Raw genomic sequence first — 56,600 nt, 5'->3', positions numbered from 1 at the left:
GAGAAGCCCGCCGGCTAAGGGACGAGGCGGAAGAATTCGAAGGACGAGAGAGGCTGAAAGAGCAGAACCTTTGAAGAATAGGTGCCAGGCACCGCAATTACACAAGTGTGTAATCGTGGTGCCTGGCACCTATTTATTTTGCGATAAAACTTTGAATGTAGGGTATATCACTAGTAAATGTATATCTTGCTAGGGAGGAATTTTATGAAGTGGAAAGGCAGAAGGCAGAGTACGAATGTTGAGGACCGGAGAGGAATGGGAGGTAAAACACTGGTTGGGGGAGGTATCGGCGGTATTGTGATCGTTCTGATCGTAATGCTGCTTGGCGGCAATCCTGGTGATCTGTTGAACGGTATGACGGACAACGGGTCAAATCAATCTGTTCCTTATAAAGAATCAGATCAGGAAAAGGAGCTTTCTTCTTTTGTGTCTGTTGTCCTTGCTGACACAGAGGATGTTTGGACGAAGGAGTTTAAGGAGGAGGGTAAGGTTTACAAAAAGCCAAAGCTTGTCCTATATAACGGCAGTGTCCAGTCTGCGTGCGGGACTGCGGGATCGTCAGCGGGACCGTTCTATTGTCCAGGTGACCAGAAGCTGTACATTGATTTAAGCTTTTATCAAGAACTGAAGAATGAATTTCACGCTCCTGGCGATTTTGCGATGGCATATGTTATAGCTCATGAGGTAGGCCATCATGTGCAGAATCTGTTGGGAACAATTGATCAGAACTCACGCCAACACTTGAGCAAGAAACAAGCGAATGCCCAGTCGGTTCGGGTTGAACTGCAGGCTGATTATTTGGCGGGTGTCTGGGCACATCATGCACAGGGAATGGATCTGCTCGAAAAAGGTGATTTGAAGGAGGCAATTACTGCAGCAAGTGCAGTCGGTGATGACACCCTGCAAAAAAAGGCGCAAGGGTATGCTGTGCCTGAGAGCTTTACTCACGGAAGCTCCGAGCAAAGGATGCGCTGGTTTAATAAAGGGTTCATGAACGGAACAATTGAAGGTGGAGACACATTTCACGCGAAGGATCTTTAAATAACTAAAAGGTGCCAGGCACCGCAATTACACAAGTGTGTAATCGTGGTGCCTGGCACCCTTAGATTATGCGCCTTTGCGGACAGAGGCTGTTTCTTTAGCCAGCTCGTTAAACAAGTAGTCTTTGACTGGGTTGCTTGCATTCTTCGATTTCTTCATAAACAGGGGATTCAGAACGAAAACGGTCAGGAAGTTTGCAGACAGTCCCCAGAATCCTTCATAGATACCAAACGAGGTGCCGGTTGAATAAACGGTGAAAGTAACCGCTAATCCAACGATCAACCCTATGATAGTAGCTTCTCTCGTCTGGTTCCGCCAGAACAGACTGATGACGATGGCCGGGAAAATCTGCACCATGCCGGAAACGCCAAGAAGCTGCAAGGAAACGAGAGCAGTAGGGAAGACGAGGCCGAATAACAGAGCCAGTCCAATAACGACGAACACCATTCCGCGTGTGATCATTGTTAGCCGGGGCCCTTTCACCTCAGGATTAATCAAGTCACGGTAAATGTTATTGGCAAATAAATTGGATGCACCAATCGCCATTATGGAGCACGGAATGAGTGAAGCCAGTGCGATCGTTGAATACGCCAGTCCTTGAGCAACACCGCCATAAGAGGTTTGGATCAGGCTTAATAAAGCAAAGCGGGGATCGGTCCCTTTTGGCAGTACTAGAAAAGCAATAAATCCAAGGAAAACAACGAGAATCAGTACGATATTGTATAAAGGCAGAAACATCGCATTTTTCCGAAGCGCATCACCGCTTTTAGCCGTAAATACACCGGTTGCCGCATGAGCCCACATGAAGAGCGCAAGCGATGAAACTAGGGAAGCGGTAATGAACCAAGGAATTCCTTTCGGACCGGAGTTAGGAATGGTTAAGAGCTGCGGTGCTTCTTTAACAATGTGATCCACCATAGGGTTCCAGCCCCCAAAGTGAATGATCGGCAGGGATACGACCATAAATAGCATGATCGCCCAAACAAGAACATCTTTAATAATTGCCGTGTAGGTTGGACCTTTAATCCCGCTGAAAAAGGTATAAAGGGCAACCAGCAAAAACGATGTGATGACAACGACTTTTACATTAATAAAACCAGTTCCGGCTACCTGAAGCGTATCCTGAATTCCGCTTAGCTGCAGGCAGATGTATGGAATGAGCATAAGCACCCCCACAATAGCAATGAGAGCGGAAAGAAGCTTGCTGTCAAAGCGTTCTCTCGCATAATCAGCAAGAGTCGTTAATTTATGGTGATTTGCTACTTTCCAAAGTTTTGGAAGGAAAAAGTAAGAGATAAAGAATGCGAGTACGGAATATGGGATAGCAAAGAAGGCAAGGCTTCCAGCGGTATAAGCTGTGCTTGTCAGTCCAAGGAAAGTATAGGCCGTGTATAGATCAGCCCCTACAAGGAACCAGACGAGCAAGCCTCCAAAACGCCTTCCACCGACAGACCATTCTTCAACCGAACTTCGGACGGCCTTATCCCTTCCGGCCAGGAAACCGATTAAAACGACAGTGAGAATAACAAAGATGGTAATGGACAGTGCTGTAAGATTTCCCTGCATTTTAATTTAAGCCTCCCTTTGATTTCTGAAGATGATAGATTCCCAATGTACATATAGGGGTTAGGACGATCCATAGGAACAGCCAGAAGTGGAGAAACGGCAATCCCAGAATGATGGGGCCGATCCGATTGACAAATGGCAAAATAGCAAGTTGTGCGAGGAAAGGAAGAACAATGAATAAGATCAGTAAAAATTTTTTCATGATGCCGACTCCTTCATAGGTGATTAGTCACGAGTTTTTTTAATGGAATGTTGACTATCATATCAGCAATGCAGCCGGTAAACAAGAGCAATAAAAAGAATTGTTAAAATATTTAGTATAAAAAGAAAATGATAGGGCTTACATTTAATTTATTTAATTTTTATCCATCAAAGGTATAAAAAAACTCCTGGATTCTGTATGTGAGCAACACAGATCCAGAAGTAATCATTAAGCCTATTTCTCAAAAACATACACCTTCCCATGTTCAACGCGGCGGCCGAGCTTTGGTCCGGTAAAGCCGTGCTTAAGCAATTCTTTTCGCATGAACATCATCACACCGCCATGGCAGACGATCAAAATGTCTTCGCCCTCGTTTTCAATGATTCGGTTCAGCGTTTCATTCATCAGCCGGATGATTTCTTCCTTGCCGGGGGACTGAGAAGGGTGCTTCATCAGCCAGGCGAGCCGGATGAAAAGGAGGTGAATGGCTAGCGGCAGTTTGACTTTGGAACGAAAGAAAGGCGAGAGGGGGATCTCGCGCAATTCTTTCATGAGGATAATCTCTCCATCAAACGCACGGCTGGCTGTCTTTTCTGCCCTTGAAAGATTACTGGAATAACAGGTTTTCCAATCTACACCGCCAAGGTCTATCTCGCTCTCCTCAATTTCTGAAGCATCATATTCTTTAACCCATTCCATCAATTCTTCTGATGAAAAGAAACCATTTGGATACCCTCTTGTTACTTTAAAATGGCGCATCAACCCGACTTTAATAACACGCAGCCCCCATCAGCCAACCCGGCCTTATGATTTTGTGAACATCCTCATCAGCATCTCAACCCTCGGCATTTCATAGCCGTCTAATCCAGGGATGTTTAAGGTCATCAATCCTGAAATAACAGTGAAATAACAAGAAATTAATTCGCCAATGTCACCTTCTGCCAGTTCCCCGATTTTCTGGCCTTCTTCAAACAGCGGCTTGAGCATCTCAACATACATTTCCATCGAGGCGCCTTGAAGGAGCTGTTTAGCCTCCTCGGGTACTTCATCAGAGGTTCGTGCCTGATGCATCAGCATAAAATAAAGCTGGCCTTCTTCATCAAGGATCATTTCCGTCAGCCTCTTTAATTTCTCAAGAGGGGAGCCTTGCATATGATGAACCTGCTCGGTGCCAGACACCGATCCTTGGATAGCCTGCTCAACGAGTGTCGTGAAGAGTTCATCCTTTGATTTGAAGTAACGGTACATGAGACCTTGGCTGATGCCGGCCTCTGCGCTGATCATGCTCATTTTTGTACCGATGATTCCCCGGCGCGCAAACACCTTTAGTGCAGCTGCAAGTATCTGTTCTCTTCGCTCATCACGGATTTGGCGGAGCTGTTCTTCGTTTAATGGTGGCAAAATAGATTCACTCCTACGTTCTCTTGTTACCAAAAGTATACCAATTTCAATCTCTAAGCTCTATTCAATTCAGCTGATCGGCTGAAAAACTTCTCCCGAGAAGGACGGAAGGATATCATCCAGGAGTTCCTCCAATGGCTTTTTGTATTCTGTAAGAAGTTCATCCAGCCACAACCGGCCTTCTGAGGAAGACGTTAGAACGGTCGAGACCATTTGAGGATTTAAAATAGCCTTTGGAGGAACTGACAAGGTGTTGACGGCCCAATACATCCCATAAAGCTTCCAATTCTGCTCTTCGGTAGCATGTTTGAGATAGAGATCCATGTATTTTTGTCCAAACTCGATACCTTTTAAAGGCTGTGAACCTTCATACTCAACATCTTCCCATTGCAGATCTGCTGTGCAATTCAGCCACCAGGCAGGGGCAATTACATCCTGGATTTTTTGAAGGACGTTCTGCTCAAAAAGAGGTTTCGGATCTGTTTGCTGTTCTCGTAGCAGCGAATGCAGGACCTCAGCTTCCATTGCAGAGACGGTCATGCCTTGGCCGAAAATCGGATCAAAATTACAGAAGGCATCACCTATAACAAGCAATCCCTCTGGCCAATGCGCCATCTGTTCGAAATGCTGGCGGAATAGTCCTGGTACACGGTAGCTCCTTGGGTTGGTCATCGGTTCAAGTTTACTGATGATTTCCGTGATGAGGGAACTTGGCAGCCTTGCGATCTCTTTTGCGTATGCCTCAGGCTCAGTTGGGGGATAGATTCCGTCGGGACGGTAAAGCAATGTTTCTGCCACATTGTTTTCGATAAATGAAAACACGCAATGGAATGTTCCTGTAGATGGATGGCCGGCAATGACTATTGCATCCCATTTTTCTGCCAGATGAAGTAAATGCGAAGGAAGCTTATATCTGCGGGTGCTGTATCCGATGACCGCTGTCATCCGATCAGGAGCAGGTACCTCGTATCCAAGCTCCTTCAGCCATTTGGGAAGCTTGGAGGAACGCCCGCTCGTATCTATCACAAGATCGGCATGGATTTCCTTTTCTTCATTCGTTACGCGGTTTCTTCCAAGAATGCCAGTTATGGTCTGATGGTCTGCCGAGGATAACAAGTGAACAACGTCGTGCTTCTGCAGGAACTGTACATTAGTTATGTTCCTCACCCGCTGACGGATCACAAATTCAAGGACCGGCCTGCTGAACTTAATGTCATTCCGCGGGTATTGGGCCACCATTGTGCCATATTGATTATGCTGATGAACAGTTTTGTTTAGGGAGGAAGGCGCTCCATGAGCCTCTAAATCCTTTTCATAATCCGGAAAAAACCGGTTGATCACAGCCTTTCCGCGCCCTGTGATCCGGTGGGGATGGAAGGCCTGCGGAGTGCCTGGGCGAAGTTCGGGCTGATCGGAAAAAGCATCTTTTTCAACAATCACCACCTTGCTGTAAAACTCGGAAAGTATACGTGCAGCTAATAAGCCAGCAATTCCTCCGCCGATCACAATGGCAGAGTCCCATCTCATCGCCATCATTCAGTTTCCCCCTTCCAATACTGTTTTTAAGTTGTTCAGATCCTGTTGGCCGGTAGTGATGACCTGGGAGAATTTTTCGTGTGACATCCCGGGCATCTGAAAACCGGTTAAAAATACTTCACAGCCATCGCCGTTCGGGATGACCCGCATCGCATCACAAATTTCAACACCAGGTGCAGGGATGGAACGATGATCCAGCACGCCAAAGGAATTCTTTTGGGCAACCCTAACTTCAGAAATACAGTAAGGGGTTTCCATCATCCAGGCATCTCCTTCATCAGCCTTTTGAATCGATTGGCAAAAGGATACCCATTGAGGGAAATTCTCCATGTTGTAAGCATACTCATAAACCTCTTGGGCTGGACGGTTAATAAAAACCCTGATCGTTTGGGAAGAAAGGTAAACAGTCATTTTTAAAAGCTCCTCTCAGTTTTGATGAATGAATGATTCATTCACTTTTAAGGTATGCGGTATATCGGCTCAAGTCAACCAAAATTTAGAAAAAACTAGTATTTTTTATTTTGCATATGTTCAGGACCGGTGAAATTTTGGTAAGATATTAGGGAAGGATTATGAGAAACGGCGGTGGACCCTTTGGAACAAGAAAAGTTAAAGAAGGTCATTGAAGCAGCAAAGCTCTATTATTTGCTGGATTACAATCAGAACCAAATAGCGGCAGAATTGGGCATTTCGAGACCGACCGTTTCAAGACTGCTTCAGCAGGCTAAAACCGAAGGGATCGTGCAGATCAAAATCATGGATCCCACAAATGGGATTGAACAGCTGGCCCGTGAGCTTGAAGAAAAATTTAACCTTAAAAAAGCAATTGTCGCTTCCATTCCGCAATATGAGAGTACAAGCATAAAGAAGGGTCTCGGTGAGAAAGCGGCTGAGTACCTTTATGAAATCGTAAAAGACGGAGATAGGATTGGGGTTACATGGGGAACCACTTTATATAACGTGGCCTGCCAGCTGAAGCAAAAGTTCGTCAAGGATGTTAAAGTCGTTCAGTTAAAAGGCGGCATCAGCCACTCCGAAACCAATACGTACCACTCGGAAATCCTCGATCTGTTCGGCAAAGCGTTCAACACCGTGCCGACTCATCTACCGCTTCCAGCGATAGTTGACCACGTTGTCGTCAAGCAGGCGATGGAAGCCGACCGGCATATTAAACGAATTTTGGACATGGGGAAAGACGCGAATATCGCGCTGTTCACGATAGGACCTGTGAAGTCGGAATCCCTGTTATTCCAGCTTGGCTATTTTTCTGAAGAAGATCTGAAGCATATCCATTCAAAGGCCGCAGGTGACATTTGTTCCCGCTTTATTGATGAAGAGGGAGAAATTCTAAACGCCAGCCTCAATGAACGGACGCTTGGGATTGATTTAAAAGATTTGAAGCAGAAGGAACATTCCATCCTGGTGGCCGGCGGACAGCAAAAGATTGATGGCATTTATGGTGCGTTAAAAGGCGGATACTCGAATGTGCTCGTGACCGATCAGTTTACGGCCAGGTTTTTGCTGGATAAAGAAGAGTAAAGTTCATAAAAGTCCCTTCAACAAGGGCTTTTTTTGTTGGAAAAAAATACTTTTACATTTGTTCATTTAATTGTTTACAATTGTTCAGTTGCTTGGTATAGTGTTCATGCAAGCAAAAATGCAACAATATGACTGAAAGCGTTTTATTATATTTTCAAAATAGAAAGGAACAACCTGTATGTCAAACACAAAATTGGTTCAAATGATCGATCATACATTATTAAAAGCTGATGCAACTCAAGAACAAATTCAAGTACTTGCTGAGGAAGCAAAAGAGCACAAATTTGCTTCGGTATGTGTGAATCCGACTTGGGTTAAAACAGCTGCAGAAATTCTGAAAGACACTCCTGAAGTAAAGGTATGTACGGTTATCGGTTTCCCGCTTGGAGCATCTACTCCAGAAGTGAAAGCATTTGAAACAACAAATGCGATTGAAAACGGAGCAGACGAAGTAGATATGGTAATTAACATCGGCGCTCTAAAAAGCAAACAGTTTGACGTTGTAGAAAACGACATCAAAGCAGTTGTTGAAGCAGCTAAAGGAAAAGCACTAACAAAAGTAATCATCGAAACTTCTTTGCTTACTGACGAAGAAAAAGTAATCGCATGTGAGCTTTCCGTTAAAGCTGGTGCGGATTATGTTAAAACGTCCACAGGATTCTCTACAGGTGGAGCAACTCCGGAAGATGTAGCACTTATGAGAAAAACAGTTGGACCAGATGTAGGAGTTAAAGCATCCGGTGGCGTACGCAGCCTTGAAGATGCAGAGAACGTAGTAAAAGCAGGTGCGACTCGTATCGGCGCTAGCTCAGGTGTTGCTATCGCAAAAGGTCAGACGTCTAATAGCTCTTACTAAAAAATTAAAACCACTTGAATGGAGATCTGAAGCATGGAAACAAAATGGTTAGTTGATCAAGCAATCAAAGCCCGTCAAAAAGCATATGTTCCATATTCGAAATTCCAAGTTGGTGCAGCATTGCTGACCGAGAACGATTTATTGTTTCTCGGCTGCAATATTGAAAACGCTTCTTTTGGCATGACAAACTGTGCCGAAAGAACCGCTATATTTAAAGCGGTTTCAGAAGGCGAACACACCATTAAAGCGATTGCGGTCGTTGGCGAAACAGAAGGGCCGATCTCTCCGTGCGGCGCTTGCCGACAGGTGATTGCGGAATTTTGTAATACCGATACCAGAATCATTCTGGCCAATTTAAAAGGCGACATCAAGGAAACAACGATCAGTGAACTGTTGCCTGGATTCTTTTCTTCAAAGGACTTAACTTAATTTCAGTTCTCACACAATGATGTGAAAATAACAACTAGGGGAAATTATTATGACATATATCATTGCGATTTTAGGACTTGTTGTTGTGCTTGGATTAGCACTTCTAGCAAGCAATAACCGTAAACAAGTAAATTACAAGCCGATTGCCATTATGATCGTCTTGCAGCTTGTATTGGCCTATGTTCTTTTAAACACCAGATTTGGCTTGGTGGTCATTAAAGGATTTGCGGGTGTATTCGAAAAGCTGCTTGAATATGCAGCTGCAGGGGTTAACTTCGTATTTGGCGGAATTGCCAATGACGGACAAATGCCGTTCTTCATTAATGTTTTGCTTCCTATCGTGTTTATCTCTGTATTGATTGGGATTTTCCAATATATCAAAGTTCTTCCGCTCGTTATGAGAGGAATTGGATTCTTGCTCAGCAAAGTAAACGGCATGGGCAAGCTGGAATCTTATAATGCGATTGCTTCTGCGATGGTAGGACAATCTGAAGTATTTATTACCGTGAAAAAACAATTGGGCCGTATACCGGAGCACCGCTTATATACATTGTGTGCTTCTGCGATGTCTACGGTTTCCATGTCCATCGTCGGTGCTTACATGACGATGATTGAACCGAAATATGTAGTAACTGCTCTCGTGCTTAACCTTTTCGGCGGTTTCATTATCGCTTCCATCATCAACCCTTATAAAGTTGATGAAAACGAAGATATTCTTGAAGTTGTGGAAGAAGAGAAACAGTCATTCTTCGAGATGCTTGGCGAATATATTATGGACGGGTTTAAAGTTGCGATCATTGTTGGTGCGATGCTGATTGGATTTGTTGCCTTGATGGCTGCCATTGACAGCGTGTTCGACTTGATTTTCGGTGTAACCTTCCAGCATGTCCTTGGCTATATCTTTGCACCGATTGCCTTCATCATGGGTGTTCCGTGGGCTGAAGCGGTTTCTGCCGGTGGAATTATGGCAACAAAATTAGTAACTAACGAATTCGTAGCCATGATTCAGCTTGGCAAGGTGAAGGACGCATTGAGCCCGCGTACACTGGGTATCATCTCTGTATTCCTTGTATCCTTCGCAAACTTCTCATCCATCGGAATCATTGCCGGAGCGGTGAAAGGCTTGAGCGAGAAACAAGGAAACGTGGTTGCACGCTTTGGATTGAAGCTTCTTTACGGAGCAACACTTGTCAGCGTACTTTCAGCAATCATCGTAAGCTTCATCCTGTAATCAAAACAAAACATAGGGCATATCCCTTTCTGCACTAGCGGAGGGGATCTGCTTTTTCTTTTTTAGTTTCAATGAAGTAAAGTCTAGCTCCAGCGCCCAGGGCTGAAAACGAATTCCAGTTTTCAGCTTTAGTCCTCGGAGGACGAATTGAAAAATCACAATTCGTCTTAGGTCGCTTCACTCTTCCCCCTCAACACAAAAATCGTGTTGCAGGTTAAGAGTTCCAGCGCTTGTCGGACTTAAACAGGGCGCTTGCGCTTTTCAATATAAGTGAGGTGAATTTGTCTGTGAGATTGTTTTCTCACAGCAAAACATTATGGGTGACGTCGGTTTATTTCTTTCAGGAGCAGCCCTGTTCTTAAACAGCTTCATGCTTTTCGGAAAAGCGGAGGGCAAGAGCGTCGGATATTTCAACTTGTTTGTCGGAGTCCTTCAGGTCGTTATTCCGTTTTATTTGATCGTAATCTCGGATCAGCAGCACTGGACCATTTTTAATCTGGCTTCGATCTTTTTGTTCGGGCTGACCTATTTATTTGTAGGAGTCACAAATGTAAAAGGTCTTCACGGCAGCGGGCTTGGATATTACTCGCTTTGGGTTTCCATCATTGCCGTTATGTATACTGTTGTGTCTTATATGCAGTTTCATGATCTTGTAAGCAGCCTGACTTGGGTCGCATGGGCGTATTTATGGTTCCTCTTCTTCCTGTCCGGAGCACTGAATAAAAAAATTGATAACTATATCGGCAAGGTCGCATTCGTGCAATCTTGGCTGACGCTTACTTTTCCGGCACTCCTGTCTCTAGCAGGAGTATGGAAAACGCAGGCTGTTTCTCAGGCATGGACGTACTTGCTAATCGCATCGTTCGTGTACTTTATCGGTTGTACTATACAGCTGATCCTGTCTACTCAGAAAAAAGAAAAACGGCTGGAAGTACAGACGGCTTCTTAAATAGAAAGAAATTCTCTCGAAGGACCGGGAGGATTTCTTTTTTGTGTTGGCGTAATGAAGGAAGGTACGCTACCAATGTCTGGAGGTCGAGGTTATGGCGAAAGCGGAACTGCCGATAATGTGGTTTGAAGATCAGCAAGCACTGGAGGAGTGGCTGGAGGACAATCATGAGGTTTCACCAGGAATTCGTCTGCACATTGCCAAAAAGAATGCAGGTATCATCACACCAAGCTATGCCGAAGCTGTGGAAAGCGGTTTATGTTACGGGTGGATCGACAGCGAGAAGGAAAAGTTTGATGATCAAACATGGCTTCAGCGGTTTACACCGAGAGGGCCAAAAAGCATTTGGTCGAAAGTGAATAAAGATAAAACAGAAGAGCTTATAGCGGCAGGAAGAATGAAACCTTCCGGACTCCGGGCGATTGAACAGGCCAAAGAAAACGGTCTTTGGGAAAAAGCATACGCGCCGCAAAGCGATAAAAGCCTGCCCGAGGACTTTGAGAAGGAACTTCAGCTGCGGCCGAACGCGAAAGCCTTTTTTGAAACATTGAACAGCCAGAACCGGTATGCGATTCTTTTTAGACTACAGACCGCCAAGAAACCGGAAACACGGATGAAACGGATGGACCAATTCCTTGAGATGCTTGAAAAAGGAGAGAAGATTTATCCATAATGTAAGTCGGCAGACATAAACAGAAAGCGGGCAGACCATGAGAATTAACAAATACATCAGTGAAACAGGCGCTGTTTCAAGGCGGGAGACGGACAGGCTTATAAAAGCGGGAAGGATTACCGTCAATGGAGCAGTATGTGAAGCGGGCCAATTGGTGAGTCCGGACGACATCGTGCTGATTGATGGGAAACCTATTGAAAATAAGGTACACTCGATATACATTGCATTGAATAAACCGGCCGGCATCACGTGCACGGCCGCTCCACATATTGAAGGAAATATCATAGATTTTGTAAGTTATCCTGAACGGATTTTCCCAGTCGGCCGTTTGGACAAGGCTTCAGAGGGCTTGATTTTAATGACGAATGACGGGGAACTGGCAAATGCAATCTCCAATTCTGATCACGGACATGAAAAGGAATACTTAGTAACACTTGATAAGACCTACAGCAAACAATTTATCGAAAACATGTCGAGGGGAGTACAGATTCCTGAAGCTATGACCAAGCCCTGTGTGGTCAAACCAGTAAGCGATGATGAGTTCCGTATCATTCTTAAGCAGGGACTGAACCGCCAAATCCGCAGAATGTGCCGGGCGTTTGGCTATACGGTCACGAAGCTCGAACGGATTCGGATCATGAATATTGAACTCGGTGAACTTCCCAGAGGCGAATGGCGTGAATTAACGGCTGAAGAAGTTGGAACGCTTAAAGGATTACTCGGAATGTAAGCTGAAATGGAAGGAGGAATGCAGGATGAAGGCCCAGCTGAAGGACATCATATCTAAAAGCATATTGACGCCAGGTGTTGGACAGCTTGATGATTTTTCCCATTCGCTGAATCCGTATGCCGGCTGTACCTTCGCCTGTTCCTACTGTTACGTTAGGCAGCTTCCGATTTCTCTTTACCGTGAAGAGGAGTGGGGCACTTGGGTCGATATTAAGAGCAATGCTGCCGAACTGCTGAGGCGTGATCTTTTAAAGGCGAGAAACAAAGGTCCCGTAACAATCTTTATGGCGTCTTCCACAGATCCGTATCAGCCACTCGAACACGAAACGAAGCTGACGCGCAGCCTGTTGGAGGTTATGCTGGAAGTTCCGCCGGATTTTCTTCATGTTCAAACGCGCTCGCCGTTAGTGAAACGTGACATCGACTTATTAAAAAAGTTTGGGGATAAAGTCAGGGTGTCGATGACAATCGAGACCGACAAGGAAGATATCCGCAAAGCATTCGCCCCAACCGCTCCGCCCATTCCGGCACGTTTGAACGCGTTGAAGGAAATAAGGGAAGCCGGCATTACTACTCAGGCCAGTATTTCACCGCTTTTGCCTTGTTCGAGGGAATTTCCGCAAAAGCTGCTTCCGATTGCTGACCGGATAACGATCGATGATTTTTGGATGGGGGACGGAAGCGGGGGAAAGCGCACCGAACGCCTTGGCATTTATGAAATCTACAAAGAGACCGGCATGGAAAAGTGGTACAATCCAACGGCCTATAAAGTGGTTTTGAACATGATGAAAAAACAGATCGGTAATGAGGTGGAAGTGATGCTTTCAAAGGATGGCTTTACACCGGTTGATCCAGATCGAAAACCTGCGGTCGGAGAGAATTTAACATTTTTTTAATTGTGAAAGACTGGTCGGACAGACCGGTCTTTTTTTTATGAGGATGTTCGCCGCTTTCGGGCTTTTAGTGACACTAGGACTTTCCTATCCAGACTAACGAACCTATTTTATGTAATTTTCAGAAAATATATGTACTTACCATCCCGCTCTATGAATAATGGATATATCTAATAGAATGGAGGAAGGCATATGCGAAAGACAATGGTCCTAAAGTGGCTGGCAGTTTTGGGTATTCTAGCTTTTGTTTTTTTGGGTGGTATGAGTTTTACCTCGGCCACTAAGAGTTCGGGTGAAGTGGAATGGAACGGAAGCCAACTGAGTTCGATGGAGGTTAATGGAAAGCCCTATGTGTCTGCAGAAGAGCTGGCACAAGCCACTGGATCTGAGCTGCATAAAGAAAGACATCATTATACGGTTTCTTCAAGGCTTGACCGCATCATAAGAAAAGGGGTAATCCGGGTGGGTACGACAGGGGACTATAAGCCGTTTACCTTTTACAATAAAGAAACGAATAAGTTTGAGGGATACGATATAGAAGCTGCAGAATTAATGGCCAAGGACCTTGGAGTAAAGGTCAAATTTGTAAAAACCTCTTGGCCCACATTGATGAATGACTTGCTCGACGACAAGTTTGATATTGCGGTAGGCGGAATCAGCCGCAATACGGAACGCCAAAAGACGGCTCAATTAACCAGTCCTTATATGAATGAAGGGAAGGCACCCTTAATTCGTGCGGTGGATAAGGAAAAATACACTAGTCTTCAAGCGATTGACCAGCCGGGTGTTACGATTGGCGTAAATCCTGGAGGAACGAATCAGAAGTTTGTGGACGCCAACATTAAACAGGCGAAAGTGGTAGTAGTAGAAAACAATCTTGAGATTCCGCATATGGTGGCAGAGGGCAAAGTAGACGTCATGATTACTGACAGTACCGAAGCGATGTACTATGCAAGCAGGGATCAAAGACTTTACGCTGCGCTGACTGATAACACCTTTACGAAAAGCCAAAAAGGATACTTGATCCCTAGAGGCGATTCAGTCTTTGAAAACTGGGTCAACCTCTGGATGGATGAAATGGAGCTTCAAGGTGAGTTTAACCGGTTAAAAGACAAATATATCTACAACAAATAGCTAAAGAAGGATGTAAAAGGAGGCCCGAGGAGACTTTTGGCCTCCTTTTTATGTGGTACAAGCAGAGATACGGGCAATTCAGGGAGAATTTTAAGAAATACGCGCCAGTCTCTGAAAAATACGCGCCAGTCTCCGGAAAATACGCACCAATCTCCACAAAATGCGCGCCAATCTCATAACAGCTAAATATATAAAAATAATCCTGGGTATCCAAACGGATATCCCAGGATTATCATTTAACAGATTATTTCTCGTAAACTGTTACTTTTACGTCTTTGCGTCCCCAATTGATTGCATCACCATGGTCTGGAATGAACACATCAATCATCTTTCCGTTGATTCCGCCGCCAGTGTCCGCAGCAATGGCTGTGCCGTAGCCTTCAACCACTACTTTTGAACCAAGCGGAATAACATCTGGATCCACTGCAACTACCTTGCCGTCATTGTATTTTTGCAGATCAATGCCCATTCTTGTTTTGCCGGAACAGCCGTCACAATCTGCAGTATAGGCAGAGCTGTTTACCGTGAAGCTTCGTGTGGAGTAGGAAGGGCTCTTTTGGCGAAGCTTTGAGAACGTCTTAGGTCCTGCGATGCCGTCAGATGTGATGCCCTGATTTTTTTGAAATGAAGCCACAGCCGAAACCGTGCTGTCACCGTAAATGCCATCAACCGTTGAATCGTATGTATTCCACTCTTTCAATAAACGCTGTAATTCAATAACGGGTTTCCCCATATCACCGCTGCGCAATACTTTAATTTTACTGATGGTCGCTGATCCAGCAACACCATCAACTTTTAAACGAGACTGCTCTTGAAAACGTTCAACTGCGCCTTTCGTGATCGGACCATAGTAGCCAGTAGCCGTATGATATGGAAAAACGCCCTTTGTCATCAAGTATTCCTGCAATTGTTTCACGTCACTGTTGCTTGAGCCTGTAGAAAGCATTTGACTGCCTAGAGCGGCGCTGCTGTGTCCAGGAAAAAACAAGCCAGTACAGAGGACTGCCATCATCAACAATCCCATTAGTTTTTTCAACATAATGATTTCCCCCTTAAAATTTTTGATTCGTGTATACCCTTTAGTTTTTTCGCTAAGAAATGACAAAATAGGGGGAAATCTTGAATAAACGCTTCTATTTTCCTATGAACCTTACAAGAAAATCCAATCTGCTGTTTGCGGAAATTTCCAGCGGGGTATCTAGTCTATTAGAGACAAAATAAGAAAGACTGACCCTATAATGGATCAGCCCGCTACCATATTATACTGATTTTGGTAATTTTGATAAAAAGGTGTTTAAAACAATAATCCCATGACCACCGTCGAGTAATAGACTCCGTTTATATACGTGTCGTTTCGAACTAAACCTTCCACTTCAAAACCGAGTTTCTTGTATAAAGCGATGGCCCGGTGATTGTCTTCTCTGGTCACTAAGCTGATCCTCTTGATGGTCCCGTTATGCTTGGCCCAATCAATCAGCTCAACCATCATTTTCTCTCCAAGACCCATCCTGGTATAGTTTTGAGAGATAACAATTCCCAGTGTGCCGTTATGTTTCGACCGTGCTTTTTGTGAAGAGTTAATCGTGGCAATGCTGATGATAGCGTCGCCCAGGGTGGCAAGCAGCATGATGGAGTTTTCTTCTGAAGCCATACTCTCTATGTATGTTTCATACTCATCGGCATTTCTAGTAAACTCGTTACCGCCAAAAGAGAGGAAATCTGTCTCACCCCCGACCACATTATAAAAATCAATGATGGTCTGTGCATCAGCTGGAACAGCTTCGCGAATCAAAGCTTTATCACCGTTCTTCATTACATAATTCTTCATGTTCAAACCTCCAACAATTATTTAACGGTGCCTGGCACCGCGAACTAAGCCTTAAGTCTTAGTTTTTTTACGTTTACGGGGCTATAGAGATGTTCACCATAATCATGTAAGGTAGAGATAGAGAAAAGTAAATTTTTTCTAAAAGTGAAACTCAAGTTTGTTCTCTTCGTAGTATTAGAAAAGACATGATGTCAGGAGTCGATTTACATGAACTGGTTTTTAGCCTTATTCGTCAAGGTGTTCAGTACGATCAATACAATGGTCATCGTCTGGCTGCTGTCCTTCTTTGCCTTCGATCAGTCTTTCTTGCTCTCGAGCGGTTTTGCGGCCGGGGGAGCGGTGATCGGCTATACGATGACAGCGATGCTCTGGAATTACCGCATGCTGAAAAAATATAAGCTGACTCGCAGCGAATTTAAATATATCAAGAAAAATTTAAATGAAGCAAAGCCAAAGATTTACAGACTGCAGAAATCGATGTTTTCCATTCGCGACATTCCAACCTTTAAACAGAGGATGGAACTGACGAAGATCACAAGAAAAATATACAACATGACGAAAAGGGAGCCAAGGCGTTTTTTTCAAGCAGAGCGTTTTTACTTTTCGCATTTGGATTCTGCCGTCGAGCTGACGGAAAAATATGCATTCTTATCAGGACAGCCCAAGAAAAGCTGGGAGATTCAGGATTCTCTTTCGGAAACAAGAAGGACGTTGAAGGAACTTACCGAATACATTGAAGAGGACCTTTACCATATGATCTCGGATGATGTGGATCAGCTGAAATTCGAGCTGGATGTGGCCAAGCATTCTATAAAAACCTTGAAAGATTCAAAATTAGAAACGAAAGCAGGAGATTATAATGAGCGATAATACGTCCCCTCTCTATAATCATGACGATAAATTGGATATTATGAATGACTTGCTCTCCGATCCGTTCGGAGGCGCTGAAAACGTTCAGGAGCTGAAGACAGAAGAACAAGTAAAGCAGAAGAGGCTGATTGATGTTCTGCCAGAGGAAAACAAGGCAAAAGCCTACCAGCTGGCCGAACAGATCGATCCGAAGAACCACCAGGCGATGATTACATACGGAACACCAGCACAGTCTAAATTACTCTCATTTTCCAACACGATGCTGGATCAAGTGAAAAAGCAGGATGTCGGGCAAGTCGGAGAAATCATACATGACTTGATGAAAAAGCTCAGCCATGTAAACCCTGATGAGCTGCAGTCGAACAAGCCGTCCTTGATTGGCCGCATGTTTGGCAAGGTTTCCGGTTCTGTTCAAGAGGTGCTTTCCAAGTATCAAAAGACTGGCTCGCAGATTGACCGGATCAGCGTCAAACTCGACAGCAGCAAGAATGTGCTGCTCGCCGACATCGTCATGCTTGAAAAATTGTATGAGCACAACAAAGAATATTTTCAGGCATTGAACGTTTACATTGCTGCAGGTGAACTGAAGCTGGAGGATTTAAACGGAAAAATCATTCCGGCGCTCCGTAAAGAAGCAGAGACAACAAACGACCAGATGAAATATCAGGAAGTTAACGATATGGTGCAGTTTGCCGACCGGCTGGACAAACGCCTTCACGATTTAAAATTGAGCCGGGAAATCACCATTCAAAGCGCACCGCAGATCCGTCTGATTCAAAACACGAATCAGGCACTCGTGGAAAAAATCCAGTCCTCCATCATGACTGCCATTCCGCTTTGGAAAAACCAAGTGGCGATCGCACTTACCTTGCTTCGCCAACGAAGTGCGGTAGAGGCGCAGAAACAGGTCTCCAAAACGACAAATGAGCTTTTATTGAAAAACGCCGAGATGCTTAAAGCAAATACAATTGAAACGGCGAAGGAAAATGAGCGAGGATTGATTGATATTGAAACGCTTAAGAAGACGCAGGAAAACTTGCTGACTACCCTGGAGGAGACTTTGCGGATCCAGGAGGAAGGCCGCCATAAACGCCGTTTGGCCGAGAACGAACTTGCTCAGATGGAAACAGGGCTGAGGCAGAAACTGCTTGAGATTAAGGGGCAATAACGGATTAAAAGGCTGTACCACACGAGGTGGTGCGGTCTTTTTTAATGTGCATACATCTTTGTGGAATCCCCTTTTTATCCATGGAATGCGTGAACCGCATTGGCACCCGAACGCCTGGGAACTGACGCCGTTGTTTCAGGAGAAGCCATGGTATCCATTGTCGAGCAGGATTCCAAAAAGCAGCACAACTATCACGCCAAGCCAGGTAAAAGCTCACAAAGGTATGGTCTTTTACAATTCACTCTTCAGTTTTTCCACACTTTTCTATAAAATAAAGAGAAAGAATATTCTGTTAAGTGAGGAGGTTAATATGCTGACACGTGAACTGAATTCTTTTCCTTATCCGTTTAAGGGCGATCAATACCGCTATTCCAACAACTCCGTCTCCATGACTCGGCCATCCAGTATAGAAATTACTCCACGTTATACAGAAGAGGTCCAACTAAAGCGAGACCTGCTAACCCATCATCCTGAACGCTGCTTTCAATCCCTTTCTCACACGTTAAAGAGCCAGTGGGAGATCGTAGACCTGGTAACTGAAAACCTAGTAACCTATTACCCCGATCAGTTTGCGCTTCAAAAAAAAGGGGATCAATGGACTTTTGTAAATAAGATCCTTGGAGAGACCTCTCATTTTACCTATGGCGATGAAACGACGATTCCGATTGAGCCTTTAGACTTTATCGGCAGGCATGTCCAGGAAGATCTCATTCTCATGATGGAGAGGGATGGGAATCTGTATTTGGATGCGGGGCAGCTCTGCTTTCCAGCCAATTGGTCGCTGGCGTTTAACCTTGGCATGGAATTTAAAGAGATCCATCATCCGATACCAGGGTTTAAAGAGGAGGGGCTGGACGGCCGCATTTTGCGGTTTTTAAAGAGGCTGGAGGCAGGAGCCCCTTGGGAGCGGCTGAATTGGTCTTTAATGGCGGGGAACAGGCTCGATACGTCATTGGAAACGTTTCATGAATGGGGGAAAGAACGAAAAAATGTACCAGAAGAAAATGCAGGCGAGCTCGTTCATTTGCGAGTGGAAGTCCAGAAGCTTTTTCGATTGCCGCAAAGCAACGGAATTTTGTTCACGATTCATACTCATTTATTGGCCATGGAAGACTTTACTGACAACACAGTCTGGCTTCAGCAATTTTATCAGATTATAAAAGAACTCCCCGAACATATTGAGGATTATAAAGGAATCTCCCTCTATAAAAAGCAGCTTCTAGCCTATCTGGAAGAGAAGCTAAAAAGCAGGAATCCTACATGAAGTTTGTGCCGGGAAAGCGAAAATACCTTATTTGCGGAGATACATATGGAATCAGATTGCTGCAGCCAATCACCCAAAAAATCATGGAACAAAAAACACCTTTTGAACGAATGGAGATCACTGATGAGGTAAAAGTCCGCAGCTGGCTGAGCCAACAGAAAATGGGATGCTATCTTTATGTTTCGGCAGCATGGCCAGAGATTCAGAGACTTAAAAACATCACCGAAGATATCGGCTTCCTCTCTGAGGAAGAGGTGCAATTCATCGGCCATGGTGACCGCGTCATTCATGTGTTCTGCTGCCGCTGCCACGGACTGACTGAGCTGAAAGTGACCCATTCTGAGACACTTCAGGATGGGATGGAGATCACATGCTGCCAATGCGCCTTACTTCTTTCAGTAAGTGATCATTATTCATCATTAAGAAATGCGTATTTAGGCTATGTAGCCAAAATTTAATTGGAGATGAACGGTGATGCTGCAAGAAAACCTGCTTCCTGTTACGGTAACAGCTATCCATAAAGAAGCTCCGAAAGTGAAACGTTTTGAGCTGGCTTCGCTTGACGGCCGGCCGCTTCCGCCATATAGCGGAGGTTCGCATATCGGTATTTTTATAGAAACAGAGAAAGGAGCAATACATCGCCACTATTCTTTAACCGGACATACACGCAAAAGAGGACATTATGAGATTGCTGTGGCGCTTAACGAAGATTCAAATGGCGGCTCCGCTTTTATGCACCATGGAGTAATAGAAGGAGACATGCTGTACATCAGTTACCCGAAAAATCATTTTCCTTTGAGCTTTAAAGCAAAGCGTCATGTGTTTTATGCTGCAGGGATCGGAATTACTCCCTTTTTAAGCATGATGGAAGAATTGAAAGGGGAAAATGTTCCCTTCGTATTGCACTATACCGCCAAGACTAAAGACACCTGCGCGTTTTATTCTTTCCTGAAAAAAACTTATCCTGAACAGTGCCGCTTCTATTTTTCCCGTGAACCGTTGGGAGAAAGGCTGACTACAGATACTCTCGCTCAGCATCCTATCGGAACCCATGTGTACTTTTGTGGACCGGATTCTTTTATTACTGAATTCACTGATGCAGCAGCACAATTAGGCTATCCATCTTCCAATATTCATGTTGAACGGTTTACCCCTCTTAAATCAAATGTTCAAAACGCTTTTTACGTAAAATTGACTAACGGAACGATCCTGCAGGTAGCGGAAAACCAGACCTTGCTTGATGCTCTTCATGAGAATGGAATTAATACTCCGTATTCTTGCCGGGCAGGACGCTGTGGTACGTGTGAGATTAAAGTTAAAAAGGGGGAGGTTGATCATTGCGACTCTTTTCTGACAGAAGAGGAGAAGGGTACGAATGATACAATCTTAGCATGTGTATCGAGGGCAAAATCACGTGAGCTGGTGTTAGAGATCGAGTAACAAAAAAGAGAGTAATTCGAGTGGCTGTTTTCGGAATCAGTTTGGGCGTGATCGTCATGACATCCATTGATTATTGGATCTATAAAGATGAAGCGAAACGGTACGATTGGTTTAAAAAGTTGACGAACGCTCAAAAACTGCTTGTTGCTCTGGCATTTATTATGATTCTCCTTTTCCTTAACTTACGATTTGAGAAATGATAGAAGTAATCTCAATAATTTATAAGGGGGCTGTCCAAGAAGTCTGTAAGCTGTTGATTTCCGTTCCAGGCTGCTCGCTTTCCGCGGGGCGTGCGGTGAGCCTTACCGGCGTGAACGCCTACTTTTTGGTGCAAGCACCGGCGGGAGTCTCACCTGTCCCGCTAGTCCCGCAGGAGTCTCGCACCTTCCACTTCAATCAACTTTTCATTGAAGATTTCAAGCCAAAAAGGAGCTGCTGAAGGTCAATTTTCGACTTTCTGGACAGCCCCTTTATTTTATTTACTTTAGTTTTACAGCCTTTTAAAATGCCTGTACTAAGACATAATCATATCTCGTCACAATTTTGTAAGTTGAATATAACACTATTTGTAATCAATAAGTATCCAAAATGTAAGCGCTTTAAAATATGATTGAAACAGGAGGGATGATGACGTGCAACTGGAAGAACGGCCGGCCTTATTGTTAAACCAGCTTTCTGGACTAAATAAACCAACAATGTCACAGCTCATGGATCAGACAAATTTGACCAAGCGGCAGATAACGTATGATCTTGAAAAAATTAATGAATGGCTGAAGGATCGGAGTCTTCCTTCTATTGCTTATAAACGAAGAACATGGATTGAGGTTCCGGAACGGGTGATTGATTATGCAGGCACAAAGTTAACGGGAGAGTCTTTTATATTTACGGAAGAAGAAAGGCTTTATTCCATTTTCCTATTCTTATTTATCAGAAAAGAGTATATCTCGTCAGCCCATCTTATGTCTCTCCTAAAAGTAAGTAAAAACACAGTGATAGCTGATGTGAAAAAGGCCAATGAAATGATTAGTCCGTTTCTTGTGAAAATACATTACACAAGGGAACGGGGATACCACTTAAAAGGAACCGAGCTTGATAAAAGGGTTCTATTAATGAATCATTTAACAAAACTTTTTCAGAAGCCGTCAGGGAAAAAAATAATTGATTATCTTGTGAAAAAAGCAGGTTATGAGCTTAAAACTGATCATATGATCACTCTTCTTCAGTCGCTTGAAAGGGATTCTAATCTTCAATTTGTGGAAGAACGGCTGCACCAGTTTGCTCATTTTCTTCAGTTCTATTATATACGGCTTCTGGAAAAAAAGGTTGTCCGTCTTCATCCTGATGAAATTGAGATTCTGAAACAAGACCATTTAATAGAAACAGCTAAACAAATGATTCACCTTTTAGAGCTGGATACCGTTGAATCAGAAATTGCTTACCTTGTCATTCAGCTATTGGGCCTTTCGTTGGGGAATGCATCGGTTATCCAGGATGATTACGATCTGCTGCTGCGAATATGTGAAAGGCTTGTAACAGAATTTGAATCCAAGGCCTGTATCTCATTTGAAGAAAAGAATAAAGTCGTGGAAACACTGTATCAGCACCTTAAACCAGCTTATTACCGGATGAAGTACCGAATACCCATTCATAATCCTTTGCTTGAACAGATCCGGGAAGAACATAAGGAACTTTACACCATTGTAAAAGAACTGCTTGAACCCGTGGAAGTGCTTCTTAATATTTCTGTACCGGAAGAAGAAGTAGGGTTTATTACCATCCATTTTGGAGCTTTGCTTGAAAAACCAAAGCAAATTGCGGCAAGGAAAAAGAGAGCTTTGGTAGTTTGTCCAAGCGGAATCAGCTCTTCGCTGATGGTAAAGCATCAGCTCGAATCCTTGTTTTCAGAGATTACGATTGACCGTACTATGTCATTGCAAGAGTTTAAGCATTGCCAGCTCTCCAATTTTGATCTTGTTTTCTCGACTGTACAGCTTCACACAAAGAAACGTTATTTTCTGGTGAAACCGATAATGACACCTGTTGAAAAAAGTACGCTTCTCAACGAGGTTTATCAGTTTTTATTTGGAACACAATACGAACCTGTTACAACAAAGGAAATACTCAAGATCATGGAAGGTTACGTTAATTTTATTGATAAGGACGGGTTGAAGCAGGCTTTAAGCCAATTCATGTTTCAAAAAAGGACCAACGTAAACAGGAGGAACAGACCAGTGCTAAGTGATTTGATTACAAGTGAAACCATTCAATTTGCTGAACAGCTTCCAGACTGGGAGGAAGCGATAAAAGAAGCAGCCCAGCCGCTGCTCTCGAAAGGGGCGATTGAGTCTTCATACATCGATGCCATGATAGAGAATGTATACACAATGGGGCCTTATGTCATTTTGGGTCAGGAAATTGCAATACCCCATGCACGTCCGGAAATGGGAGTCAATCAGGTGGGTATGAGTTTTTTGAAGCTGGAACATCCGGTTTACTTTTTAAACGATGACAAGCATCCAGTGTCCTTATTATTCTGTATAGCTGCGATCGATAATACGACCCATCTGCAGGCTCTAGCACAGCTTACTAAGCTTTTGAGCAATAAAGACAATGTAAAACGATTGAAAACGATGAAGAGTGTTGAAGAAATCATGGAATTAATACAAGAGTATTCCAAAGCAGTTTAGTTGAAGGGGAGGCAGATGTAATGAGAATTTTAGCCATTTGCGGTTCAGGTTTAGGAAGCAGCTTTATTCTGGAAATGAACGTTCAGGAAATCATTAACGAGCTCGGTGTGACAGGCGTGGAGGTAAGCCATTCTGATTTAAGTTCGGCTACCCCTGATATGGCAGATCTATTTATAGCTGCCAGGGATATTGCGGAAAGTGCCACCCACTTAGGAGAGGTTGTTGTTATTGACAGCATTATTGATATGGATGGAATCCGGGAGAAATTAAGAGAAGAGTTTACCAAAAAGGGAATGCTCTAGAGAGCATAAAGGGGGAACTGGAAATGGGTGAAAGATTTCTTAAATTGATGATGGACATTCTGAGTCAGCCTGCTGTTCTTGTTGCGTTAATTTCTTTTATAGGTCTGCTTCTTCAGAAAAAGCCAGCGAGTGAAGTTGTAAAAGGAACAACAAAGTCTTTCCTTGGCTTTCTTGTTATTGCTGCAGGGGCAAATATCCTGGTTGGGGCACTGGATCCTTTCGGAAAAATGTTTCAGGAAGCCTTTCATGTAAATGGGGTTGTCCCTAATAATGAAGCTATTGTAGCGATGGCACTGACAAAGTACGGATCGGCAACGGCTTTAATCATGTTTTTTGGAATGATTGCCAACATTCTGGTGGCCAGATTTACTCCATTAAAATATATCTTTCTGACAGGGCATCACACATTATACATGGCCTGTATGATTGCCATCATCTTAGTTGTTTCAGGATTAAAAGGAATAGGTCTGATTATTGTAGGTTCAATTGCCCTTGGTTTAACGATGGCAGTATTTCCGGCTATGACCCAGCCCTTTATGCGGAAAATAGTAGGGAACGATAATGTAGGCTTTGGGCACTTTTCATCTCTTGGCTATATTCTTTCAGGATTAGTAGGAAAAGTAGTTGGAAAGGGATCTCGTTCTACTGAAAAAATCAACTTCCCTAAAGGCCTTGCTTTTCTGCGTGACAGTTCAGTTACTATTGCTCTCACTATGACGATTCTCTACTTGGTTATTGCGCTGTTTGCGGGCCCTTCATATGTTGAAAAAGAATTAAGTAATGGAACACATTACCTTGTCTTCTCTGTTATCCAGGCGGTAACCTTTGCTGCTGGGGTATTCGTCATCCTTTCTGGGGTTCGACTTGTACTGGCTGAAATTGTACCGGCATTTAAAGGGATTTCTACTAAACTGGTACCAAATTCCAAACCTGCGCTTGATTGTCCAATTGTATTCCCCTATGCACCTAATGCGGTATTGATTGGTTTCTTCTGCAGCTTTTTAGGCGGAATTGTAGGCATGGCGATATTGGGCTGGGCTGGTGCGGTGATCATATTACCAGGAGTTGTACCTCATTTCTTCACAGGGGCTACAGCAGGTGTATTCGGTAATGCAACCGGCGGCATACGCGGTGCAACAATCGGCTCGTTTGCTAACGGCTTGCTAATTACATTTCTTCCTGTTTTCTTGCTTCCAGTCCTGGGAGATCTCGGTTTTGCCAATACCACCTTCTCAGACAGCGATTTTGGCGGAACAGGAATCATTCTAGGAAACGTGGCCGATTCATTTGGTGCGACAGGCGTTACGATCTTTGTGGCAGCAGTGTTAATTATTGCAGTTCTCTTCGGTTTACGAAAAAAACCACAAAGTGAAAAGGAAGAGGTTTCTGCTTGAGGCTAGTAACAAAATAGGAGGTTTTCAATGAGCAATACAATTTCCGAAATTGAACAGTTTAGAGACCAAATTCGGCTGAAAACGTTAAAGGAACTCTATCATCTGGGCTTTGGCCATTATGGAGGAAGCTTGTCGATAGTCGAAACCCTTGCTGTGTTGTATGGCGGCGTCTTGAAGATTGACCCTGCCAACCCCAGATGGGAGGAACGGGATTATTTTATCCTATCTAAAGGCCACGGAGGTCCAGCTTATTATGCGGCATTAGCATTAAAGGGATTTTTCCGGGAAGAGCTGCTATACACACTAAATCAGAACGGGACATCGCTGCCTTCTCATCCTGACCGAAACCTTATACCAGGAGTGGATATGACAACAGGCTCACTCGGCCAGGGAATTTCTGCAGCGGTTGGTGTTGCACTCTCCCATAAGCTGTCAGGGAATTCTAATAGCACGTATTGCATTGTGGGTGACGGTGAATTAAATGAGGGGCAGTGCTGGGAGGCGTTTCAGTTTGCTGCCCATCACAAATTGAACCATCTTTCTGTTTTTGTAGATGATAATAAAAAGCAGCTCGATGGATTAACAAAGGACATTATCGATCCTATCGATTTTGCTGAAAAGTTCAAGGCCTTTGGCTTCTATACTCTACAAGTAGACGGAAGCTCCATTCAGGAAATTTATGATGCTATTAAGCTTGGAAAGACACAAAATGAAAAACCGGTTGCCATTATATTAGATACGATAAAAGGTCAGGGTGTCCCATATCTTGAAACAAAGGCAGACAATCACCACATCCGTCCGAATCCTGAGGATGAAGCGGCCATACTTGAAGCTATAGCAGACCTTGAGAGAAGGATGGAAAGGACGGTAACAGGATGATTGAATCAGCAGCTGCATCCTATGAAGTGGAAGAAGTTGAAATGAGGCAGGCATATGCCAGCACTCTGCTTGAACTGGCAAAACAAAATCCAAACATCATTGCACTGGAAGCTGACCTCATGAGTTCCATTTCTACCAATAAAATTCAAGGGCAAATACCAAATCAGCTGATTAACTGTGGCATCATGGAAGCAAATATGATGGGGATAGCTGCCGGGCTGGCATTGACTGGGAAAATTCCTTTTCTTCATACATTTGCTCAGTTTGCTACCCGCCGTGCTTTTGATCAGTTGTTTGTATCAGTGGGATATGCCAGGTTAAATTTAAAAATTTTAGGGTCGGATTCAGGAGTAACAGCGGAACATAATGGTGGAACACATATGGCTTTCGAAGATCTTGGTCTTCTTCGTCTCATACCGAATGCAGTTGTATACGAAGCAAGCGACTCAACCATGCTGTCCTATTTACTCCGTAAAGTTTCCGGTGAATATGGTGTTCACTATATACGGACAATGCGGAAAGCAGCCGTGAAAATTTACACTTCTGGTGAGACATTTGAAGAGGGAAAAGGGAAGCTTCTTCGTGAAGGGGGAGATGTCACTATCATCGCTAGTGGAATTATGGTGGCAGAGGCTTTAAAGGCTGCTGATATCCTCCATAATAATGGAGTCCAGGCAACGGTTATCGATATGTATTCCATTAAGCCGATTGATAACGAGTTAATAATAAAGTATGCAAAGAAAACAGGTGCAATCGTAACAGCAGAAAACCATAATGTAATAGGAGGGCTGGGGAGTGCCGTTGCTGAAGTATTAAGCGAGCATTGTCCTGTGCCTTTGAGAAGGATTGGCGTCAAGGAACAGTTTGGCCAGGTAGGTAAAACGGATTATTTGAAGGAAGTATACAACCTGAAGGCCAGGAATATTGTAGAATGTGTAAATGAGATTAAATCGTATTGAAAGCAAACCGAACAGGTTTGCTTTTTTTCTGTTGGTTCATGTTGTTGTTTTGGTAGGGTGTGTATCACCCCTTATTTTTGGAGATTGCCCAATAGGGTTGAAAATCGATTTAAGGAATTCTTACCATGTATAATGAATAAAAAGAGTTAATATATCCCATTCAAACAAAAGGGATTTATGGAATAATATGACTTGTGTTTATTAACAAAGGAGGAGAATTCTATGAAACTAGTTAAGTCAATTTTGGTTTCAGCTTTATTATTTTCAATGTTTCTTGCTTATGGACCGAGTTCGGCAGAAGCTGCAAAAGTTAAAGGTTTTGATTACAAGCCTGGCGATGTACTGATCACAAAATCGTATAGTTCCTACAAACTGGTAGGACATGCTGGAATTGTGCTGCCTGACGGAAAGAATGTACTTTTTACAAGTACCAGCAACAACAAAAAGCCTTACGTTTGGAGTATCAGCAAATGGCTGGATCACTATGATACAACCAAAGTAGTCCGGCATAAAAGTACTACTGTAGCAGGAAAAGCAGCGAAGAACGCTTATGATAATTACTGGAAAACAGGTGCCAAGTATAAAAACAGTACATACAAGGTTTCTACTGATCCTACAAATAGAAAATATCTTTATTGTTCTGAAATAGTTTGGCAGGCTTACTACTATGGAGCAGGTGTTGATTACCAAATGAAAATGTGGAATCAAGGGACTTCAAGGTACATTTATGTTAGGCCATCCATAGTAAAACCGTATTTTTATGTGGACACAGAATTACAAAAGCACAATGGATTTTCTACGGTGAAAAAAATCAATTGGAATTAAGAAAATAAGAAAAAGCAGACAACAAGTCTGCTTTTTCTTATTTTTATTTGCTGATTGTATTATAAGCAGGAATATCCAATATAAGTTTATAGGATGAAAGCAGTTTGTAAAGATTGTACATCTGGGTCGTCTGTTTGGAGGCCCACCCGATATCCGTTGCATATTGATGAGTGGCTTTGCCTGTTAAAGACGCAGCTAATGGATTCCATCTCATTTTATAAAGAGTATCCTGTCCTGCCTGGATATAATCATTGGATATAAACTGAGCTCCGCCGATAATGGCAGCCTCAGGGGTAAACCAGCCTTCTTCATAGGCTCGTTTGGCTCCCATGTTAATAGGATCGCTGTCAACCGCGCCAATTCCATACATATTGTAGACCATTTGGCCATTATAAAGAATTCCGTTAGCCAGCTTGGATGTACCGTTGCCTGTCTCAAGCAGAGCATGGGAGATCAGATAGATTTCATTTACTCCATATGCTCTTCCTGCCTCAATGAATGCATCAGCCTTTCCTGCAAGAATGCCTTTGCCGAAAAGAATTCGTTCATTGACTTCACTGTTAAGAACACTTGCACTTTGGGAAAGCTTTAAAAATTGTAAGGACTTTACCGCATCGGATTTAAAGTTGTTAACGTCCAGATAATATTTTACGTCATCAGGGCTGGCATTGACCCACGATTTATTGTAAATCACTTGATACCAGTTGTATCCATCAGATCCTTTGACTGTATTAACGATCTGAAGCTTGTCCCCGTTGTTTACATTGCCTACAGCCCAGTACTGGTCTCCAGCACCGCCTCTGACACGCCAGCCGGTTCCATCAACAATTCCGGATGTACTGCTAGTCAGATCAAGCGCATCTTCGCGGATAAAGGTGCTGTACTTTTTATCTGTCTGCGGATTCACCTTCATTTGTATGGCGACCATCTCATCCAGTGTCTTTCCGTAGGCAGTATTCGTAATTCCCGGTGTAGATTCTACTTGATTCACAAGATAGGAGGAGCTGACATAGCCGGTTTTGCCTCCGGCAGACACTTTGGACCAGCCTTTGGTCTCCGATTGTACGGTAACAGGTGTGTTGTGTTTAAGTACGGCCAGGACGGAATAGGTAGTTGCCGGACCGGAACGCATGTTGAGGTTGGAGTTTATTCCGACCTTCACAAACTTAATCACTGTCTTTGCCGGTTCTGCTGGCTTGCTGGCCACTGGCTTAGTTGCAGAGAGGTAGCTTGTATTGACATACCCATCTTTGTTATTGGCCTTGATCCTGGCCCATCCTTTTAATTCGGAGTAGACGGTAACTTCCAGGCCATTTACTAGTTTGGTGATGATGGCTGCATTTGCAGAAGGGCTTTTCCTAAGATTAAGTGTATCGGATATTACCTTTACATATTTGGTTGTCGTCTTAGGGGCAGCAGGCTTGGGTGCACTAACCACCGGCTTTTTGGCAGAAAGGTACACGGAGCTGACATACCCGTTTTTGCCATTGGCTTTGATTTTGGCCCACCCTTTCGACTCGGTATATACCGTAACAGCCAAACCATTCTTTAGTTTTGTTACGGCCGTTGAACTTGCGGAGGCACTTTTTCTCAGAGTGAGAGTGTCTCCTGCTTTCACCATAACATATTTCGTAACGGTTTTCGGTTTAGGTGCTGCAGTGGCGGCTGCTGGTTTGGAAGTGGACAAATAAGCCGAGCTGACGTAGCCGATTTTTCCGCTTGCTGCAATTTTAGACCAGCCTTTTGATTGGGAATAAAACGTAACCTTTGTTCCTTTTGCTAATTTGACGATGACCGTTGCACTGGATGAAGCGCTTTTGCGCATATTCAACGTGCCCTGGGTCACTTTTACATACTTAATGGCAGTTGTAGGTTTGGCGGCACTTATCGTGGTTTTGGTGGTTGAAGGCTTGGAAACCAGATATTTTGAACTGACATAGCCATACTTCCCGTTGTATTTGAGCCTAGCCCATCCTTTGCTTTCAGAATAGACGATTACTTTGTTGCCTTTTACGAGCTTGCCGATGACGGCTGACTTTGTCGTTGAGCTTTTACGCAAGTTCAGGCTTGAGCTTGCACTGACATTCACATACTTTGTTTTTAACTCCTGAGCGGACACGGGATTGGCATGTAGACCCTGGTATAAAGCGGCTGTGGTTAGTACGGCAAAACAAAACCCCGGAATTGCTAGCTTTTTCATCTCAATCTCCTCTGCACATCATTCTAAAATCAAAACGTTTCACAATTGTTTGATTCATAGATGTGTATCGGCAAATGGTCTGAATTGTTTTATTACATTTAGTTAACAATTTATAAAAAGTATTTATTAGCAGGTGAGAATTTAGTAAAGAATACAAACAAATTAAATAAACATATTATATTTAGCTATTAAAAAAATTTTAAATTCAGATAAATTAGGGAATGGGTTGAAGGAGGAATCGATATTTACTTAAGGAATTCTATATAAAACGTAAAAAGGAGGAAATAACATGGATTTTAAACAGGAACTTGAAAAACTTTCACTACAGCTTATTGAAAGGAAATCACATATCATTAATGAGGAATCAACTAAACAAGCTTTAATCATTCCATTTATTCAAAAGCTGGGATACGATGTATTTAATCCCTTAGAAGTTGAACCGGAGTTTGTTTCTGATTTTGGGATTAAAAAAGGTGAAAAAGTTGATTATGCAATTAAGAAAGATAGAAAACCCATAATATTTGTTGAGGCCAAGTCAGTTAATGAAAAATTACATAGACACAGTTCGCAAATTTACAGGTATTTTAATGCAACACCTGAAGTCAGATTCTCTATATTAACAAACGGAACCGAGTACAAATTGTTTACAGATTTAAAGAAAGATAACATTATGGATGATGAACCGTTTTATCAGTTCAATATTGAATCATTAACTAATCTTGATATTGAGGTAATTGAGCATTTTACAAAAGAAGATTTTGATATAGAAGAAAATATTAAGTTCTCACAAGAACTTGTCTACACTAACAATATTCATTCCACTCTAAAAGAACTTTTCAAAAACCCCTCAGATGACTTTGTAAGATTTTTAATTAAGGATTTAAATAATCAACGTGTAACCTCCTTAGTTCTTGAGAAATTCCGTCCAATTATTAAAAAAGCCATTAATCATACTTTATTAGAAATCATAGGAGAAGGTCTATCTTTTACAAACGTTCAAGCAGATCAACCAAAAGAAGATATTCTAGTTTCAGATCAAACAACTGTAGAGGAAGATGATATGCTAATTGAAGCAAGTGATACTTCAAAGCAGACAGTCTTAACTACTGATGAGGAACTAAGAGCATTTTCAATCATTAAAGAGACCTTAGAAGTTAGTGGCAGAGATGTGGAAAACTTAAAGTATAAAGATAATGCAAGCTATTTTAATGTAATGAATCGCGTAATTACCAAGTGGTTTATTCGGTTTTTTTCAGACAAAGAAAACAGAAATATAATTACAAGGTTAGATACAAATATTGTAGAAAAATTATGTCCGGATTTTAGAATAGAGCCTGCTCCTAAAAATAATGGGGTAAGCAGAATTTACATTAACTCCGTTGAAGACCTATTGGAAATGAAAAGTTTAATCATTGCATGTTTTGATGAAGTAAAAGAAAGTGACAAAGTAACAACTTAAGGTAAAGGGAAAAGGGGCTGTCCAGAAAGTCGAAAATTGACCTTCAGGCAGCCCCTTTTTGGCTTGAAAAATCTTCAATGAAAAGTTAATTGAAGTGGAAGATGCGAGACTCCTGCGGGACTAGCGTGACAGGTGAGACTCCCGCCGGTGCTTGCACCAAAAAGTAGGCGTTCACGCCGGTAAGGCTCACCGCACGCCCCGCGGAAAGCGAGCAGCCTGGAACGGAAATCAACAGCTTACAGACTTCTTGGACAGCCCCTTTTTAATTATAAATTAAAAACAAGGTTTTTTATCTTATCTGGTGAAATAAATAAGTTAAAGTCACTTCTAAGGATCTTACATATGCATTGTTTCTACTCTAAAAATAATGGGAGGAAGAATGAATGTATCCGACGATTGGAAGGTTATTTGAGCAGACGGTAAGAAAGTATCCAGGTAAAGAGGCGCTGGTCGATCTATCCCGGAGCCAAAGGTGGACGTACGGAGAATGGGATCAGTATGTCAACCGCACGGCACAGGCGTTTCTGGCAGCCGGGGTAAGGAAGGGGGATGTTGTTTCTGTTTTTATGTACAACACGAGTGAACTTGCGACGGTTTACTTCGCTTGTGCAAAAATAGGCGCGGTCATCAATCCCATCAACTTTCGGTTAAAGTCAGGTGAAGTCTCGTACATACTCAACGATTCCAAGCCTGTCCTTTTTATTTATGAAAAAGATCTGGAGCAGCAGGTAAAGGTTCTGTTTGATGAATTTGCGCTTGTCTCCTTCTGGTCGGTCAGCGAGAAGGTTCCGGATCAGGCAGTTCGTTTTCACGATCGGGTTCAAGAAGCTCAAGCCCAGGCGCCGAATGTTGAGTTGGATGAAAACGACTTGTACGCCATCATGTATACGAGCGGAACGACCGGACAGCCGAAGGGCGTGATGCACCGCCACAGAGACATGATCGAGCAAAGTTTGACCTGCATGCAGGCGCTGCAGCTGAGACCATCTGACAGAGGGCTGACAGCAGCCCCGATGTTCCACTGTGCTGAACTGCACTGCGCTTTTTTGCCGCGTGTTCATAATGGATGTACGACAGTGATCATGCATCATTTTGATGCAAAAGAAGTTCTCCAAACGATTCAGGACGAGAAAATTTCCGTCATGTTTGCAGCGCCTACCATGTGGAATATGATGCTGCAGGAAGATCTGTCGCAATACGAGACCTCTTCCATGAGATTTGGGCTTTATGGCGGGGCATCGATGGCACCGGTTCTTGTGCGGGCACTTGGTGAAAAGCTGGGCATTAAGCTTGTACAAGCGTATGGCATGACGGAGATGGGACCGGCTATCGCCTTTTTGTTTGAAGACGAACAGGAGGCTAAAGCAGGTTCGGCGGGTAAAGCCTGCTTTAACCATGAAATTCGTGTCGTGCGTCCGGGAACTCAAGGGCCGTCTGATCCGGAGGACATTCTTCCGCCGGGAGAGGCTGGAGAGATCATCGTCAAGGGGCCGAGTATGATGAAAGGGTACTACAACCGGGAAGAGGCGACAGATCAAGCTGTACATAAAGGCTGGTACCATAGCGGGGATATCGGCTATATGGATGAGGAAGGATACCTTTTCGTTTCTGACCGGATGGACGATATGATCATCAGTGGTGGAGAAAACATCTACCCGCGTGAGGTGGAAGACCTTTTATACGAGCATGAAGGGGTTCTTGATGTCGCTGTGCTGGGAGAGCCGGATGAAAAGTGGGGAGAGCGGGTGACGGCCGTCATCGTGAAAAAAGCAGGAGAGCTGACCGAAGATGCGCTTGATGAATTCTGCAGAAACAGCCATAAGCTGGCAGACTACAAGCGGCCGAGGAAATTTATCTTTGTCGATGAAATGCCAAGAAACGCGAGCGGCAAGATCCAAAAATTCCTGCTGCGTGAAAAGTATACGAACATCTCTGCAAAATAAAAGAAGCCGTTAGAGCTGCGGGAGAAGGGCCTGCTGGATTTTTTGGCTGACATCACCGCGGCTGATGACACCGATTTGCCGTTTTTCTTTGTCTACAGCGGGAAGTTTTTTAAAATAGTGCTTTGCGAGCAGACGCAGTACTTCAAATTTGGCTTGACCACATATACGGAAGGAAAGAAGAAAAAAGTAAAACCTGTATCGCCTTATGGCGGCACAGGTTTTCTATTTTTGTATGGTGAAATGAGGCAGTGGGCTGACTTTTTTATGAAAATGAGGTGTTTTGCAAGTATATGGTAGATTCTCGCAAGTAAAGTCGGCCTTCTCGCAAGTAAATGGTGGATTATTGCAAGTAAAGTCAGTATTTTTGCAAGTAACTCTTGTCGAATCGCAAGTAAAATTCTTTTCTTAAAGTTTACGTTCAAACTCTTCCTGCTTTTTCACCCGTTAATAGCCAGTATCTTTTAAAACTGATGCGCTTCGTTCCGCTCAGAGCCTGAGCGCAGGCAGCAGATCAGCTGGCAGGCGCGCTCCCTCGCCCACGTTTCATATCGTATCATGATCCATCTCATCGTGAGGAGAAACAATATTAGATGAACACTTACACTTTCATAAAAAGTACCTCTTATCGTATAAACTATAAAAATGGATTAAAGAAAAGCCATAGAAGTCATCATTCTATGGCTTTTACCCTGTTAGTTATCGCGTTTTTTATTCATTGATTTTAAAGCACTGCGGTAATCGTTATCTTTCATTGAATGCTTTTCCGTTGTTTCAGCCGGAGGAGCGGCAGGCTTAGCAGGTGTTTTTAACCGCTGCAGAGCATGACGGTACTCCGTGTCACTCATAGCATTCGGGTCTTTCTCTGGTACGTTCTCTTCTATTGCTGGCGATGGTGGAGCCATATTCTCGTGATTTTCCTGGGCAGCGGCAGCTGTTTCTTCTTGTACAGGCTCCTGTATAGGTTTTTTCGCAACCGGAGACTGCATGTTTTCATCTGCTGTATTCGCCTTGCCTTTAGCGGCAAAAGCCCTCGTATTAATAACAATTAAGACTGCAATTAAAATCACGGCGACTACAATAAGTAATATGCCGATCATTTTTCCATCACCTACCGTTCTGTAAATTGCTGTGCAACAAGAGCTACACGCTCTCCCAATGCGCGTCCAAGAGCCTGGTCGTCCTCGGTAATGAGTTCATTCCCTTCAATCGGACAAGTTATTCCCACTCCGTAGTAAGATCCATACAGGGCGTTTTCCGGGACATTACCTGGAAGTCCTGCGATGATCATACCTTGGTGAAGCATTGGAGTAATGAGGTTAAGAAGAGTCGCTTCTAAACCGCCGTGAGTTGTAGCTGTTGTACAGAACACAGCCCCCACTTTGTTGATTAGTTTTCCTTCTGCCCATAGATAGCCAAGCTTGTCGATCCAGCTTTTTAGCCCTGAGCTGATGGTGCCGAAATGTCCTGGGCATCCCCAGATGATCGCATCCATCTTAGGAAGGGAGTAAACATCTGCTTCATCTACATGCTGCAGATAGACATTTGCGCCGTTCACTTGCTGTGCTCCAGCTGCGATGGATTCGGCAAGTGCCTTTGTATGGCCGCCTTCACTATCGTAGACAATACATATATTCATGAAACATTCCTCCAGATTTTAATAGAGTAGGGTGTTAGGATACATTCTTTGGCGCTGGCAACAGCAGTACTTCCTCTTTCTGAGGTACTGGTGCAGCCGCTTCTCTAACCTTGTCTTTTCGGACATCACGGAGAAATAAGCTCAATACGAGACCAATGGCGGAAATAACGGTTGCTATGATGAAGGCATCGTTAATGCCGTTGATGCTGGACTGCTGGCTCGCTTTACCGAAAAGGATTTGAACTGCTTGCTGCTGGGCCTGTGATACAGGAAGATGAAGACTGACCGCTACCTTTTGAACAAAGTCATGGAATGAAGTCATAAAGAATGGATCGGCCGTATTCATGGCTCCTTCCATCTCATTCATATGGAACGTTGTACGGTTCGTAAAGATGGTCGTGATCAAGCTGATACCGATCGAGCCTGATACTTGGCGAAGCGTGTTGGACATGGACGTGCCATGGCTGCTCAAGTGCTTCGGCAGCTGGTTAAGGCCGGCTGTCATAATCGGCATCATCAAGAAGGACATCCCAAACATACGGAACATATAGAGAACCACGATGAATGTGTAGGGGGTATCCATTGTCAGCCTTGTAAAGAAATACGTCGTTATCGTTGTGATCGCCATACCGAAAATGGCAAGTGGACGAGGCCCCAATTTATCAAACAGTGTACCTGAAACAGGTGACATGACCAGCATGATCAAAGCTCCTGGCAGCAACAGCAGTCCGGAATCAAGCGGTGAATATCCCCGGATCGTCTGCAGATAGATCGGAAGCAAGAACATCCCGGAAAACAGACTGATCGTCAAAACGACGTTAATAACGCTTGCTAATGAAAAGATTCCATAGTTGAAAATCCGCATGTCGAGCAGCGGCTTTTCAATACGAAGCTGTCTGATGGTAAAAATCATGAGCAGGACAGCCCCTGCAATCATGGTTGAAAGAACAACCGCATCATCCCAGCCGTCATTTCCTGCTTCACTGAATCCATATAGAAGCAGCGACATACCGGCAAGAGACGTAAAGACGGAAAGACCATCAACCTTAACCTTTTTCGGCGGCTGAATGTCTTTCAGTCTGAAAAAGGCAAAGATTAATACGATGGCGCCCAGCGGTACCATTCCGGTAAAGAGAAGATGCCAGTCATAGTTTTGCACGACAAAGCCAGAAAGCGTAGGACCGACCGCCGGAGCAAACATCATGGCGAGACCAAAGATCCCCATCCCCTTACCCCGGATTTCCGGAGGGAATATAAAGATGATGATGGTCATGACAAGAGGTGCTAATACACCGCCGCCAACGGCCTGGATCAAACGCCCGACTAGCATGACAGGAAATCCCGTTGAAAGCCCGCAGATCAATGAACCTAGCGTAAAGCAGAACATGGCAAACAAAAAGAGGCGGCGGACCGCGAACCGTTCAATCAGAAAGGGCGATAGCGGAATGAGCGCACCATTGACCAGCATGTAGCCTGTCAATAACCATTGAGCTGTATTGGCAGAAACTCCGAATTCTGTGATCAAGTGGGGAATAGCCACGTTCAGCAGTGTCTGGTTCAGGATGGCAAGGAATAACCCGATCATGAGTATGACTAATAAAGGAATGTATCTTTTGATATCGTGTGAGCCTTGAGGCTGTTGAAATTCGCTTGACATTTATTCTTCCTCCTTTCTTAGGAAGTGCAGTTCTAATGATGGATTAGTTTTTAGAAATTTTTACTTCTGCGTTCATACCTGGCAATACTTTATCAGATGAGTTCGTGATTGAAATTTTAACAGGTACAGTTTGCGTTACTTTTGTGTAGTTGCCGTCATCGTTGGATTTAGGCATTAAAGAGAATAAAGAGTTAGTAGCAAAACCGATTTTTTCCACATTTCCGTCAAGAGTGGTTTCATCATCACCATCTACAGTAACGTCAACCTGGTCACCCTCTTCGATATCTTTCAATTCATCTTCTTTAATGTTGGCGATCACGTATAGTTCATCCATGTTGACTTCACTTGCCAGTGTTTGGCCAGCTTGCACCATTTGGTCATTGTTGGCTTGTTTTTTAATGATGGTTCCATCGGCAGGAGTTGTGATGGACATGGATTTTTCAGCACCGGAAATTTTTCCGATTTTATCATCCTTTGTTACCTTCTTGCCTTCTTCCAAGTTCCAATCTGAAAGTTTTCCATCCGTTGGAGCAGTGATGTTGTGAAGTTCACCTGTTACCTTTGCATTGTCCGTCGAAACGTAGTTGTTGTTTTGGAAATAGTAATACGCTCCTCCTGCAATTAAAACGATTACTACTAGAAATGCGATGATGTTGGTCATGAGTAGACGACCTCTAGACATTTAGTTGCCCTCCTTAATTATTAATATTATTTACTGTAGACCATAGCTAACTGTTAATGAGTGATACCTTTGTGAAAGATTTACTTTTTAGAAAAGATACTTTATGATAAAGGTATTTTATAAATAAACACTTTACCACAAAAAGGTTGAAAGGCACAATAAAAATGAATTTTAAATTTTATTGGGTTAATGATACTATCATGATGTAATGCAATAACCCAGAGGGGATCAGTCATGGACCGACAATTACAAGCTCAGATCGAGCTGCTGGACCACATTAAGGATACGTTCTTTCAATTGCGAAGAGCGTTTATTGAAAATCAAATAAAGGAATTTCCGTATAGTTTAACGGCTACCAAGTATGCGGTATTAAAGATGCTGTTTCAGAAACGCAGATGCATGGTTGTGGATATTTCGAACACGATGGGAATGACTTCAGGAGCCACAACGACACTCTTAAACCAGCTGGAGGAAGAACAGCTGATCTATCGTATGCGGGATGAGAAGGATCGGAGAGTGGTCTGGATCGTATTATCGGAAACGGGTGAATCGCTGATTTCTGCTATTGTAGAAAAGCGAAATCACTTCTGGGCAGAGATGCTTTCAACACTGTCAAAGGAAGAGCAAGATGAGTACATTCGATTGTTAAAAAAAATAGAAGCTGGAATTAAAGCCAAAGTTTGATGTGTGCCAATCTATTGCATCATCATTTCCTGCGCTGCAAGCAAGGAGAATCGTTATGAAAAATAGAGAAACTCTTGTTAAGGATCTCGTGACAAACTATAGAAACCAAACAAAGAAAATCCGGGCATGTTTTCATCCTTTGCTAAAGGATTTTATTCCGCTGAATGAATATGCGGCACTAAAGGTTCTTCGCTGCCAAGGTAACCAGATGGTATCGGAAATCGCTGATCAGCTGCAAGTGACGAACAGCCATATTTCCGTAACGAGCGATAAGTTGATCAATCGCGGTCTGGTCACACGTAAGCATAGTGAGCAGGACCGCAGAATCGTTTATTTGTCGATCACGTCAAAAGGAGAGGAACTGGCGGATAAAATGGATGATGTGCTGCAGGATTTCTATGAAGAAACGTTCAGTGAACTTTCAGAAGAAGAAATAGAAATGTTTATCAAGTTATTGAATAAAATAAAAATGTGAAGAAACACTGGGAAAACACCTTTATAAATAGGAAAAGCAATTGTAAATTTCCTAAAATGCATTAGTATTAAAGTGTATAGTTTACATACAAAGGACGTGCTAAATGAAAAAGCATATACCCAATCTGCTTACACTTGGAAATTTATATTGCGGCTTTTTTTCCATCGGCTATATTATAGATGGCGACAGCAAGAACGCCACGATCCTGATCTTTATCGCAATCATGCTTGATGCGGTTGACGGCAGGGTGGCAAGAATTCTTGGCGTAACCAATGAGATGGGGAAGGAACTGGATTCCCTTGCCGATGTCGTTTCTTTCGGTGTCGCACCTGCCTTTTTGGCCGCTCACACCTACTTTGCAGACTTTCATTATATATACGGTGTGGCGATGTCCGGCATTTTTCCTGTGTTCGGTGCCTACCGTTTGGCCCGTTTCAACGTGACCGCTCAGGAAGAGTCGCTGAAACACTTTACAGGGATCCCAATCACACTGGCTGGAGCGATCGTTACCTTTCTCGTGCTGTTTGTAAAAGTAATTCCGTTGGGGGTCTTCATCATCGCCTTTTACGGGCTGGCCGTTCTCATGGTCAGCAGGATTAAAATACCAAGCTTTAAAAACATCAAACTGCCTAAAAACGGTGTGATCGTCACTCTGTTTTTGTTCTACATGTTCTACCTCTTAGCAAAAGCAAGGTTTGAAAAAGTGCCGGTGTTCTTCTACGTTGCACTGGCCATCTATATCCTGTTCATCATCATCCGGTTCATCCGTGTCAAAGAACCGAAGCTTCCGAGGTGGAAACGCGGGAGATGATGTTGAGAGCGCCCATCCTTTTTAGTGAAGGATGGGTGTTTTTTGTTGTGTGCTGCGTGCTTGCTGGCTGGTGTGCGTGCTGTGTGTATCGGCTTTGGTGGATGGTGGGAAATGAATGTGTCAAAACATGTCGAACAGAGTCGTGTATAAACGGTTCGATAATAAAAACTCGGATTTCCATAATAAAATCAGTTTTTCGATAATAAATTGAGCTTTTCGATAATAAATCAGGATTATCAATAATAAGAAAGTTGACTGGGCTTTCATCCATAATATCTCAGGATTTTAGCCCCAAATCTGTAAATAAACCAAAATTACTCCGATCAAACCTCTCAGACAAGCCAGAAAACCATTATTTACTCAACATCATTTATTTTCTGCAAAAAAAGAACCCTAAAACAGGCAAAACTCATACCTATCCTTAAAAACATTTCACTGCTTGCCAACCATAAGGTTCAAACAGCTAAATTTTGTCGAAAAGTTGTGGTTGACCACACTGGTCAATGCGCATATACTGTGATTGACCGAATTGGTCAACGCGACTATATAACGTTATAAATTACGAAAGAAGTGCTGCCTGTGTTTTCGAAATTTTACAATCTGGAAGATGAGAAACAAATTAAAATTTTAAATGCTGCCATCAAGGTTTACGTGCAAAAGGGCTATGACAATGCATCCACCAATGAAATTGTGAAGGAGGCCGGCATATCCAAAGGACTGCTGTTTCACTATTTCAAGAACAAAAAGACCTTGTATCTTTTTTTATTTGATCACTGTATCGAGGTGGTCATGGAAGACTTTTATAAAAAGGTAGTCATGGAGGAAACGGATTTTTTCAAAAGGCTTCACGACATGACGCTTATTAAGATGGAGCTGCTTCATACCTATCCTGACATCTTTCGTTTCTTTGAGAAAGCGATGCTGGAAGAGTCAGACCAAATTCGAAGCGACTTTCAAAGCAGGATTAAAACCTTTACGGCCAGCAGTTCCACTTGGCTTTTTGATGGAATTGACACCTCGAAGTTCCGTGATGACTTGGATCTCTCAAAGGTCATAAAAAGTATGCTGTGGGCATTTGAAGGGCTCAGTGAAGAAATTCTGGCCAAAGCTAAACTCCAAGATCTTGAGGTTGATTATGACGAGGTGTTTGCTGAAGCAGCTGCTTACATTGAAATGTTTAAGAAAGCTTTTTATAAATGAACAGGAGGCTGCAGCCATGAATGTGATTGAGATTAAAAATTTAACGAAAAGATATGGCAATGCCAGGGGAATCGAAGACATCAGCTTTCATGTGGAAGAAGGGGAGATCTTTGGCTTCATCGGTCCGAACGGTGCCGGTAAATCCACAACACTCCGCACGCTGCTGTCCATCATTTATCCAACGAGTGGAAGCGCTGCGATTTTCGGAAAAGACGTCATTAAGTACGGGCCGGAGATCAAAAAGCAGATCGGGTATCTGCCTTCAGAGGTGTTCTACTACGACAAAATGAAAGTGAAGGACCTGCTGAACTATTCAGCCAGCTTCTATAAAAAAGACTGCAAGAAACGGATTCATGAACTCGCAGAAATCATGGATTTAGATCTTAATAAACGAATCGATGACTTGTCCTACGGAAATCGGAAAAAGGTTGGGATTGTTCAAGGCTTACTTCATGAACCGAAGCTGATCATTCTGGACGAACCGACCGGGGGACTGGATCCATTAATGCAGCAAAAGTTCTTTGATCTCTTGAAAGAGGAGAATAAAAAGGGAGCGACCATTCTGTTTTCCTCGCACATCCTGAGTGAAGTGCAGAAGATGTGTGACCGGGTTGCCATCATTAAAGAAGGAAAGCTCATTACGGTTGAGAAGATCAGCACCCTTCAGGAAAACAACCATAAGAAGATTAGAATTGAGACAAAACAGCTGGTGGATGCTGGATGTTTTGCAGTGGATGGCGTCACCAACATTGAGAGTGATGATCATAAGATCAGCTTCTTATACAGTGGCAACATTAACTTGATCATGAAAAAGCTTGCGGAAATTGAACTGTCGAACGTTTGGGTGGATGAGCCAGACCTTGAGGAAATCTTTCTTCATTATTATGAGAAGGAGGATGGTTCAAGGTGAATATCTTCTTGCATGAGCTTAAGGTGAACCGTAAGTCCATGCTGATCTGGGCATTTGCGCTAGCGGCAGTCACGGTGCTCTTTTTCTCGATCTACCCATCGGTTGAAAAAGATGGAGATCAGTTTATTAAGGTCCTTCAAAATTATCCGGAAGGTGTGTTGAAGGCGTTAGGCGTGCAGATCAACACGATCACGTCACTCCTTGGATTTTACTCGTATTTCTTTTTATATGTGATGCTGTGCGGTGCCATTCAGGCGATGAACCTTGGAACCGGGATTTTATCCAAGGAAGTCAGCGGGAAGACAGCAGAGTTTATTCTCACGAAGCCAGTGACGAGAGCGCAGATCATCACCGCAAAGCTGCTGGCTGTACTTTGTACGTTAATTTTCACGAATGTCATTTTTATTGCCGTTTCATACAGTATGGCGTTTGCAGTAGCAACAGCAGATTTTAACGAAAAAACTTTCTTCTTTATGTCAGCGGCAAACTTTTTTGTACAGCTCGTGTTTGCGTCGCTTGGTTTTCTCGTATCCTCAGCTTTTTCAAGGATCAGATCAGTACTGCCGCTCTCGCTAGGTACGGTCTTTGCTTTCTTTATCCTCAGCATGTTCGGCTCTGTCATAGGGGATAAAGCGATTCGCTATATTACACCGTTTAAATATTTTGATCTGTCATATATTATGAAGCATTCCTCTTATGAGCCGGTTTATATCAGTATTGGAGCTGCCCTCGTCATGGTGGCGATCGCGGCCAGTTATGTGCTGTTTACGAAAAAGGACATCCATGCGGCCTAGCAGGATAAGGAAGAGGTGATAAACGATGAACATCTTTTGGAGAGAGTTGAAATACAGCCGTAAGTCCATGATTTGGTGGTGCGTCGGCATTCTCTTTATGGTGGTTTCAGGAATGAGCAAGTATGGGACCATGAAAAGTTCCGGTCAGTCTGTGAACGAGATTTTTGCTGCGATGCCTAAATCGCTTCAGGCCATATTTGGGTTAAGCTCACTGGATTTATCAACCTCCATGGGATTTTACGGCATGCTGTTTTCGTATCTTGTCTTGATGGCAACTATCCATGCCGTCATGCTCGGCGCCAATATTATCGCAAAAGAAGAGCGTGACAAGACGTCAGAGTTTCTGATGGTCAAACCAGTATCCCGAACACAAATTATATCATCGAAGCTTGCAGCATCCATTGTACTGCTTGTGATCTTCAATCTCGTGACCTATGTTTTTTCAGTTGCGATGGTGATGCACTATGACTCCACAGCAAATACAAGTGAGATTGGGAAATTGATGGCTGGATTGTTTTTGCTGCAGCTCTTATTCCTGGCGATCGGAATGGCCATCGCATCGGTCAGCAAACGGCCGAAGTTGGCTGCGTCCATTGCTACAGGCTTCCTTATCATCACGTATATTCTGTCCATCGTCATTGAACTGAACGACAAGCTGGAAGCTCTTAAATACATTACGCCGTTTAAATACTTTGAGGCGAAGAACCTGATAGGGAATAGCGGATTTGATGGTGTGTTTGTCGCACTGTCGGCTGTGATTATTGTGACAGGAATTATGCTCACGTATGTTTCTTATCGAAAGAGAGATTTAAGGATTTAAATAAAATGCGTATTAAGAGACTCCTGAAAATGGGGCCTCTTTTTTGGTGGTAACTCATTGGGGATGTCGAGGAAGATATGAATGCCATGCTTTCTTAATGTCAGTGTATAGGAATCCTAAACATTTGTTTAGAAGGAGTCAGGCTCCAAGAAATCACAATTTAACAAACTTAAGCCCGAGGAGATCCCTCGGGCTTAGGTTTGTGCAAAAACTCAATATATTTACGCTTCCTTTTTTTAGATATGATGAACTTCACAGTAATCACAATTGCTGGATATTACAATATGAAATTAGCAAGAGAGAAGCACCATGTAGATTCAACCACGTACTTATCTGCAGTTGGTTCCAGCCCTTCCTGTCACTTTTGGTTCTTACGGCGGCAGTTTTGGAGATTACCCATGGGGCGTTTATTTTACTGGATACTTTACCGAATTCTTCTCCATCTTGTTACGTACAATCTCGTTTACATCCACATCAAGCCTGTCCGCCAGCTGAAGGGAGTAGATGATTACGTCAGCCAATTCATCTTTAATGTCTTCCAGGTTCTCATCAACCGCTTCCTGGCTTTCTTTCCACTGAAAGTTTTCCAGCAGTTCAGCCGCCTCCAGTGAAATAGAAAGGGCAAGGTCTTTTGGATTATGATGAGGGCCCCAATTTCGTTCGTCCCGGAATTTTCGGATTTCATCTATTAAATGCTGCATGATATCGTTGGCTCCTTTATAGGTATTAATGATTTCTTTTACGATAAGTATTATAATGACAGAACGTGAAGAAGAAATATAATGATTTGATAAAATTTGATCAATGAATTGGGTGGAATGATGAGTACAGCTCGTGTAAAAATAAAATCTTCCGATAAGAGCATCAAAGGAGGATCGCCCCTGATCGTAAGCGATGCCGTCTCTTACGTGGACAAAGGTCTGGCAGAAGGGACAATCATTGAGGTTATTGATGAAAGCGGCAAATTTATCGGCAAAGGCTATTATGGCAAGCAGAATAAAGGACTGGGATGGATTTTAACCCGCAAGCCGCAGGAAAACATCGACCAGGATTTTTTCGAAAAGAAAATAAAGGCGGCCATCGAAAGCCGGCAGAGGTTGTTTGATAATCCGCTGACCACAGCATTCAGGGTGTTTAACGGTGAAGGTGACGGCATCGGCGGTGTAACGATGGATTATTTTGACGGCTACTACGTCATCAACTGGTACAGCGAGGGCATTTATCAATTTAAAGAATTTGTTCTGCAGTCGCTTAGAAATCTGACTGATTTTAAAGGAATCTATGAGAAGAAGCGGTTTGCTGAAAAAGGAACGTACATTGAGGACGATGACTTCATCGAAGGAGAACGGGCTCAGTTTCCGCTCATCGTTCAGGAAAACGGCATTCATTTTGCTACATACTTAAATGAAAGTGCGATGGTCGGTGTTTTCCTGGATCAACGAGAAGTCCGGAAAGCCATCCGGGACAAGTATTCAGAAGGCAAAAGAGTATTGAACACATTTTCGTATACCGGTGCTTTTTCTGTGGCAGCCGCATTAGGAGGAGCCGTGAAAACGACGAGCGTGGATCTGGCCAACCGAAGCCGAAGCAAGACGCAGGAACAGTTCAGCATCAACGGAATCGATTACGAGTCACAAGACATCATCGTCGAGGACGTATTTAACTATTTCAAATATGCGGTTAGAAAAAAGCTGCTGTTTGATCTGGTGATCCTTGATCCGCCGAGCTTTGCGCGATCCAAGAAACATACGTTCAGCGCAGGGAAAGATTATCCGGCTCTGTTAGAACAGGCCATTGCCATCACCGAAAAGAATGGTGTGATCGTCGCTTCGTCCAACTGCAGCACGTTTGGCATGAGCAAGTTCAAAGGCTTTATTGAAAAAGCGTTCCGCCAGACCGGAGGCAAGTATAAAATCCTTGAAGAACACAGTCTGCCTGAAGACTTTAAGACGATTAAAGAGTTTAAAGAAGGAGATTATCTTAAAGTCGTTATTCTAAAAAAACTGCCATAATATAAAAGGGGCTGTCCTGAAAGTCAAAAATTGACCTTCAGGCAGCTCCTTTTTCGCGCAAAAAATCTCCAATGAAAAGTTGATTATAGTGGAAGGTGCGAGATCCTCGAAAATGAAAATCACATTTTCTTCGTGCGATGCACCGCTGCCGCAGCGTTCCTTGTCCTGCGGGACTAGCGTGACAGGTGAGACTCCCGCAGGCGCTTGCGCCAAAAAGTAGGCGTTCACGCTGGTAGGGCTCACCGCACGCCCCGCGGAAAGCGAGCGGCCTGAAACGGAAATCAACGGCTTCCAGACTTCTAGGACAGCCCCTTTTTTAGATTACGGTAATGGTAACGTTTTTTCAGGGTAAACGGAACAGCCAAAGTTCTGTTTTCCTATTCGAATCTTCCATTCCAAAGTCGTTGTCATTAATGACAGCCAATTTTTTGCCCTGAACTAACGAAATACCCTCAGCTTTTTCATAAGGATAATCGTAATTTAAAAGATTCAAAACTTCTTCCTTAGCAACAGTTTTAATTCCCGCAGCTTTTATACCTTTTGCGTTCATTTGTTCGAGCGTTTTTCCTTTATCGTTGTCCTTTCCTAAGATATTTGTTGCACCTTGAACATTTATTTTATATATTTTCTTCAATTTCGCTTTTTTTCCTATTTCTGAATCTCTTTCGTCGACAAGCAGATTATGTTCATTAATAGCATAAAGATCAGAGACTCCAATATCTTTTTGCTCAAATCCCAACCTTTGTCCATTAGCAGTAATGTATGCATATCCTGCTATTACCTTTGAATTTTTTAAATTTATTTTTAGAATCCGAACTACTCTCGAATTTTCACCAGGGTTTGACAGTGCACTTTGTGTCATCGTGAAAAGATAACGTCCATCTGGAGTAATCGTCACGCTTTCGAATCCTTTATTTTCCATGCGCTTTGTTAGAACACTTGGCAAACTCGCTTTTATAGGAATCAGAGGTGCGTTTTTAAATTTAGACTCCATCCCAGACGGTATTAACCGTTTTACAAGGGTACCATCTTTTTTTATCTGGACCAGACTTGGCCGGTATTCATCACTTAACCAAAACGTTTTATCTGTAGGATTGTAAGCAAGCCCTTCAGTATCTAAACCATAGGGATCATATGACAAAACACTTTTTCCCTTCGCATCATATGGTGCTTCATCAGATTTTTTGAAATTAGGCAAACCTGTAATAAAGGAGTTTCCCGTTACTGGATCTGATCCTTTTGGTAACTTTAATTTAATTTGTTCTAATATTTTCATTTTCCCTTTAGAAATTTCAATTTTATACACTGCAGGAGTATACATTGGTATTGGGAAGGTTCTCCGTTCTTCACTATTTACTGTCAATTTTCCATTGGGGCCCCGGTCGGACGAAGAATAAAAAATGTTATCAGGATCACCTGGCAAATGCAGGAGAGAAGATCCCATAGCCGCATGGATACCTTTAGATAAATTTGGCGGATTTTCTAAAGGATATTTTCCAATAAGTTTAACAGAAGGGGTCGAAGTACTCTTCTTTTCTTTATTGCCCTCTTGCTGCTTATTGGTAGATGGTCTGGAGCATGCGAATATTGCTATGCATATGATCGAGATTACAACAACTTTAAGAAACATAAATTTTTTCATCCTGGACACCTTTTTCTTTTGTTAATTTTCTTTCTTATAATGGGCAATTAAAACTGTATTATAAGTTGATTTGATAAATTTTTTTCACTTGAGATTGACTTCCGGCTATAGATGAAGCACCGCCTGGATATAAGGACTTTGACAAAGGGGCAGCAAAAAAAGTTTGTCATTGATCATGGCGTGGTAAAAAACTGACATAATTTTTATATGGACACTTGACTGACCCATTTAATTCCATTACTATTAAGATTGAAAAAATTTGAATATTCCGCGAACGTAAAGTTAAGGAATCATTTGGCAAGGAACAGCGAACCTGTCTCCTGTTAAAAGGATTCTTCTGTAAGCGCTTCGAAAAACCGGATAGGTTATACCACAGCGAACCTGTGATTTGCTGCCGCCGCAATCTTTTTTCTTATAGTTGCTATGTAACTATGGGTTGAGTTTGTGGCGGTTTTTTATTTACATAAAAGAGGAGAGGGTTATGATGAGCAAGGTCAAAAATCGATGGTTGATCGCACTGTCGGGAGTGGGAATTCATATTTCCATCGGCTCGGTTTATGCGTGGAGCAATTTTACGACTCCATTAAGTGAGAAGTTTAAGTGGACGGCAAGTGAGGTGCAGCTGACGTTCAGTCTGGCAATCTTGTTTTTGGGGCTGTCTGCGGCCTTTTTGGGCCATTTTGTTGAAAAGCACGGGCCAAGAAAGGCTGGTATACTGGCTGCTGTCTTTTTTGGAGTCGGTGTGTCTGGCTCTGGCCTCGCCGTACAGCTGGGATCATTGCCGCTATTGTATGTTTTTTATGGAGCACTTGGCGGAATCGGCCTAGGAGTCGGTTATATTGCACCTGTCTCCACTTTAGTAAAATGGTTTCCTGACCGCAGGGGGCTGGCAACGGGGCTTGCCATCATGGGGTTTGGCTTCGCGGCTGCGATCAGCTCTCCGATCATGGACAGTCTGATTAAATCAGTTGGGATCGCCAACACGTTTTATATTCTCGGAATCTCTTATTTTATCGTGATGCTGGTCTCGTCCCTTTACCTGGAAAAACCGAAGGAAGGCTGGGCTCCAGAAGGCTATCAGGAGAAGGTGGACAGCGGGAAAGCTACTGTAGCACAGGACTTGTCACAGCTGACGGCCAATGAGGCGATTAAAACAAAACGTTTCTACTATCTCTGGCTAATGCTGTTCATTAACGTGACCTGCGGCATCGCCATTCTGTCAGCAGCTAAACCGCTCGCTCAGGAAAGTATAGGGATGACCACCGCAGAAGCGGCAGCGCTGGTTGGTGTTTTAGGCTTATTTAACGGATTTGGCCGAATTGGCTGGGCATCTGTTTCTGACTATATCGGCAGGACCAATACATACACCACGTTCTTCGTGCTGCAGATCGTCCTGTTCTTTTTGCTTCCGAACGTTACAACCACAATCGTCTTTGAAATCATGCTTGCTATCGTATATACCTGCTATGGCGGAGGCTTTGCTTCCATTCCGGCGTATATCGGTGATTTATTTGGAACGAAACAGCTCGGTGCCATCCATGGCTACATTCTAACAGCATGGGCAGCCGCGGGATTGGCGGGTCCGCTGTTTGCCGCCTGGGTGAAGGATACGACAGGCAGTTACGCAGAAAGCCTTACCTTCTTCGCTGCCCTGTTTATTGTGGCGCTTATCGTTTCTTTCCTTGCACGGCTGGATATTCGCAGGCTTAAAAGGGAGAAGGGAACGGACGAACAGTTGCGCGTTGAGCATTTCTGATTTATAATTTTATAAGCAAAATGCAAAAATAAAGGTTGTCGTTTATGAATAATTATGAAGCAGAATTCAGTAACCTGGTAAGAGCTTTTCGTAAGCGCCATATGGGGAAAGGTCCCCGGCAGATCAAAACGACCTTTTGTAAAAACTGGGCCATTTGTGAAATGGAAGGCAATCTATCACCGGTCGAGAAGTTTATCTCAGGCTCTAATGAGGGCAAGCAGATGCTTCGTTCGGCCCGCACCGAGATGGTGAAGGACATGTACAAAAAGAACCATCCGGTGGAAATGGAAGAATTGCTGGGCGCAACGTTTCTGGAGCTTTTCGTAGATATTGATATCGAAAAAGACTTCGGGATGTCCATCTTTGTTTTTGACGAAAATATTCAAGAGAAATTTAAAAAATAAGAACCATCTGTGTTGGCACTTGGCAGCGTTCCTGTTAAAGACTACCACCGCGGTTCCCGGTTTCGCGTAATCGGGTCCCCGGTGGTTTTTGTTTTTTTCAGGGTTGTGAGGGTATTTCGATCATGCAGACGATTGAGGGGAAATGAATGCGTCTAATCTTGTCGATGAGTGTCGAGTGCGAACTGTTCGATAATAAAGGCTGCGTTTTCGATAATAAAAAATTTGGCAGGGAGATTTGCAGGCGAAATCCCTTTTTTCAGAAAATATATCCCTGCAGAAGGGCTGTTATAAGCTCAGTTCAACGGGCGCCGAGCAAATTTACTCAAAATCATTGGTTTTTTTGTAAGAAATAACACTGGAAAACCATAAAAATCAACTCAAAATTCCATAAAGAGGAAAAGGAGTGCATGAGCATGGGAAAAACAAAGCATCAAGGACCGATTAAACTCCCTAAGAGCCCTGCTCCCAAACATTGGGTCAGCCCGGTTCCTTTCGGGCTGGGAAAAATTAAACCGGGACATATCCGCGATACGATGAAGGTAGCATGGGAAAACCGCGATAATCTTTTTTATGCCGGACGCATTCTGACACAGGGTGTGTGTGACGGCTGTGCGCTTGGCGTTTCAGGGCTGTACGACCAAACCCTTGCCGGACCGCATGTTTGTACAACACGGCTGAACGTTCTCCGCTTAAACACGATGCCGGCTATGAAAGAGGAGCTCGTCCATGCTGACATTGATGAGCTGCGCAAATACTCAAGCGCCGAACTGAGAAAGCTCGGCCGAATTCCTTATCCGCTCATCCGCCGAAAAGGTGAGCGGAAATTTTCCCGTATCACATGGGATAATGCCATGAATTTAATTGCGGACAAGATGAAGAAACTGAATCCAAAGCAGGTGTCGTTCTTCCTCACCTCAAGGGGAATCACAAACGAATCGTATTATGTAGCGGCAAAGGTTGCTCGCTATTTAGGCGTGAATAACATTGATAACGCTTCCCGCATCTGCCACTCCCCTTCCAAAACGGCGCTGAAGCGTTCTGTCGGAATAGGGGCTTCCAGCTGCAATTACCAGGACTGGATCGGCTCGGATGTTATCGTCTTTTGGGGCTCGGTCGCGGCAAACAACCAGCCCGTCTCTACAAAGTACATGTATGCAGCAAAGCGCAAAGGAACCAAGATCATCTGCATCAATCCGTACCGTGAACCGTCGATGGAGAAATACTGGATTCCGTCGATTGGAGAGTCGGCTTTGTTCGGCACAAAGCTTGCCGATGATTTTTATCAGGTAAACATTGGCGGAGATATTGCCTTCATGCACGGTATCATGAAGCATTGGTTTGAGATGGAGGAGAAAGAACACGGTTCTGCCATCGACCATCGGTTTGTAAAAGAACATGTGAATGGCTACGAGGAATTAAAGGCAAAGGTTCAGGAGCAAAGCTGGGAAGCCATTGAGGAATCATCAGGCGTCAGCAAGGATCGTATTTATGAACTCGCAGAGCTTCTCGCCAAAAGCAAATCCGGTGTTTTTGTCTGGTCATTGGGCTTAACGATGCATACATTCGCTTCTGACAACATCTCGCAGGTTGCTAATCTTGCGCTGTTAAGAGGGTTTCTGGGGCGTAAACATTGCGGACTAATGCCGATCCGAGGACACTCCAGTGTTCAAGGTTCTGGGGAGATGGGAGCTGATCCATTCGTTCTTCCCGGCGGTGATTTTGAACCAAAAAATATCGAGCGTATCCAAAAGCTGTGGGGCTTTGACATTCCGAAATGGCAAGGAGACGTTCTAGGTGTTTCTCTTGAGAATATCCTTCTGCCTGAAGATCATGAACGGAAAATTAAAATGTATTACCTGTCAGGCGGCAATTTCCTTGAAACGATGCCGGATCCCGATTTTGTAGAGCGGGCCCTGTCATCGCTTGAACTTCGTGTGCATCAGGATATCATCTTTAACACGTCTACAATGGTGGATGCAGAAGAAGCGGTCATCGTACTTCCTGCAAAAACACGCTACGAGCAGGAGGATGGAGGCACATCGACCTCAACAGAACGCATGGTGTATTTTTCGCCTGAAATTCAAGGAAACAGCCAGCAGGTGGAGGAAGCCCGTACGGAGTGGAAAATCTATATCGACCTCGCCAAGCGTGTAAAACCTGAGAATGCCCATTTGGTAAATTTTAAGAATGGCCAGGAGATCCGCAGCGAGATTGCCATCGCCAACCCGAATTATGAAGGTATACAGCATTTAAAAGAGCGAGGTGATGTTTTCCAATGGGGAGGGGCATGGCTCTGCGAAGACGGCATCTGCCCGACACCGGATGGCAGAGGGAATTTAATCCCGGTTGATATTCCAGACCTGCAGAAGGGTAAAGGTATGTATTATGTGACGACGAGAAGAGGGAAGCAGTTCAACTCGATGGTCTACAACGAATCCGATCCGTTTAACGGCGCAGAGCGTTATGATGTGCTGATGAACGGGGAGGATGCGAAGGAACTTTCCATTGAAGAGGGAGAAACCATCGTTGTTTACAACCAGCACGGTGTTTTCCAGGGCCGGGCAAAATTTATCGACATTACCAAAGGAAACCTTGAAGTGCATTTCCCAGAAGGAAACTTCCTTTTGCCCAAAGGCGTTTACGAGGAATTCTCCAAGATGCCGAGCTATAATGTAGCGGTTAAAGTGGAAAAAGCGGATCGGTTCAACGCCCGCAAGGATATAAAGTATCTGGAGAAGCAGATTCCTGATCTGGAAACAGAGATCAGCTAAAAAGGAGCAGTTATGAAACACAAGGTCATGAAAAGTATCAGCATTGTCAAATATGATGGCGAATCATTTCAGGAAATACAGGATCATGTCGCGACCGAATACGCCTTAACCATCTTTGTAAACGATGATGAGTTCGCCACCATGGTCTGCACCCCGACCTATATGGAGGATCTGGTCACAGGCTTCCTGGCGTCAGAAGGAGTGATCCGCCTGCCGCGTGAAATCGAATCGCTATCGATTGATGAAGACCGGGGCTTTGCGTATGTACAGCTACTGGATAAGAAGCCTGTCACGAATCAGCTTCAATCCAAACGGTTTATCGGTTCCTGCTGCGGAAAAAGCAGACAGTTTTATTTTCAGAGCGATGTGAAAAACGCCAAAACGATCATGTCCAAAGCAACCATTCAGGCGGAGCAATGCATTTCGCTCATGAAGTCCATGCAGAAAAGCTCAGATGACTTTCACTCTACTGGTGGCCTGCACAATGCTGCCCTTTGCACGAATGATGAGTTATTAATTTCGCGTTCTGATATCGGGCGCCATAATGCACTCGATAAAATATACGGACATTGTTTAAAAAACAAGATTTCGCTGGGGGACAAAGTGATTGCCTTCAGCGGAAGAATTTCTTCAGAAGTGCTGCTGAAGGTGTCCAAGATTGGCGCGGGGATCATTTTATCCAAGTCAGCTCCAACCACGCTGGCGCTTGAACTCGCGAATGACCTCGGCATTACTGCAGTTGGATTCATCCGCGGCAGCCGGTTGAACGTGTACACGCACCCCGAGAGAATTATTTTGTAATGCAGGAAGGGGGCTGTCCTGAAAGTCGAAAATTGACCTTCAGCAGCTCCTTTTTGGCTTGAAAATCTTCAATGAAAAGTTGATTGAAGTGGAAGGTGCGAGACTCCTCGAAAATGAACTTCACATTTTCTTCGTGCGATAAAAAGCTGCCGGAGCCTTCCTTGTCCTGCGGGACTAGCGTGACAGGTGAGACTCCCGCAGGCGCTAGCTCCAAAAAGTAGGCGTTCACGCCGGTAAGGCTCACCGCAGGCCCCGCGGAAAGCGAGCACCCTGGAACGGAAATCAACAGCTTACAGACTTCTTGGACAGCCCCTTTTTTGCTAAAGAGGGGAGTAAACAGCAAAGTCTGCCCTTCAATTTTATGTTCAAAAACCCCATTTATTTTCAAATTGTCGAATTGGGACGGAATTCAACCCGAGAAACGCACTCAAGAGCACCCCAAATCCAAATTCTTTTGGACAAGCGTTTTGCTACGATAGAACCAACAAAAGATAAGGAGTTGAGCAGCACATGGCGAAACAAACAAGACTCGGAAAGACAGATCTATTGGTAAACCCGATTGGACTTGGTACGAATGCGGTAGGGGGACATAATCTCTATCCCAATCTGGATGAGGAAGCTGGAAAAGAATTGGTGCGACGGGCGTTGGATATCGGCATTAACTTTTTGGATACAGCTTATATTTATGGACCTGAGCGCTCAGAGGAACTGATCGGACAGGTGTTAAAAGAAACGGGAAGCCGTGATAAAGCGGTACTAGCCACAAAAGGAGCTCATAAATTTGTCGGAAAGGAAGTCGTTTTCGATAACTCGCCTGCATTCTTAAAAGAAGCGGTAGAAGGAAGCTTGAAGCGCCTGCAGACCGACTATATCGACTTGTTTTATATACATTTTCCGGATGAAGACACTCCGAAGGAAGAAGCGGTGGGAGCCTTAAAGGAGCTGAAGGATCAAGGAAAGATTAAGGCGATTGGTGTTTCTAATTTTTCCATCGAACAATTGAAGCAAGCCAACGTTGACGGCTATGTGGATGTTTTTCAGGGAGAGTATAACCTGTTGCAGCGTGACGCTGAAAATGAACTGCTTCCTTATACATCGGATAAAGGTATTTCGTTCGTTCCTTATTTCCCGCTTGCCTCCGGTTTGTTGGCTGGCAAGTATGACAAGGATACAAAGTTTGATGATCTTCGTGCGAAAATGCCTCACTTCCAAGGTGAAAATTTTGTTCGCAATTTAAAGAAGGTCGACCAAATCCGTAAAATAGCGGATGCAAAGAATGCGGAGGTTGCTCATGTTGTCTTGGCATGGTATTTAACGCAGCCTTCAATCGACACCATCATTCCGGGAGCCAAACGTGCCGATCAAGTAAGCAACAACTTAAAGACGCTCGATGTGCAGCTTTCAGAAGAGGAAATTCAAGAGATCGGAAGGATTTTCTCTTAATAACAGCCCTTGAAGAAAAACCGCAATGGGTGGATAATAGGGGAGATATGGTGCTGTAAGGCTTGTGAAAATGGCAGCACGGAAAAGGTGAACCCATGTATCTCTCGCTAAAAGAAACGGCAGAATTTCTTGATCTGCCGGAATCCTATATTGAAAGTTTGATTCAGCAAAAAAAGATTCGTGCCTTTTATGACGGCAGCGAGTATCTGATTAATAAAGAGCAGTTTAACTCCCACCTCGAACAGATGGAAAAATACAAGAAACTGGTGGAAGAGTATATGAACGAGCCGATCCCTGAAGACTGGGATGCGAAAGACGAAGACTGATGAAAAACCTTGAACAGCATCCGCAGATGCGTTCAAGGTTTTTTGTTATAAAATAGTGCAAAGTTCCTGGGAAAAACCGATATAACTAGTAATAAATGTAAACTAGTTCAATAAAAATGAGAGGAACTAAGACCATGAGTTTGATGCACTATATTTTTCGTACTTTGATTATTGTTCTGCCTGCAACCTGTCTGGCCGGGGCTGCTGTCAGCTACGGAAACGGTCTTCAGGGACAGGCATTCTTTTACACTACCCTGTTCACTTCCTTAATGGGACTGGCTGTAGGGATTCTATCCGCGTGTTTGAATCATAAGCGGTTTCTTGCACCAATGAATCCGATCAACAACTACCTTCATGACTTGGCAAAGGGCAGTATGGGAAGCCGATTGAAGGAGGAGGAACTGGGTCAGCTGAAGTCCATTGCAGTGAGCATTAATCATACGGTGGATTCCTGGGCACATGTGTTAACAGTGATTCAGAAGGCATCTAAATCGATCAATGAGTACTCCAATCATCTATCACATGGTGTCAGGCAAACAACGGGGGCAGCAGAACAGATCTCCGGAACGATGGAAGAGGCGGCCAAGGGAGCAGAGCATCAGGTGTACAGCGTTTCAGAAGCAGCTGGCCTCATCCGGCAGGTGACAGAGAGCCTTCAGCATGTTGACCAAAGTGCGCAGCGTGTTTCCAGCAGCATTCATGACACACTTGATAAAGCGAATATGGGAACTCAGTCCATCGGATCGGCGGAACAGCAGATGAACGCGATCTTCACGAATGTAAGTGAGTTGTCCAACACGGTAAAAGGGCTCGGAGACCGCTCCAGTGAGATCGGAAATATCGTGGAAGTGATCAAAGGAATTGCTGAACAGACAAACCTGCTGGCATTAAATGCGGCTATTGAAGCGGCAAGGGCAGGAGAGCACGGAAAAGGCTTCGCCGTCGTAGCAAGCGAAGTAAGAAAGCTTGCCGAACAGTCCGGAGAAGCAACTCAGCAGATCAGTGACATCATTTTTCATATTATAAATGAAACCGCTCAGGTAGTACAGACGATGGATCTTGTCAATGCAGAGGTCAGCGAAGGAATTGGTGTTATGAATGACGCAGGATCCTCCTTCAAACAGATTCAGAACTCCATTCAGTCTGTAACTGAACATATCAGCCAAGTATCAGGTGCAGTACACGGAGTTTCTGCCGGAAATGAACAGGCGGTTTCGTCTATGGACACGATTTCAGCCATTGCTGCTGAAACAGCCAAGTCTTCTCAGCAAGTGCTGGCTGCTACACAAGAACAGTTAGCTTCGATTGAAGAGATGTCAGCCTATACGGCTTCACTCGATGAACTTGCGAAAGAAATGGAAGAACTCACTCATACCTTTACTATGTAGTGAAAAAGGGGCTGTCCAAGAAGTCTGTAAGTTGTTGATTTCCGTTCCAGGGTGCTCGCTTTCCGCGGGGCGTGCGGTGAGCCTTACCGGCGTGAACGCCTACTTTTTGGCGCTAGCGCCTGCGGGAGTCTCACCTGTCACGCTAGTCCCGCAGGACAAGGAAGGCTCCGGCAGCTTTTTATCGCACGAAGAAAATGTGAAGTTCATTTTCGAGGAGTCTCGCACCTTCCATTTCAATCAACTTTTCATTGGAGATTTTCAAGCCAAAAAGGAGCTGCTGAAGGTCAATTTTCGACTTTCAGGACAGCCCCTTTTTATGATTAGCTGATGATCGCGGATGTCCCTACTAATGATTCCGGAGTTCTTCCGAGTGCCAGAAGGCTGATCTTGGCATAGCCGGCATTGGGGCAGCTGGAGATGGTTTTTCGCAGTGCCTCGATGTCTGTATCTGATAAAAGTTTTTCAATCTCACTTTTATAGAGGCGGATGACGGACCCTTGAACAAACTCAGGGGAATAGCGTCTGCAATCTTCATTCATTATAAGACAGCCCATGTATTGATATTTAAACTGAAGTGCACGAGTCAGATTGATGATGTGCACCCATTTTTCATAAAGAGAAGGGTACGTGCGTTCAAGGTTTTCTAAGGACTCTTTTGCTTCTTTCAATTCACTGTGGCTGCATAACGTAATCATACTAATGCTCCTTCCTGCTGCCAAGGTTTTCTTAGTGTAATAACCTCAGCCAACTCCTTGCTTCGTGCTCTGCGGATCTTGCGCATTTCTGCACGGTCTTTCGCAGTATCAAAAAGGAATTTTTCTTCTTCTGTTTCAGGGATGACTGCCGGTACTTCAACCGGACGTTTGTCTTCACCTAAAGCAACAAAGGTCAAAAAGGCTGTAGCTGCGATTCTTCGTTCCCCAGTGATAATATCTTCAGCGATAACTTTACAGAAAATCTCCATAGAGCTTTTTCCTGTATAGGATACGAA

62 protein-coding genes (2 of these 62 running past the window's edge) are annotated in these 56,600 nt (G+C 43.7%); 42 read left to right on the top strand and 20 right to left on the bottom strand.

Annotated elements, in window-relative coordinates; all coding sequences use genetic code 11:
* Together AR335_RS19210 and ypfJ are read left to right on the top strand one after the other, a co-directional pair.
* Window positions 1–74: the 3' portion of a hypothetical protein gene (locus AR335_RS19210; protein ID WP_062238869.1), read on the top strand. The gene continues 238 nt to the left of window position 1, outside the view; the window shows 74 of its 312 coding nt (coding positions 239–312); the start codon falls outside the window, past its left edge; the stop codon is at window positions 72–74.
* 130 nt (window positions 75–204) lie between these two features.
* Entirely contained in the window at window positions 205–1,041 is an 837-nt protein-coding gene (gene ypfJ / locus AR335_RS19205) for a KPN_02809 family neutral zinc metallopeptidase (RefSeq protein ID WP_062238866.1), read from the top strand.
* Between the two features lie 66 nt (window positions 1,042–1,107).
* Here the strand turns inward: ypfJ and AR335_RS19200 are convergent, their stop codons facing one another.
* The 6 genes from AR335_RS19200 to AR335_RS19175 all read right to left on the bottom strand — a co-directional run bounded on the left by AR335_RS19200 (window position 1,108) and on the right by AR335_RS19175 (window position 6,157).
* Window positions 1,108–2,607 carry a sodium:solute symporter family protein gene (locus AR335_RS19200; RefSeq protein ID WP_062238864.1) on the bottom strand — a complete coding sequence of 500 codons (1,500 nt, stop codon included), beginning with the start codon at window positions 2,605–2,607 and terminating at the stop codon, window positions 1,108–1,110.
* A 1-nt stretch (window position 2,608) separates the two neighbouring features.
* Window positions 2,609–2,809: a DUF3311 domain-containing protein gene (locus AR335_RS19195; protein WP_369795857.1), complete on the bottom strand. Its 201-nt coding sequence runs from the start codon at window positions 2,807–2,809 to the stop codon at window positions 2,609–2,611.
* Window positions 2,810–3,043: 234 nt separating this feature from the next.
* On the bottom strand, window positions 3,044–3,508 hold the full coding sequence (locus AR335_RS19190) for a histidine phosphatase family protein (protein ID WP_234293357.1): 465 nt from the start codon (window positions 3,506–3,508) through the stop codon (window positions 3,044–3,046).
* Between the two features lie 105 nt (window positions 3,509–3,613).
* The gene (locus AR335_RS19185) at window positions 3,614–4,210 is read right to left on the bottom strand and encodes a TetR/AcrR family transcriptional regulator (RefSeq protein ID WP_053355846.1); all 597 of its coding nucleotides are present in this window, start codon (window positions 4,208–4,210) and stop codon (window positions 3,614–3,616) included.
* 69 nt (window positions 4,211–4,279) lie between these two features.
* Entirely contained in the window at window positions 4,280–5,743 is a 1,464-nt protein-coding gene (locus AR335_RS19180) for an FAD-dependent oxidoreductase (RefSeq protein ID WP_234293356.1), read from the bottom strand.
* 3 nt (window positions 5,744–5,746) lie between these two features.
* Window positions 5,747–6,157, bottom strand: coding sequence for an SRPBCC family protein (locus AR335_RS19175; RefSeq protein ID WP_062238856.1), 411 nt, complete (start codon window positions 6,155–6,157; stop codon window positions 5,747–5,749).
* A gap of 183 nt (window positions 6,158–6,340) precedes the next feature.
* Here AR335_RS19175 and AR335_RS19170 point away from each other — a divergent pair, with 183 nt between their 5' ends.
* From AR335_RS19170 to AR335_RS19130, 9 genes are all read left to right on the top strand, one after another.
* The gene (locus AR335_RS19170; protein ID WP_062239275.1) at window positions 6,341–7,285 is read left to right on the top strand and encodes a sugar-binding transcriptional regulator; all 945 of its coding nucleotides are present in this window, start codon (window positions 6,341–6,343) and stop codon (window positions 7,283–7,285) included.
* A gap of 178 nt (window positions 7,286–7,463) precedes the next feature.
* On the top strand, window positions 7,464–8,141 hold the full coding sequence (gene deoC, locus AR335_RS19165) for a deoxyribose-phosphate aldolase (RefSeq protein ID WP_053355843.1): 678 nt from the start codon (window positions 7,464–7,466) through the stop codon (window positions 8,139–8,141).
* Window positions 8,142–8,174: 33 nt separating this feature from the next.
* Window positions 8,175–8,570 carry a cytidine deaminase gene (locus tag AR335_RS19160; RefSeq protein ID WP_053355842.1) on the top strand — a complete coding sequence of 132 codons (396 nt, stop codon included), beginning with the start codon at window positions 8,175–8,177 and terminating at the stop codon, window positions 8,568–8,570.
* 49 nt (window positions 8,571–8,619) lie between these two features.
* Complete coding sequence (locus AR335_RS19155; protein WP_062238854.1) at window positions 8,620–9,801, top strand: NupC/NupG family nucleoside CNT transporter; 1,182 nt, start codon at window positions 8,620–8,622, stop codon at window positions 9,799–9,801.
* A gap of 316 nt (window positions 9,802–10,117) precedes the next feature.
* Window positions 10,118–10,750, top strand: coding sequence for an AmiS/UreI family transporter (locus tag AR335_RS19150; RefSeq protein ID WP_062238852.1), 633 nt, complete (start codon window positions 10,118–10,120; stop codon window positions 10,748–10,750).
* A gap of 94 nt (window positions 10,751–10,844) precedes the next feature.
* Window positions 10,845–11,423, top strand: coding sequence for a YdeI/OmpD-associated family protein (locus tag AR335_RS19145; RefSeq protein ID WP_062238850.1), 579 nt, complete (start codon window positions 10,845–10,847; stop codon window positions 11,421–11,423).
* Between the two features lie 37 nt (window positions 11,424–11,460).
* Window positions 11,461–12,153, top strand: coding sequence for a pseudouridine synthase (locus tag AR335_RS19140; protein ID WP_062238849.1), 693 nt, complete (start codon window positions 11,461–11,463; stop codon window positions 12,151–12,153).
* Between the two features lie 25 nt (window positions 12,154–12,178).
* Window positions 12,179–13,048: an SPL family radical SAM protein gene (locus AR335_RS19135; protein WP_062238847.1), complete on the top strand. Its 870-nt coding sequence runs from the start codon at window positions 12,179–12,181 to the stop codon at window positions 13,046–13,048.
* 189 nt (window positions 13,049–13,237) lie between these two features.
* Entirely contained in the window at window positions 13,238–14,179 is a 942-nt protein-coding gene (locus AR335_RS19130) for a transporter substrate-binding domain-containing protein (RefSeq protein WP_234293355.1), read from the top strand.
* Window positions 14,180–14,423: 244 nt separating this feature from the next.
* Here AR335_RS19130 and AR335_RS19125 read toward each other — a convergent pair whose 3' ends face one another.
* The gene (locus tag AR335_RS19125) at window positions 14,424–15,218 is read right to left on the bottom strand and encodes a peptidoglycan-binding protein (RefSeq protein WP_062238845.1); all 795 of its coding nucleotides are present in this window, start codon (window positions 15,216–15,218) and stop codon (window positions 14,424–14,426) included.
* A 255-nt stretch (window positions 15,219–15,473) separates the two neighbouring features.
* Window positions 15,474–16,007: a GNAT family N-acetyltransferase gene (locus AR335_RS19120; protein WP_062238843.1), complete on the bottom strand. Its 534-nt coding sequence runs from the start codon at window positions 16,005–16,007 to the stop codon at window positions 15,474–15,476.
* A gap of 207 nt (window positions 16,008–16,214) precedes the next feature.
* Here AR335_RS19120 and AR335_RS19115 point away from each other — a divergent pair, with 207 nt between their 5' ends.
* The 13 genes from AR335_RS19115 to AR335_RS19060 all read left to right on the top strand — a co-directional run bounded on the left by AR335_RS19115 (window position 16,215) and on the right by AR335_RS19060 (window position 27,795).
* Window positions 16,215–16,877 (top strand): 5-bromo-4-chloroindolyl phosphate hydrolysis family protein, encoded by a 663-nt coding sequence (locus AR335_RS19115; protein WP_062238841.1) that lies wholly within the window; start codon window positions 16,215–16,217, stop codon window positions 16,875–16,877.
* Complete coding sequence (locus tag AR335_RS19110) at window positions 16,867–18,045, top strand: toxic anion resistance protein (protein WP_062238839.1); 1,179 nt, start codon at window positions 16,867–16,869, stop codon at window positions 18,043–18,045. The genes AR335_RS19115 and AR335_RS19110 overlap by 11 nt, the downstream gene beginning before the upstream one ends.
* A gap of 310 nt (window positions 18,046–18,355) precedes the next feature.
* Window positions 18,356–19,309: a heme-dependent oxidative N-demethylase family protein gene (locus tag AR335_RS19105; protein ID WP_062238836.1), complete on the top strand. Its 954-nt coding sequence runs from the start codon at window positions 18,356–18,358 to the stop codon at window positions 19,307–19,309.
* The gene (locus AR335_RS19100) at window positions 19,306–19,767 is read left to right on the top strand and encodes a hypothetical protein (protein WP_062238834.1); all 462 of its coding nucleotides are present in this window, start codon (window positions 19,306–19,308) and stop codon (window positions 19,765–19,767) included. Before AR335_RS19105 ends, AR335_RS19100 begins: the two co-directional genes overlap by 4 nt.
* A 16-nt stretch (window positions 19,768–19,783) precedes the next feature.
* A complete protein-coding gene (locus tag AR335_RS19095) occupies window positions 19,784–20,749 on the top strand; it encodes a PDR/VanB family oxidoreductase (RefSeq protein WP_062238832.1) in 966 nt (321 codons plus the stop codon).
* 20 nt (window positions 20,750–20,769) lie between these two features.
* Window positions 20,770–20,949, top strand: coding sequence for a hypothetical protein (locus AR335_RS19090; RefSeq protein WP_062238830.1), 180 nt, complete (start codon window positions 20,770–20,772; stop codon window positions 20,947–20,949).
* Window positions 20,950–21,002: 53 nt separating this feature from the next.
* Complete coding sequence (locus AR335_RS24455; RefSeq protein WP_156419099.1) at window positions 21,003–21,188, top strand: hypothetical protein; 186 nt, start codon at window positions 21,003–21,005, stop codon at window positions 21,186–21,188.
* 193 nt (window positions 21,189–21,381) lie between these two features.
* Complete coding sequence (locus tag AR335_RS19085; RefSeq protein ID WP_062238828.1) at window positions 21,382–23,436, top strand: BglG family transcription antiterminator; 2,055 nt, start codon at window positions 21,382–21,384, stop codon at window positions 23,434–23,436.
* A gap of 20 nt (window positions 23,437–23,456) precedes the next feature.
* Window positions 23,457–23,738, top strand: a complete 282-nt coding sequence (locus AR335_RS19080; RefSeq protein ID WP_053355830.1) for a PTS sugar transporter subunit IIB — start codon at window positions 23,457–23,459, stop codon at window positions 23,736–23,738.
* A gap of 23 nt (window positions 23,739–23,761) precedes the next feature.
* Window positions 23,762–25,132, top strand: coding sequence for a PTS ascorbate transporter subunit IIC (locus AR335_RS19075; protein ID WP_062238826.1), 1,371 nt, complete (start codon window positions 23,762–23,764; stop codon window positions 25,130–25,132).
* Between the two features lie 27 nt (window positions 25,133–25,159).
* Window positions 25,160–26,011 (top strand): transketolase, encoded by an 852-nt coding sequence (locus AR335_RS19070; RefSeq protein ID WP_062238824.1) that lies wholly within the window; start codon window positions 25,160–25,162, stop codon window positions 26,009–26,011.
* Complete coding sequence (locus AR335_RS19065) at window positions 26,008–26,970, top strand: transketolase family protein (protein ID WP_062238821.1); 963 nt, start codon at window positions 26,008–26,010, stop codon at window positions 26,968–26,970. Before AR335_RS19070 ends, AR335_RS19065 begins: the two co-directional genes overlap by 4 nt.
* Window positions 26,971–27,192: 222 nt before the next feature.
* A complete protein-coding gene (locus tag AR335_RS19060; RefSeq protein ID WP_053355826.1) occupies window positions 27,193–27,795 on the top strand; it encodes a YiiX/YebB-like N1pC/P60 family cysteine hydrolase in 603 nt (200 codons plus the stop codon).
* Window positions 27,796–27,838: 43 nt separating this feature from the next.
* On the opposite strand, the gene AR335_RS19055 is transcribed toward AR335_RS19060, so the two are convergent.
* Entirely contained in the window at window positions 27,839–29,995 is a 2,157-nt protein-coding gene (locus tag AR335_RS19055) for an SH3 domain-containing protein (protein ID WP_082683611.1), read from the bottom strand.
* 289 nt (window positions 29,996–30,284) lie between these two features.
* On the opposite strand from AR335_RS19055, the gene AR335_RS19050 reads away from it, so the two are divergent.
* The gene (locus AR335_RS19050) at window positions 30,285–31,454 is read left to right on the top strand and encodes a type I restriction endonuclease (RefSeq protein ID WP_062238819.1); all 1,170 of its coding nucleotides are present in this window, start codon (window positions 30,285–30,287) and stop codon (window positions 31,452–31,454) included.
* A gap of 85 nt (window positions 31,455–31,539) precedes the next feature.
* Here the strand turns inward: AR335_RS19050 and AR335_RS24450 are convergent, their stop codons facing one another.
* Window positions 31,540–31,686, bottom strand: a complete 147-nt coding sequence (locus tag AR335_RS24450) for a hypothetical protein (RefSeq protein WP_156418804.1) — start codon at window positions 31,684–31,686, stop codon at window positions 31,540–31,542.
* 151 nt (window positions 31,687–31,837) lie between these two features.
* On the opposite strand from AR335_RS24450, the gene menE reads away from it, so the two are divergent.
* A complete protein-coding gene (gene menE / locus AR335_RS19045; protein ID WP_062238818.1) occupies window positions 31,838–33,397 on the top strand; it encodes an o-succinylbenzoate--CoA ligase in 1,560 nt (519 codons plus the stop codon).
* A gap of 692 nt (window positions 33,398–34,089) precedes the next feature.
* Here menE and AR335_RS19035 read toward each other — a convergent pair.
* From AR335_RS19035 to AR335_RS19020, 4 genes are read right to left on the bottom strand one after another with little or no spacing between them, the layout of a single operon-like run.
* Window positions 34,090–34,494: a hypothetical protein gene (locus tag AR335_RS19035; protein WP_062238816.1), complete on the bottom strand. Its 405-nt coding sequence runs from the start codon at window positions 34,492–34,494 to the stop codon at window positions 34,090–34,092.
* An 11-nt stretch (window positions 34,495–34,505) separates the two neighbouring features.
* Entirely contained in the window at window positions 34,506–35,033 is a 528-nt protein-coding gene (locus tag AR335_RS19030; protein WP_062238815.1) for an NAD(P)H-dependent oxidoreductase, read from the bottom strand.
* Between the two features lie 34 nt (window positions 35,034–35,067).
* Window positions 35,068–36,690, bottom strand: coding sequence for a DHA2 family efflux MFS transporter permease subunit (locus AR335_RS19025; RefSeq protein ID WP_062238814.1), 1,623 nt, complete (start codon window positions 36,688–36,690; stop codon window positions 35,068–35,070).
* A 43-nt stretch (window positions 36,691–36,733) separates the two neighbouring features.
* Entirely contained in the window at window positions 36,734–37,372 is a 639-nt protein-coding gene (locus AR335_RS19020; protein ID WP_053355820.1) for an HlyD family efflux transporter periplasmic adaptor subunit, read from the bottom strand.
* Between the two features lie 234 nt (window positions 37,373–37,606).
* Here AR335_RS19020 and AR335_RS19015 point away from each other — a divergent pair, with 234 nt between their 5' ends.
* The 7 genes from AR335_RS19015 (at window position 37,607) to AR335_RS18985 (ending at window position 43,066) form a co-directional block, all read left to right on the top strand.
* The gene (locus AR335_RS19015; protein ID WP_062238811.1) at window positions 37,607–38,056 is read left to right on the top strand and encodes a MarR family winged helix-turn-helix transcriptional regulator; all 450 of its coding nucleotides are present in this window, start codon (window positions 37,607–37,609) and stop codon (window positions 38,054–38,056) included.
* Between the two features lie 55 nt (window positions 38,057–38,111).
* Window positions 38,112–38,531, top strand: a complete 420-nt coding sequence (locus AR335_RS19010) for a MarR family winged helix-turn-helix transcriptional regulator (protein ID WP_062238810.1) — start codon at window positions 38,112–38,114, stop codon at window positions 38,529–38,531.
* Between the two features lie 103 nt (window positions 38,532–38,634).
* A complete protein-coding gene (pssA, locus tag AR335_RS19005; protein WP_062238809.1) occupies window positions 38,635–39,342 on the top strand; it encodes a CDP-diacylglycerol--serine O-phosphatidyltransferase in 708 nt (235 codons plus the stop codon).
* Between the two features lie 579 nt (window positions 39,343–39,921).
* Entirely contained in the window at window positions 39,922–40,542 is a 621-nt protein-coding gene (locus tag AR335_RS19000) for a TetR/AcrR family transcriptional regulator (protein ID WP_053355816.1), read from the top strand.
* 16 nt (window positions 40,543–40,558) lie between these two features.
* On the top strand, window positions 40,559–41,452 hold the full coding sequence (locus AR335_RS18995; RefSeq protein ID WP_062238807.1) for an ABC transporter ATP-binding protein: 894 nt from the start codon (window positions 40,559–40,561) through the stop codon (window positions 41,450–41,452).
* Entirely contained in the window at window positions 41,449–42,246 is a 798-nt protein-coding gene (locus AR335_RS18990; protein ID WP_062238805.1) for an ABC transporter permease subunit, read from the top strand. Before AR335_RS18995 ends, AR335_RS18990 begins: the two co-directional genes overlap by 4 nt.
* Before the next feature lie 25 nt (window positions 42,247–42,271).
* On the top strand, window positions 42,272–43,066 hold the full coding sequence (locus tag AR335_RS18985; protein WP_062238803.1) for an ABC transporter permease subunit: 795 nt from the start codon (window positions 42,272–42,274) through the stop codon (window positions 43,064–43,066).
* 407 nt (window positions 43,067–43,473) lie between these two features.
* Here the strand turns inward: AR335_RS18985 and AR335_RS18980 are convergent, their stop codons facing one another.
* A complete protein-coding gene (locus AR335_RS18980; protein ID WP_369795856.1) occupies window positions 43,474–43,767 on the bottom strand; it encodes a nucleotide pyrophosphohydrolase in 294 nt (97 codons plus the stop codon).
* A gap of 117 nt (window positions 43,768–43,884) precedes the next feature.
* Here AR335_RS18980 and AR335_RS18975 point away from each other — a divergent pair, with 117 nt between their 5' ends.
* Entirely contained in the window at window positions 43,885–45,078 is a 1,194-nt protein-coding gene (locus AR335_RS18975) for a class I SAM-dependent rRNA methyltransferase (protein WP_062238798.1), read from the top strand.
* Here AR335_RS18975 and AR335_RS18970 read toward each other — a convergent pair.
* Window positions 45,061–45,363: a hypothetical protein gene (locus tag AR335_RS18970; protein ID WP_062238796.1), complete on the bottom strand. Its 303-nt coding sequence runs from the start codon at window positions 45,361–45,363 to the stop codon at window positions 45,061–45,063. The genes AR335_RS18975 and AR335_RS18970 overlap by 18 nt on opposite strands.
* A gap of 58 nt (window positions 45,364–45,421) precedes the next feature.
* The gene (locus AR335_RS18965) at window positions 45,422–46,720 is read right to left on the bottom strand and encodes an esterase-like activity of phytase family protein (RefSeq protein WP_156419098.1); all 1,299 of its coding nucleotides are present in this window, start codon (window positions 46,718–46,720) and stop codon (window positions 45,422–45,424) included.
* A gap of 484 nt (window positions 46,721–47,204) precedes the next feature.
* Here AR335_RS18965 and AR335_RS18960 point away from each other — a divergent pair, with 484 nt between their 5' ends.
* The 4 genes from AR335_RS18960 to fdhD all read left to right on the top strand — a co-directional run bounded on the left by AR335_RS18960 (window position 47,205) and on the right by fdhD (window position 52,452).
* The gene (locus tag AR335_RS18960; RefSeq protein ID WP_199805111.1) at window positions 47,205–48,476 is read left to right on the top strand and encodes an L-lactate MFS transporter; all 1,272 of its coding nucleotides are present in this window, start codon (window positions 47,205–47,207) and stop codon (window positions 48,474–48,476) included.
* 44 nt (window positions 48,477–48,520) lie between these two features.
* On the top strand, window positions 48,521–48,880 hold the full coding sequence (locus AR335_RS18955) for a DUF2294 domain-containing protein (RefSeq protein WP_053355810.1): 360 nt from the start codon (window positions 48,521–48,523) through the stop codon (window positions 48,878–48,880).
* A gap of 413 nt (window positions 48,881–49,293) precedes the next feature.
* On the top strand, window positions 49,294–51,651 hold the full coding sequence (locus AR335_RS18950) for an FdhF/YdeP family oxidoreductase (RefSeq protein ID WP_062238792.1): 2,358 nt from the start codon (window positions 49,294–49,296) through the stop codon (window positions 51,649–51,651).
* A gap of 12 nt (window positions 51,652–51,663) precedes the next feature.
* Window positions 51,664–52,452, top strand: a complete 789-nt coding sequence (fdhD, locus tag AR335_RS18945) for a formate dehydrogenase accessory sulfurtransferase FdhD (protein WP_062238791.1) — start codon at window positions 51,664–51,666, stop codon at window positions 52,450–52,452.
* On the opposite strand, the gene AR335_RS18940 is transcribed toward fdhD, so the two are convergent.
* On the bottom strand, window positions 52,442–52,738 hold the full coding sequence (locus AR335_RS18940) for a hypothetical protein (protein ID WP_156419097.1): 297 nt from the start codon (window positions 52,736–52,738) through the stop codon (window positions 52,442–52,444). The genes fdhD and AR335_RS18940 overlap by 11 nt on opposite strands.
* Before the next feature lie 224 nt (window positions 52,739–52,962).
* Here AR335_RS18940 and AR335_RS18935 point away from each other — a divergent pair, with 224 nt between their 5' ends.
* The 4 genes from AR335_RS18935 to AR335_RS18920 all read left to right on the top strand — a co-directional run bounded on the left by AR335_RS18935 (window position 52,963) and on the right by AR335_RS18920 (window position 55,937).
* The gene (locus AR335_RS18935; RefSeq protein WP_062238787.1) at window positions 52,963–53,895 is read left to right on the top strand and encodes an aldo/keto reductase; all 933 of its coding nucleotides are present in this window, start codon (window positions 52,963–52,965) and stop codon (window positions 53,893–53,895) included.
* A 95-nt stretch (window positions 53,896–53,990) separates the two neighbouring features.
* Complete coding sequence (locus tag AR335_RS18930) at window positions 53,991–54,221, top strand: excisionase family DNA-binding protein (protein WP_062238785.1); 231 nt, start codon at window positions 53,991–53,993, stop codon at window positions 54,219–54,221.
* Between the two features lie 134 nt (window positions 54,222–54,355).
* Window positions 54,356–55,609, top strand: coding sequence for a methyl-accepting chemotaxis protein (locus AR335_RS18925; RefSeq protein ID WP_062238783.1), 1,254 nt, complete (start codon window positions 54,356–54,358; stop codon window positions 55,607–55,609).
* 34 nt (window positions 55,610–55,643) lie between these two features.
* The gene (locus tag AR335_RS18920) at window positions 55,644–55,937 is read left to right on the top strand and encodes a hypothetical protein (protein ID WP_156419096.1); all 294 of its coding nucleotides are present in this window, start codon (window positions 55,644–55,646) and stop codon (window positions 55,935–55,937) included.
* On the opposite strand, the gene AR335_RS18915 is transcribed toward AR335_RS18920, so the two are convergent.
* A complete protein-coding gene (locus AR335_RS18915) occupies window positions 55,930–56,304 on the bottom strand; it encodes a hypothetical protein (RefSeq protein WP_053355803.1) in 375 nt (124 codons plus the stop codon). The two genes, AR335_RS18920 and AR335_RS18915, sit on opposite strands and share 8 nt — an antisense overlap.
* Window positions 56,301–56,600 carry the 3' portion of an acyl-CoA thioesterase gene (locus AR335_RS18910; protein WP_062238780.1) on the bottom strand. Its footprint extends 234 nt past the window's final position, so 300 of the gene's 534 nt are visible here — the last part of the coding sequence; the start codon falls outside the window, past its right edge; its stop codon occupies window positions 56,301–56,303. The genes AR335_RS18915 and AR335_RS18910 overlap by 4 nt, the downstream gene beginning before the upstream one ends.

The organism is Fictibacillus sp. FJAT-27399 (assembly GCF_001510655.1).
GTDB classification, from domain to species: Bacteria; Bacillota; Bacilli; order Bacillales; family Fictibacillaceae; genus Fictibacillus_C; species Fictibacillus_C marinisediminis.
Note: the sequence above shows the minus strand (reverse complement) of the source record. Positions and strands in the feature narration are given on the sequence as shown.

Excerpts from the sequence above, each read along its gene's own strand:
- ypfJ (WP_062238866.1), top strand. The coding sequence starts at position 205 with ATGAAGTGGAAAGGCAGAAGGCAGAGTACGAATGTTGAGGACCGGAGA.
- AR335_RS19200 (WP_062238864.1), bottom strand. The coding sequence starts at position 2,607 with ATGCAGGGAAATCTTACAGCACTGTCCATTACCATCTTTGTTATTCTC.
- AR335_RS19195 (WP_369795857.1), bottom strand. The coding sequence starts at position 2,809 with ATGAAAAAATTTTTACTGATCTTATTCATTGTTCTTCCTTTCCTCGCA.
- AR335_RS19190 (WP_234293357.1), bottom strand. The coding sequence starts at position 3,508 with ATGGAATGGGTTAAAGAATATGATGCTTCAGAAATTGAGGAGAGCGAG.
- AR335_RS19180 (WP_234293356.1), bottom strand. The coding sequence starts at position 5,743 with ATGGCGATGAGATGGGACTCTGCCATTGTGATCGGCGGAGGAATTGCT.
- AR335_RS19175 (WP_062238856.1), bottom strand. The coding sequence starts at position 6,157 with ATGACTGTTTACCTTTCTTCCCAAACGATCAGGGTTTTTATTAACCGT.
- deoC (WP_053355843.1), top strand. The coding sequence starts at position 7,464 with ATGTCAAACACAAAATTGGTTCAAATGATCGATCATACATTATTAAAA.
- AR335_RS19160 (WP_053355842.1), top strand. The coding sequence starts at position 8,175 with ATGGAAACAAAATGGTTAGTTGATCAAGCAATCAAAGCCCGTCAAAAA.
- AR335_RS19155 (WP_062238854.1), top strand. The coding sequence starts at position 8,620 with ATGACATATATCATTGCGATTTTAGGACTTGTTGTTGTGCTTGGATTA.
- AR335_RS19150 (WP_062238852.1), top strand. The coding sequence starts at position 10,118 with ATGGGTGACGTCGGTTTATTTCTTTCAGGAGCAGCCCTGTTCTTAAAC.
- AR335_RS19145 (WP_062238850.1), top strand. The coding sequence starts at position 10,845 with ATGGCGAAAGCGGAACTGCCGATAATGTGGTTTGAAGATCAGCAAGCA.
- AR335_RS19140 (WP_062238849.1), top strand. The coding sequence starts at position 11,461 with ATGAGAATTAACAAATACATCAGTGAAACAGGCGCTGTTTCAAGGCGG.
- AR335_RS19135 (WP_062238847.1), top strand. The coding sequence starts at position 12,179 with ATGAAGGCCCAGCTGAAGGACATCATATCTAAAAGCATATTGACGCCA.
- AR335_RS19130 (WP_234293355.1), top strand. The coding sequence starts at position 13,238 with ATGCGAAAGACAATGGTCCTAAAGTGGCTGGCAGTTTTGGGTATTCTA.
- AR335_RS19125 (WP_062238845.1), bottom strand. The coding sequence starts at position 15,218 with ATGTTGAAAAAACTAATGGGATTGTTGATGATGGCAGTCCTCTGTACT.
- AR335_RS19120 (WP_062238843.1), bottom strand. The coding sequence starts at position 16,007 with ATGAAGAATTATGTAATGAAGAACGGTGATAAAGCTTTGATTCGCGAA.
- AR335_RS19115 (WP_062238841.1), top strand. The coding sequence starts at position 16,215 with ATGAACTGGTTTTTAGCCTTATTCGTCAAGGTGTTCAGTACGATCAAT.
- AR335_RS19110 (WP_062238839.1), top strand. The coding sequence starts at position 16,867 with ATGAGCGATAATACGTCCCCTCTCTATAATCATGACGATAAATTGGAT.
- AR335_RS19105 (WP_062238836.1), top strand. The coding sequence starts at position 18,356 with ATGCTGACACGTGAACTGAATTCTTTTCCTTATCCGTTTAAGGGCGAT.
- AR335_RS19100 (WP_062238834.1), top strand. The coding sequence starts at position 19,306 with ATGAAGTTTGTGCCGGGAAAGCGAAAATACCTTATTTGCGGAGATACA.
- AR335_RS19095 (WP_062238832.1), top strand. The coding sequence starts at position 19,784 with ATGCTGCAAGAAAACCTGCTTCCTGTTACGGTAACAGCTATCCATAAA.
- AR335_RS19080 (WP_053355830.1), top strand. The coding sequence starts at position 23,457 with ATGAGAATTTTAGCCATTTGCGGTTCAGGTTTAGGAAGCAGCTTTATT.
- AR335_RS19075 (WP_062238826.1), top strand. The coding sequence starts at position 23,762 with ATGGGTGAAAGATTTCTTAAATTGATGATGGACATTCTGAGTCAGCCT.
- AR335_RS19070 (WP_062238824.1), top strand. The coding sequence starts at position 25,160 with ATGAGCAATACAATTTCCGAAATTGAACAGTTTAGAGACCAAATTCGG.
- AR335_RS19065 (WP_062238821.1), top strand. The coding sequence starts at position 26,008 with ATGATTGAATCAGCAGCTGCATCCTATGAAGTGGAAGAAGTTGAAATG.
- AR335_RS19060 (WP_053355826.1), top strand. The coding sequence starts at position 27,193 with ATGAAACTAGTTAAGTCAATTTTGGTTTCAGCTTTATTATTTTCAATG.
- AR335_RS19055 (WP_082683611.1), bottom strand. The coding sequence starts at position 29,995 with ATGAAAAAGCTAGCAATTCCGGGGTTTTGTTTTGCCGTACTAACCACA.
- AR335_RS19050 (WP_062238819.1), top strand. The coding sequence starts at position 30,285 with ATGGATTTTAAACAGGAACTTGAAAAACTTTCACTACAGCTTATTGAA.
- menE (WP_062238818.1), top strand. The coding sequence starts at position 31,838 with ATGTATCCGACGATTGGAAGGTTATTTGAGCAGACGGTAAGAAAGTAT.
- AR335_RS19035 (WP_062238816.1), bottom strand. The coding sequence starts at position 34,494 with ATGATCGGCATATTACTTATTGTAGTCGCCGTGATTTTAATTGCAGTC.
- AR335_RS19030 (WP_062238815.1), bottom strand. The coding sequence starts at position 35,033 with ATGAATATATGTATTGTCTACGATAGTGAAGGCGGCCATACAAAGGCA.
- AR335_RS19025 (WP_062238814.1), bottom strand. The coding sequence starts at position 36,690 with ATGTCAAGCGAATTTCAACAGCCTCAAGGCTCACACGATATCAAAAGA.
- AR335_RS19020 (WP_053355820.1), bottom strand. The coding sequence starts at position 37,372 with ATGTCTAGAGGTCGTCTACTCATGACCAACATCATCGCATTTCTAGTA.
- AR335_RS19015 (WP_062238811.1), top strand. The coding sequence starts at position 37,607 with ATGGACCGACAATTACAAGCTCAGATCGAGCTGCTGGACCACATTAAG.
- AR335_RS19010 (WP_062238810.1), top strand. The coding sequence starts at position 38,112 with ATGAAAAATAGAGAAACTCTTGTTAAGGATCTCGTGACAAACTATAGA.
- pssA (WP_062238809.1), top strand. The coding sequence starts at position 38,635 with ATGAAAAAGCATATACCCAATCTGCTTACACTTGGAAATTTATATTGC.
- AR335_RS18995 (WP_062238807.1), top strand. The coding sequence starts at position 40,559 with ATGAATGTGATTGAGATTAAAAATTTAACGAAAAGATATGGCAATGCC.
- AR335_RS18985 (WP_062238803.1), top strand. The coding sequence starts at position 42,272 with ATGAACATCTTTTGGAGAGAGTTGAAATACAGCCGTAAGTCCATGATT.
- AR335_RS18980 (WP_369795856.1), bottom strand. The coding sequence starts at position 43,767 with ATGCAGCATTTAATAGATGAAATCCGAAAATTCCGGGACGAACGAAAT.
- AR335_RS18975 (WP_062238798.1), top strand. The coding sequence starts at position 43,885 with ATGATGAGTACAGCTCGTGTAAAAATAAAATCTTCCGATAAGAGCATC.
- AR335_RS18965 (WP_156419098.1), bottom strand. The coding sequence starts at position 46,720 with ATGAAAAAATTTATGTTTCTTAAAGTTGTTGTAATCTCGATCATATGC.
- AR335_RS18960 (WP_199805111.1), top strand. The coding sequence starts at position 47,205 with ATGAGCAAGGTCAAAAATCGATGGTTGATCGCACTGTCGGGAGTGGGA.
- AR335_RS18955 (WP_053355810.1), top strand. The coding sequence starts at position 48,521 with ATGAATAATTATGAAGCAGAATTCAGTAACCTGGTAAGAGCTTTTCGT.
- AR335_RS18950 (WP_062238792.1), top strand. The coding sequence starts at position 49,294 with ATGGGAAAAACAAAGCATCAAGGACCGATTAAACTCCCTAAGAGCCCT.
- fdhD (WP_062238791.1), top strand. The coding sequence starts at position 51,664 with ATGAAACACAAGGTCATGAAAAGTATCAGCATTGTCAAATATGATGGC.
- AR335_RS18935 (WP_062238787.1), top strand. The coding sequence starts at position 52,963 with ATGGCGAAACAAACAAGACTCGGAAAGACAGATCTATTGGTAAACCCG.
- AR335_RS18930 (WP_062238785.1), top strand. The coding sequence starts at position 53,991 with ATGTATCTCTCGCTAAAAGAAACGGCAGAATTTCTTGATCTGCCGGAA.
- AR335_RS18925 (WP_062238783.1), top strand. The coding sequence starts at position 54,356 with ATGAGTTTGATGCACTATATTTTTCGTACTTTGATTATTGTTCTGCCT.
- AR335_RS18915 (WP_053355803.1), bottom strand. The coding sequence starts at position 56,304 with ATGATTACGTTATGCAGCCACAGTGAATTGAAAGAAGCAAAAGAGTCC.